Origin of the sequence: Acinetobacter sp. ACNIH3 (assembly GCF_002918965.1) — a bacterium.
In the GTDB taxonomy this organism is placed as follows: Bacteria; Pseudomonadota; Gammaproteobacteria; order Pseudomonadales; family Moraxellaceae; genus Acinetobacter; species Acinetobacter schindleri.
On sequence record NZ_PQLP01000001.1, the window covers coordinates 1 to 57,671 of the forward strand.

The 57,671-nt window shown below is 44.5% G+C and carries 52 protein-coding genes, 2 rRNA genes and 1 pseudogene (1 of these 55 running past the window's edge); 34 read left to right on the forward strand and 21 right to left on the reverse strand.

Annotated elements, in window-relative coordinates:
• The 5 genes from C3420_RS00005 to C3420_RS00025 all read left to right on the forward strand — a co-directional run.
• A 23S ribosomal RNA gene (locus C3420_RS00005) occupies window positions 1–105 on the forward strand; the annotation flags it as partial.
• Between the two features lie 227 nt (window positions 106–332).
• A 5S ribosomal RNA gene (rrf, locus tag C3420_RS00010) occupies window positions 333–447 on the forward strand.
• 152 nt (window positions 448–599) lie between these two features.
• The gene (locus tag C3420_RS00015; protein ID WP_103799946.1) at window positions 600–1,814 is read left to right on the forward strand and encodes an MFS transporter; all 1,215 of its coding nucleotides are present in this window, start codon (window positions 600–602) and stop codon (window positions 1,812–1,814) included.
• A 143-nt stretch (window positions 1,815–1,957) separates the two neighbouring features.
• Entirely contained in the window at window positions 1,958–4,354 is a 2,397-nt protein-coding gene (locus C3420_RS00020) for a YgiQ family radical SAM protein (protein WP_103799989.1), read from the forward strand.
• A gap of 397 nt (window positions 4,355–4,751) precedes the next feature.
• Entirely contained in the window at window positions 4,752–5,300 is a 549-nt protein-coding gene (locus C3420_RS00025; protein WP_103799947.1) for a DUF2726 domain-containing protein, read from the forward strand.
• A 71-nt stretch (window positions 5,301–5,371) separates the two neighbouring features.
• Here the strand turns inward: C3420_RS00025 and C3420_RS00030 are convergent, their stop codons facing one another.
• The 6 genes and pseudogenes from C3420_RS00030 to mdtD all read right to left on the reverse strand — a co-directional run bounded on the left by C3420_RS00030 (window position 5,372) and on the right by mdtD (window position 11,611).
• The gene (locus tag C3420_RS00030; RefSeq protein WP_103799948.1) at window positions 5,372–5,728 is read right to left on the reverse strand and encodes a RidA family protein; all 357 of its coding nucleotides are present in this window, start codon (window positions 5,726–5,728) and stop codon (window positions 5,372–5,374) included.
• A 4-nt stretch (window positions 5,729–5,732) separates the two neighbouring features.
• On the reverse strand, window positions 5,733–7,028 hold the full coding sequence (gene shiA, locus C3420_RS00035; RefSeq protein ID WP_103799949.1) for a shikimate transporter: 1,296 nt from the start codon (window positions 7,026–7,028) through the stop codon (window positions 5,733–5,735).
• Between the two features lie 221 nt (window positions 7,029–7,249).
• Complete coding sequence (dinB, locus tag C3420_RS00040; RefSeq protein WP_103799950.1) at window positions 7,250–8,305, reverse strand: DNA polymerase IV; 1,056 nt, start codon at window positions 8,303–8,305, stop codon at window positions 7,250–7,252.
• A gap of 18 nt (window positions 8,306–8,323) precedes the next feature.
• Window positions 8,324–9,340: pseudogene (locus C3420_RS00045) on the reverse strand (MBL fold metallo-hydrolase).
• 43 nt (window positions 9,341–9,383) lie between these two features.
• On the reverse strand, window positions 9,384–10,157 hold the full coding sequence (locus C3420_RS00050) for a GH25 family lysozyme (RefSeq protein ID WP_103799951.1): 774 nt from the start codon (window positions 10,155–10,157) through the stop codon (window positions 9,384–9,386).
• Window positions 10,158–10,219: 62 nt separating this feature from the next.
• Window positions 10,220–11,611 carry a multidrug transporter subunit MdtD gene (mdtD, locus tag C3420_RS00055; protein ID WP_103799952.1) on the reverse strand — a complete coding sequence of 464 codons (1,392 nt, stop codon included), beginning with the start codon at window positions 11,609–11,611 and terminating at the stop codon, window positions 10,220–10,222.
• A 310-nt stretch (window positions 11,612–11,921) separates the two neighbouring features.
• On the opposite strand from mdtD, the gene C3420_RS00060 reads away from it, so the two are divergent.
• Window positions 11,922–12,896, forward strand: a complete 975-nt coding sequence (locus C3420_RS00060) for a hypothetical protein (protein WP_103799953.1) — start codon at window positions 11,922–11,924, stop codon at window positions 12,894–12,896.
• Window positions 12,897–12,952: 56 nt separating this feature from the next.
• Here the strand turns inward: C3420_RS00060 and C3420_RS00065 are convergent, their stop codons facing one another.
• The gene (locus C3420_RS00065; RefSeq protein WP_004810202.1) at window positions 12,953–13,570 is read right to left on the reverse strand and encodes a TIGR00730 family Rossman fold protein; all 618 of its coding nucleotides are present in this window, start codon (window positions 13,568–13,570) and stop codon (window positions 12,953–12,955) included.
• A 320-nt stretch (window positions 13,571–13,890) separates the two neighbouring features.
• On the opposite strand from C3420_RS00065, the gene C3420_RS00070 reads away from it, so the two are divergent.
• From C3420_RS00070 to C3420_RS00095, 6 genes are all read left to right on the forward strand, one after another.
• Window positions 13,891–15,471 carry a TerC family protein gene (locus tag C3420_RS00070; protein WP_103799954.1) on the forward strand — a complete coding sequence of 527 codons (1,581 nt, stop codon included), beginning with the start codon at window positions 13,891–13,893 and terminating at the stop codon, window positions 15,469–15,471.
• A gap of 73 nt (window positions 15,472–15,544) precedes the next feature.
• Entirely contained in the window at window positions 15,545–16,021 is a 477-nt protein-coding gene (locus C3420_RS00075; RefSeq protein ID WP_103799955.1) for a YchJ family protein, read from the forward strand.
• 61 nt (window positions 16,022–16,082) lie between these two features.
• Entirely contained in the window at window positions 16,083–16,727 is a 645-nt protein-coding gene (locus tag C3420_RS00080; protein ID WP_004810198.1) for a trimeric intracellular cation channel family protein, read from the forward strand.
• Between the two features lie 125 nt (window positions 16,728–16,852).
• The gene (locus C3420_RS00085) at window positions 16,853–18,172 is read left to right on the forward strand and encodes an MFS transporter (RefSeq protein WP_034592555.1); all 1,320 of its coding nucleotides are present in this window, start codon (window positions 16,853–16,855) and stop codon (window positions 18,170–18,172) included.
• A gap of 165 nt (window positions 18,173–18,337) precedes the next feature.
• Entirely contained in the window at window positions 18,338–20,557 is a 2,220-nt protein-coding gene (parC, locus tag C3420_RS00090; RefSeq protein WP_103799956.1) for a DNA topoisomerase IV subunit A, read from the forward strand.
• A gap of 149 nt (window positions 20,558–20,706) precedes the next feature.
• The gene (locus C3420_RS00095; protein WP_103799957.1) at window positions 20,707–22,383 is read left to right on the forward strand and encodes an AMP-binding protein; all 1,677 of its coding nucleotides are present in this window, start codon (window positions 20,707–20,709) and stop codon (window positions 22,381–22,383) included.
• Window positions 22,384–22,433: 50 nt separating this feature from the next.
• On the opposite strand, the gene C3420_RS00100 is transcribed toward C3420_RS00095, so the two are convergent.
• The gene (locus tag C3420_RS00100) at window positions 22,434–22,832 is read right to left on the reverse strand and encodes a hypothetical protein (protein ID WP_005223547.1); all 399 of its coding nucleotides are present in this window, start codon (window positions 22,830–22,832) and stop codon (window positions 22,434–22,436) included.
• Between the two features lie 99 nt (window positions 22,833–22,931).
• Here C3420_RS00100 and C3420_RS00105 point away from each other — a divergent pair, with 99 nt between their 5' ends.
• Together C3420_RS00105 and ppa are read left to right on the forward strand one after the other, a co-directional pair.
• Window positions 22,932–23,330 (forward strand): MAPEG family protein, encoded by a 399-nt coding sequence (locus tag C3420_RS00105; protein WP_004810187.1) that lies wholly within the window; start codon window positions 22,932–22,934, stop codon window positions 23,328–23,330.
• A gap of 120 nt (window positions 23,331–23,450) precedes the next feature.
• Window positions 23,451–23,987: an inorganic diphosphatase gene (gene ppa / locus C3420_RS00110; protein WP_004281037.1), complete on the forward strand. Its 537-nt coding sequence runs from the start codon at window positions 23,451–23,453 to the stop codon at window positions 23,985–23,987.
• A gap of 100 nt (window positions 23,988–24,087) precedes the next feature.
• On the opposite strand, the gene C3420_RS00115 is transcribed toward ppa, so the two are convergent.
• Window positions 24,088–25,413 (reverse strand): OprD family outer membrane porin, encoded by a 1,326-nt coding sequence (locus C3420_RS00115; protein ID WP_004810184.1) that lies wholly within the window; start codon window positions 25,411–25,413, stop codon window positions 24,088–24,090.
• 509 nt (window positions 25,414–25,922) lie between these two features.
• Between C3420_RS00115 and C3420_RS00120 the strand changes: the two genes are divergently transcribed.
• From C3420_RS00120 to C3420_RS00130, 3 genes are all read left to right on the forward strand, one after another.
• Entirely contained in the window at window positions 25,923–26,240 is a 318-nt protein-coding gene (locus C3420_RS00120; RefSeq protein WP_004810182.1) for a TorF family putative porin, read from the forward strand.
• Window positions 26,241–26,383: 143 nt separating this feature from the next.
• Window positions 26,384–26,686, forward strand: a complete 303-nt coding sequence (locus C3420_RS00125; protein WP_103799958.1) for a hypothetical protein — start codon at window positions 26,384–26,386, stop codon at window positions 26,684–26,686.
• A gap of 372 nt (window positions 26,687–27,058) precedes the next feature.
• A complete protein-coding gene (locus C3420_RS00130) occupies window positions 27,059–27,838 on the forward strand; it encodes a TorF family putative porin (RefSeq protein WP_103799959.1) in 780 nt (259 codons plus the stop codon).
• A gap of 59 nt (window positions 27,839–27,897) precedes the next feature.
• Here C3420_RS00130 and C3420_RS00135 read toward each other — a convergent pair whose 3' ends face one another.
• Together C3420_RS00135 and C3420_RS00140 are read right to left on the reverse strand one after the other, a co-directional pair.
• The gene (locus tag C3420_RS00135; RefSeq protein ID WP_103799960.1) at window positions 27,898–29,385 is read right to left on the reverse strand and encodes a YifB family Mg chelatase-like AAA ATPase; all 1,488 of its coding nucleotides are present in this window, start codon (window positions 29,383–29,385) and stop codon (window positions 27,898–27,900) included.
• A 64-nt stretch (window positions 29,386–29,449) separates the two neighbouring features.
• Window positions 29,450–29,677, reverse strand: a complete 228-nt coding sequence (locus C3420_RS00140) for an accessory factor UbiK family protein (RefSeq protein WP_004810171.1) — start codon at window positions 29,675–29,677, stop codon at window positions 29,450–29,452.
• 276 nt (window positions 29,678–29,953) lie between these two features.
• Here C3420_RS00140 and glnK point away from each other — a divergent pair, with 276 nt between their 5' ends.
• The 7 genes from glnK to C3420_RS00175 all read left to right on the forward strand — a co-directional run bounded on the left by glnK (window position 29,954) and on the right by C3420_RS00175 (window position 36,085).
• Window positions 29,954–30,292 carry a P-II family nitrogen regulator gene (glnK, locus tag C3420_RS00145; RefSeq protein ID WP_004281042.1) on the forward strand — a complete coding sequence of 113 codons (339 nt, stop codon included), beginning with the start codon at window positions 29,954–29,956 and terminating at the stop codon, window positions 30,290–30,292.
• A gap of 59 nt (window positions 30,293–30,351) precedes the next feature.
• Complete coding sequence (locus C3420_RS00150; protein ID WP_004896405.1) at window positions 30,352–31,761, forward strand: ammonium transporter; 1,410 nt, start codon at window positions 30,352–30,354, stop codon at window positions 31,759–31,761.
• A 139-nt stretch (window positions 31,762–31,900) separates the two neighbouring features.
• Window positions 31,901–32,368 (forward strand): transcriptional regulator NrdR, encoded by a 468-nt coding sequence (nrdR, locus tag C3420_RS00155; protein WP_004810168.1) that lies wholly within the window; start codon window positions 31,901–31,903, stop codon window positions 32,366–32,368.
• A gap of 2 nt (window positions 32,369–32,370) precedes the next feature.
• Entirely contained in the window at window positions 32,371–33,459 is a 1,089-nt protein-coding gene (gene ribD / locus C3420_RS00160; RefSeq protein ID WP_103799961.1) for a bifunctional diaminohydroxyphosphoribosylaminopyrimidine deaminase/5-amino-6-(5-phosphoribosylamino)uracil reductase RibD, read from the forward strand.
• Window positions 33,456–34,748 (forward strand): DNA adenine methylase, encoded by a 1,293-nt coding sequence (locus tag C3420_RS00165; protein ID WP_004810163.1) that lies wholly within the window; start codon window positions 33,456–33,458, stop codon window positions 34,746–34,748. Before ribD ends, C3420_RS00165 begins: the two co-directional genes overlap by 4 nt.
• Before the next feature lie 22 nt (window positions 34,749–34,770).
• A complete protein-coding gene (locus tag C3420_RS00170; RefSeq protein WP_103799962.1) occupies window positions 34,771–35,430 on the forward strand; it encodes a riboflavin synthase in 660 nt (219 codons plus the stop codon).
• A gap of 109 nt (window positions 35,431–35,539) precedes the next feature.
• The gene (locus C3420_RS00175) at window positions 35,540–36,085 is read left to right on the forward strand and encodes a VTT domain-containing protein (protein ID WP_004896401.1); all 546 of its coding nucleotides are present in this window, start codon (window positions 35,540–35,542) and stop codon (window positions 36,083–36,085) included.
• A gap of 59 nt (window positions 36,086–36,144) precedes the next feature.
• Here the strand turns inward: C3420_RS00175 and C3420_RS00180 are convergent, their stop codons facing one another.
• Genes C3420_RS00180 through C3420_RS00190 form a run of 3 tightly spaced genes read right to left on the reverse strand, consistent with a single transcriptional unit; the run spans window position 36,145 to window position 38,613 of the window.
• Window positions 36,145–36,735, reverse strand: coding sequence for a hypothetical protein (locus C3420_RS00180; protein ID WP_103799963.1), 591 nt, complete (start codon window positions 36,733–36,735; stop codon window positions 36,145–36,147).
• A gap of 29 nt (window positions 36,736–36,764) precedes the next feature.
• A complete protein-coding gene (locus C3420_RS00185; RefSeq protein WP_103799964.1) occupies window positions 36,765–37,172 on the reverse strand; it encodes a DNA polymerase III subunit chi in 408 nt (135 codons plus the stop codon).
• Window positions 37,165–38,613 carry a leucyl aminopeptidase gene (locus tag C3420_RS00190; protein ID WP_103799965.1) on the reverse strand — a complete coding sequence of 483 codons (1,449 nt, stop codon included), beginning with the start codon at window positions 38,611–38,613 and terminating at the stop codon, window positions 37,165–37,167. The genes C3420_RS00185 and C3420_RS00190 overlap by 8 nt, the downstream gene beginning before the upstream one ends.
• A gap of 162 nt (window positions 38,614–38,775) precedes the next feature.
• On the opposite strand from C3420_RS00190, the gene lptF reads away from it, so the two are divergent.
• The 4 genes from lptF (at window position 38,776) to C3420_RS00210 (ending at window position 43,818) form a co-directional block, all read left to right on the forward strand.
• Window positions 38,776–39,876 carry an LPS export ABC transporter permease LptF gene (lptF, locus tag C3420_RS00195; protein ID WP_103799966.1) on the forward strand — a complete coding sequence of 367 codons (1,101 nt, stop codon included), beginning with the start codon at window positions 38,776–38,778 and terminating at the stop codon, window positions 39,874–39,876.
• Between the two features lie 2 nt (window positions 39,877–39,878).
• Window positions 39,879–40,949, forward strand: coding sequence for an LPS export ABC transporter permease LptG (lptG, locus tag C3420_RS00200; protein ID WP_103799967.1), 1,071 nt, complete (start codon window positions 39,879–39,881; stop codon window positions 40,947–40,949).
• 124 nt (window positions 40,950–41,073) lie between these two features.
• Window positions 41,074–42,624, forward strand: coding sequence for a 2,3-bisphosphoglycerate-independent phosphoglycerate mutase (gene gpmI / locus C3420_RS00205; protein WP_103799968.1), 1,551 nt, complete (start codon window positions 41,074–41,076; stop codon window positions 42,622–42,624).
• Between the two features lie 21 nt (window positions 42,625–42,645).
• Window positions 42,646–43,818, forward strand: coding sequence for a S41 family peptidase (locus tag C3420_RS00210; RefSeq protein ID WP_103799969.1), 1,173 nt, complete (start codon window positions 42,646–42,648; stop codon window positions 43,816–43,818).
• A 26-nt stretch (window positions 43,819–43,844) separates the two neighbouring features.
• Here the strand turns inward: C3420_RS00210 and C3420_RS00215 are convergent, their stop codons facing one another.
• Genes C3420_RS00215 through C3420_RS00225 form a run of 3 tightly spaced genes read right to left on the reverse strand, consistent with a single transcriptional unit; the run spans window position 43,845 to window position 47,538 of the window.
• Window positions 43,845–45,263, reverse strand: coding sequence for a sigma-54-dependent transcriptional regulator (locus C3420_RS00215; RefSeq protein ID WP_103799970.1), 1,419 nt, complete (start codon window positions 45,261–45,263; stop codon window positions 43,845–43,847).
• A gap of 24 nt (window positions 45,264–45,287) precedes the next feature.
• Complete coding sequence (locus tag C3420_RS00220; protein ID WP_004896392.1) at window positions 45,288–46,853, reverse strand: two-component system sensor histidine kinase NtrB; 1,566 nt, start codon at window positions 46,851–46,853, stop codon at window positions 45,288–45,290.
• Window positions 46,854–46,902: 49 nt separating this feature from the next.
• On the reverse strand, window positions 46,903–47,538 hold the full coding sequence (locus C3420_RS00225) for a response regulator (RefSeq protein ID WP_004810139.1): 636 nt from the start codon (window positions 47,536–47,538) through the stop codon (window positions 46,903–46,905).
• Window positions 47,539–47,761: 223 nt separating this feature from the next.
• Here C3420_RS00225 and C3420_RS00230 point away from each other — a divergent pair, with 223 nt between their 5' ends.
• Window positions 47,762–48,817: a serine hydrolase gene (locus tag C3420_RS00230; protein ID WP_026056747.1), complete on the forward strand. Its 1,056-nt coding sequence runs from the start codon at window positions 47,762–47,764 to the stop codon at window positions 48,815–48,817.
• A 64-nt stretch (window positions 48,818–48,881) separates the two neighbouring features.
• Here C3420_RS00230 and thrC read toward each other — a convergent pair whose 3' ends face one another.
• The 4 genes from thrC to xerD all read right to left on the reverse strand — a co-directional run bounded on the left by thrC (window position 48,882) and on the right by xerD (window position 53,340).
• Entirely contained in the window at window positions 48,882–50,021 is a 1,140-nt protein-coding gene (gene thrC, locus C3420_RS00235; protein ID WP_004810136.1) for a threonine synthase, read from the reverse strand.
• Between the two features lie 56 nt (window positions 50,022–50,077).
• Window positions 50,078–51,382 (reverse strand): homoserine dehydrogenase, encoded by a 1,305-nt coding sequence (locus C3420_RS00240; RefSeq protein WP_004810134.1) that lies wholly within the window; start codon window positions 51,380–51,382, stop codon window positions 50,078–50,080.
• Between the two features lie 127 nt (window positions 51,383–51,509).
• Window positions 51,510–52,325, reverse strand: a complete 816-nt coding sequence (locus C3420_RS00245; protein WP_103799971.1) for a DsbC family protein — start codon at window positions 52,323–52,325, stop codon at window positions 51,510–51,512.
• Window positions 52,326–52,422: 97 nt separating this feature from the next.
• The gene (gene xerD, locus C3420_RS00250; protein ID WP_103799972.1) at window positions 52,423–53,340 is read right to left on the reverse strand and encodes a site-specific tyrosine recombinase XerD; all 918 of its coding nucleotides are present in this window, start codon (window positions 53,338–53,340) and stop codon (window positions 52,423–52,425) included.
• Window positions 53,341–53,514: 174 nt separating this feature from the next.
• Between xerD and C3420_RS00255 the strand changes: the two genes are divergently transcribed.
• From C3420_RS00255 to ftsW, 5 genes are all read left to right on the forward strand, one after another.
• A complete protein-coding gene (locus tag C3420_RS00255) occupies window positions 53,515–53,775 on the forward strand; it encodes a FeoA family protein (RefSeq protein WP_004810128.1) in 261 nt (86 codons plus the stop codon).
• Window positions 53,772–55,628 carry a ferrous iron transporter B gene (gene feoB / locus C3420_RS00260; protein ID WP_103799973.1) on the forward strand — a complete coding sequence of 619 codons (1,857 nt, stop codon included), beginning with the start codon at window positions 53,772–53,774 and terminating at the stop codon, window positions 55,626–55,628. The genes C3420_RS00255 and feoB overlap by 4 nt, the downstream gene beginning before the upstream one ends.
• Before the next feature lie 36 nt (window positions 55,629–55,664).
• The gene (locus C3420_RS00265) at window positions 55,665–55,916 is read left to right on the forward strand and encodes a DUF6587 family protein (protein ID WP_076754561.1); all 252 of its coding nucleotides are present in this window, start codon (window positions 55,665–55,667) and stop codon (window positions 55,914–55,916) included.
• A 161-nt stretch (window positions 55,917–56,077) separates the two neighbouring features.
• On the forward strand, window positions 56,078–57,424 hold the full coding sequence (gene murD, locus C3420_RS00270; RefSeq protein WP_103799974.1) for a UDP-N-acetylmuramoyl-L-alanine--D-glutamate ligase: 1,347 nt from the start codon (window positions 56,078–56,080) through the stop codon (window positions 57,422–57,424).
• Window positions 57,425–57,444: 20 nt separating this feature from the next.
• Window positions 57,445–57,671: the 5' end (the start) of a putative lipid II flippase FtsW gene (gene ftsW, locus C3420_RS00275; protein WP_004810120.1), read on the forward strand. The gene runs 970 nt beyond the window's last position; only the first 227 of its 1,197 coding nucleotides appear in the window; it begins with the start codon at window positions 57,445–57,447; the stop codon falls past the right edge of the window.

Below are 57,671 nucleotides of genomic sequence, written 5' to 3' on the forward strand. Positions count from 1 at the left end.
TGTCACCTTAAGAGCCGTTGAAGACTACGACGTTGATAGGTTGGATGTGGAAGTGTAGCGATACATGAAGCTGACCAATACTAATTGCTCGTGAGGCTTGACTATACAACACCCAAACAGTTGTTGTACGAACTGCGCAAGCAGTGAGCAGAGATTGATTCATTAAAGACCAAACGGTCTTGAAATACTTGATTCAGCTAACGCTAGAACATACAATTTGACTCAAATATTTCTATTAATGAACGATGTTCAAAACACTGTTTTGAACGAGTGCAAGATTTGACCAAGCATTGGCATCTAAATAAGACCAAATGCAAAGTCATACCAGTTGTGCTGGCGACCATAGCAAGAGTGAACCACCTGATCCCTTCCCGAACTCAGAAGTGAAACCTCTTAGCGCTGATGGTAGTGTGGGGTTTCCCATGTGAGAGTAAGTCATCGCCAGCTCATTATTCTAAACACCCCCTGTCAAATGACAGGGGGTGTTTTTTTATGCGCGGGGTTTAGTCAAATAACTGTTGTTTATATGCTATTTCGACTGAAATATCACATAAAAATAAACTTGAGAGGCGTATACTGAACCGGTCTAAGGAGCGGATATGTCCCCAAATTCATCTTCAAGCCATATTGAATATGGTTCGTCTGCCTTTAAAGCGGTTTTGTTTTCCTTGTTTCTGGCTGGATTTGCGATTTTTTCATCGTTATATTGCGTACAGCCGATGATGCCGATTCTGGCAGACTATTTTCATATCTCCCCTACGCAAAGCAGTTTTCCACTTTCATTTTCTACCATTGCATTAGCTGTTGGCCTGATTTTTACTGGACTCATTTCTGACCGTTTTGGCCGTAAGCCGATTATGGTTTGGTCTTTATTTTCGGTTGCACTATTGTTGTTGCTGAGTGCTGTATTGCCAGTCTGGTCAGTGTTTCTGGCGACCCGGGTATTAATAGGCTTAACCGTAAGTGGCGTGGCCGCAGTGGCGATGACCTATATTGGGGAAGAAGTTGCCGCGAAAGATGTTGGTTTTGCCATGGGACTCTATATTTCTGGAACTGCGATTGGCGGTATGAGTGGCCGTTTGCTTGCAGGAGTATTGGTAGACTTTATTTCCTGGCAGTCAGCGACTTTAATCATTGGACTAATTAACCTCTGTATTGCGACAACCTTCTATTTCTTATTGCCTAAATCCAGGAATTTTCAAGCTTATCCTATTAAGTTGAGCCGTTTCCTTACCGCATTTCAGCATAATCTGAGTGATCCCAAGCTGCGAATCTTGTTCTTGCAAGGTTTCATCCTGATGGGCTGTTTTGTTTCAGTCTTTAATTATCTCAGCTATCGCCTGATTCAGGCACCTTTTGAGCTGTCGCATGTCTGGATTGGGGTAATTTCGGTCACCTATCTGGCAGGAATTTATAGCTCACCTCGTGCGGCGGCATGGAGCCAGAAATTTGGACGTTTCCAAGTATTGGTGGCCATGCTTGCCAGTATGTTGCTAGGACTAGTGTTGATGCTAGTCAACAGCTTGGTGCTGATCTTTATTGGTCTGCTCATTTTTACCTTTGCATTTTTTGCTGCACATTCCACGGCCAGTAGTTGGGTGTCTGTGCAATCTTTACAGTATCGTGCTGTAGGATCATCACTCTATTTATTCTGCTACTATCTTGGGTCTAGTGTACTTGGCAGCTCGAGTGGTCTGGTCTGGGAAAATACCGGATGGTTCGGCTTCAGTTTATTCATCGGCATTATTTTGACAATCGGTTTATTGATAGCTCAACAGTTAAAACCTAAAATAAGCAAGCTAGAAACAAAGTGAGCATATATTCCTGATTAAGGTCCTAAAGTCTATATTGTATAAATTATAATCAAGCAACCTCAGCCGAATTCATGCTAAAATGCTCGGCTTTCATCTTTGATCTATTTTTTGATCTTCCATCTGCCAGCCGAGAATTGCTAGCCATGTCTACTGCTTATACCATGCAGACAGCGCCTACAGCGTTGTTTGATTACGACAAATATTGGGCGTCATGTTTTGAACCTGCGCCATTTTTGCCGATGTCACGCGAGGAGATGGATCAACTCGGCTGGGACAGTTGCGACTTTATTTTAGTCTGTGGCGATGCCTATATTGATCATCCTTCATTCTGTTCAGGCATTATTGGCCGTACCCTAGAAGCGCAAGGCTTCCGTGTCGGGATTATTGCGCAGCCAGACTGGACCAATGTTGAAGCCTTCCGTGTATTGGGTAAACCCAATATTGCATGGGGTGTGACTGCGGGTAACATGGACTCGATGATCAACCGTTATACCGCTGATCGCAAGATTCGTTCAGATGATGCCTATTCACCAGACAATCAGCCAAACAAACGCCCAGACCGGGCGGCAACCGTGTATTGCCAGCGTGTGCGTGAAGCTTATCCAGATGTACCGGTGCTCTTAGGTGGTATCGAAGCATCACTAAGACGTATTGCACACTATGATTACTGGTCAGACAAAGTACGTCGTTCAGTATTGATGGACTCTAAAGCCGATCTTTTGATGTACGGTAATGGTGAGCGTTCCATCACTGAAATCATGCATCGTCTGGCGCGTGGCGAAAAAATCCAAGACATTACCGATGTTCGTGGTACAGCGTTTATTGTCAATAAACACAACCGCCCATCGAAAGCCAAATTTTTTGAAATCGCATCGAATGATGTCGATACGATTGGTCGTGTCGATCCAATTATTAACCCTTACGTCATGACTGAAGATATTGAAGGTTGTGAGATTGAACAAGGGAAGGACTCGAGCCAGTACCAGGGTTTCCAAAAAGAACATGTCGCTAATCCAATTGTCCGTGAAGGCGACAATTTGGATGGAAATACGCAAATCGTGCAGTTACAACCGGCGTCGAAAGCGATTAAACATAAATTACCACCGCGTGAATTGGCTGTGATTCGTTTGCCTGCTTTTGAAGAAGTGGTGAATGATCCGGTGCTTTATGCACATGCTAACCGTATTTTACATCTGGAAACCAATCCAGGGAATGCGCGTGCATTAGTACAAAAGCATGGTGAACGTGACGTATGGTTAAATCCACCGCCAATTCCGTTGACTACGGAAGAAATGGACTACGTGTTTGACCTGCCTTATGCACGTCTACCACATCCATCATACGGTAATGCACGTTTCCCAGCCTTTGACATGATCAAGTTCTCTGTGAACATCATGCGTGGCTGTTTCGGTGGTTGTACCTTCTGTTCGATTACAGAACATGAAGGTCGTATTATTCAGAACCGTTCGGAAGAATCGATTCTGCGTGAAGTGGAAAAAATTCGTGATACTGCACCAGGCTTTACTGGCATCATTTCGGACTTAGGTGGACCAACCGCCAACATGTACCGTTTGGCCTGTAAAGATCCTGAGATTGAAAAGAACTGTCGTAAGCCTTCGTGTGTGTTCCCGGGAGTATGTCAAAACTTACATACCGACCATGCGCCACTGACGCAGTTATACCGTAAAGCACGTGCATTACCAGGTATTAAAAAGATTCTGATCGGTTCAGGTCTGCGTTATGATCTTGCGGTCTTAAACCCAGAATATGTCAAAGAATTGGTCACTCACCACGTAGGTGGTTACTTAAAAATTGCGCCGGAACATACCGAAAAAGGTCCGCTCAATAAAATGATGAAGCCGGGCATTGGGACTTATGACCGTTTCAAGCAAATGTTTGATCGTTATAGTAAGGAAGCAGGCAAGGAACAGTACTTGATTCCTTACTTCATTGCGGCGCATCCGGGCACCACGGATTACGACATGATGAACCTGGCGATCTGGCTGAAGAAGAATGGTTTCCGTGCCGATCAGGTACAAACCTTCTATCCATCACCAATGGCGACTGCAACCACCATGTACTACACTGGTAAAAACCCACTGGCGAAAGTGGCGCGTTACACTGAAAATGTCGACATTGTGAAAGGTGAAAAGCGTCGTCGTCTGCACAAAGCTTTCTTGCGTTACCATGATCCAAATAACTGGCCTTTACTGCGTGATGCCTTGCGCGAAATGGGCCGTCAGGACCTGATTGGTAATTCGAAACAGCATCTGATTCCGACCTATCAACCTGCAGGTGTGGATGGTCAGTATCAGTCAGCACGTAAGAAGAACTCGACTGTTGCAGGCGATTCACAGAAACGTACCGGTCAGGCAGGCAATCGTGGACAAGGTCAAAGCCAAGGACAGAACAATCGTCCGAAAAAAGGCCAAATTTTGACCCAGCACACAGGTTTACCACCACGTGAAACCGGTGATGCGAAAAAGCCTTTTGGCGGTTCTAAAGCTAAAGGCAAAGCCAAACCTAAAAGTCGTGCCTAAATCACTTAAAAAAGACACTTCGGTGTCTTTTTTATTTTTCTACTGATTTTTTATTAAAAGAATTCAAATCTCAATTAAACAATAATTAAATTAAGATATTCATTAGAAAAAACTGTTTAAAAATTACACTTTATCGGAATTGTAAGACAAAAAGAGGAAAATGCTCTTGCTTAAATTTGAGTGGCTGATTTAGAGTGAGAGTGAGTAAGGAACACATTACATTTCCAGTACACGGAATTTTTTAATCTCCCGAAATGTAATGCCCTTATATAAGTTTTGATACCGGATGTTGCAGTATCTAAGCAAATTGGTTGTACCGTGATTTTCGGATGAAAATCGATCTATACTGACAACAATAAAACAAAAACGATTATAAGAATGCAGAAAGGACTAACGCATGGCCACCTATATCATAATTGGCAGTTTTCTGCTCTTGTGCACCATCCTGATGGCATATAAGAGAGTACGGAACAGCGGCAAACAGCAAGATAGTGTGTTGAAGCAGCGCGCCATTTTTAACCTGAATCAACAGTTGACTTACACCCGTCTAAAGGAAATTCTGCCAGAGAACATCATTCTGGCCCATGTCTCCTATGATGCGCTGTTGACCACCAAATTTTTTCGTACCCGTAACAAATATCGCAATCTGGTCGCGGACTTTGTGGTTTTAGATCAGGATCATCTGGTTGTTGCCATCGTGGCCGTGGACGATCCGATGATTTTGAAACGCCCACAACAATCCCAGTATCAGGATGCCTTGCTGACTATGGCAGGCTATCGGGTAATCCGTTATGAAGATATTCCGGAATATCATCACCTGCGTCGTGACTTCCTGAACGAACAGGGTGAGGAGGACAGTCTAGTCAATCTGAATAACCTGACTGCACTAAAGAAGTTTCCACTTTACTCCGCTCTGGGTCGGCCTAAAGTAAAGACAGTGAGTTAATACAGCTGGCACAAATAAAAAAAGCATGCAGATCGCATGCTTTTTTTATTGGAAGACCAGTTCTATCGGCATTATTCCGGTTTTACTGCGACGACGGTCAGTTCGACCAATACCCGTGGATCATACAACTTGGCTTCTACACAGGTCCGCGGCAGGGCCTGAATATCAGCTACCCATGTGTCCCACACTTCATTAAAAGCTGCATAGTCACGCTCAATATCTTTGAGATAAATAGTGACTGACATGATGTGGCTCTTATCTGTTCCCGCATCTGTGAGGAACTGATCAATAATGTCCAAAGTTTGCTGTGTCTGACCTTTAATATCCAGATCAAAATCACTGGCCAGTTGACCTGCCAAATGAACGAGATTGCCTGAAATCGCGATTTCAGAGAAGCGTTGAGACACATGCAAACGTTGAACAGTCATGAGTTTAATCCTGGGTTTTTGGCATCAGGGCAGCAACTAATGCAGTCAGTAGACAGCCCACAGCAAGATAGATAGCTACATAATGCCATGAACCATCACCCCAAATCACTAAGGAAGCCGCAATCATTGGGGTAAAACCACCACCAATAATACTCGCCACCTGATAACCCACACCGGCGCCACTATAACGATACTCGGTACCAAACAGTGAGGTAAAGATGGGTTGATGCACACTGACTACCATGTCATGCGCGATATTGGCCAGTAGAATTGAGCCAACAATAATCATCCAGGTATTTTGAGCATCCAGCGCCATAAAGAACGGGAAAGCCGACAAGGCACCGATTAAACCGCCCCAAACACACATGGTTTTATGGTTAATTTTGTCTGAGATCCAGGCAAAGAACGGAATACTGATACAACTAATCGCACCGACCATCAGGGTGATATTCAGGAAGAATTGCTTGTCCATGCCCAGATTATTGGTGGAATAATTCAGTGCAAAATTGGTCACCAGATACATGGTGAGCAGCTCGGTCATACGCAGGGCAATAATGTACAGGAATGCTTTAGGATGCTTGCTGATCGCCTGAAAAATTGGCAGTTTGGTTGGATGTTGCTTGGCTTTAACCACTTTTTCGACAAATTCTTGTGACTCCTCCTGATCACGCCGAATCCACATGGCAATGCCGATCAGCACAATACTGGCAATAAATGGAATACGCCATGCCCAGTCCGAAAATACCTCTTCGCCTAGAGTCGCAATGATCAGTGATACAGCACCCGTAGCGAGAACTAAACCGACGCCATAGCCGACTTGAACGCCACTACTGTAAAAGGCTTTTTTGCCTTTCGGCGCATTTTCCACCGCCATCAGGGCAGCACCACCCCATTCGCCACCGACGGCAAAACCTTGAATGGCACGTAAGGTCACCAGCAGTACAGGCGCCCACCAGCCAATGGCTTCGAAATTCGGCAACAGGCCAATCCCGACAGTAGAAATCCCCATGAGGATGACAGTGAGTACCAGCATTTTTTTACGGCCGAGTTTGTCACCGAAGTGACCAAACACTACACCACCGAGTGGACGAAACAGAAAGCCGACACCGAAGGTTGCCAAGGCGGCTAATGTGCCCATATTGTTGCCAATACTGGTAAAAAATTGATCTTTAAAAATCAGGGCTGCGACAATGCCGTAAAGAAGAAAATCGTACCAGTCGACAACAGCGCCAATAAAACTGGAAAGCGCTGCTTTTCGCGCGCGTTGTTCTTGAAAAGAAATTGAATTTGCAGAAGACATGCAGGATAGGATTCCATGGGGACAACAGAGTTGCCCTGTAATATTCGGATTTGATCGTCACGCCAATCACAGGACAGCATGCTGAAAGTAAAGGTGATTTTCAGCATCTCAGCATATACATGGATAATGCATTGCGCGGATAGATTACTCTAAAAACATACAATGGTAAAAATAAAGTTGTTGGCTTTTTAAACTAATGACTACTTCTTGCTCAGTTTACTTTAAAGCAGGGACAGTTGTGCTTCTTGCTGGCGAGGTGACAGCTGATACACCCCGACACCAATCAGGCGAAATTGCAGGGCTGGATCCAGATGCATATCCTGCAGCAAGAACTGTAACGCCTGATGTAGCTCTAGCGGATTTTTAAGCACGGAACGGAAGCTGCGGCTATGTTGAATGATCTGGAAATTTTTTAGCCTGAGTTTCACGGTAATGCCACGTGCAGTCAGCTGTTTCTTTTCCAGACTGTTCCAGACCTGCTGAATCAGTTGATCCCAGTAAGGACTGCACTGGCTAAGTAGCAGGTCATCACCAAAGGTGGTTTCTTTGGAAATCTGCTGGCGTTCACGTTCGGTTTCGACCGGACGTTCATCGATGCCTTGTGCATAGAGATACAGCCGCTTGCCATATTTGCCAAAATGCTGAATCAGGACAGCTTCATCCATCTGTTGCAAATCACCCAGAGTTTCCAGATTGAGACTTTTCAATTTTTCCTGTGTAACCTTGCCGACCCCGGGGATTTTCTTAAGCGGTAAATCTTGGATAAAGGTCTTTACCTGTGAAGGCTTGATCACACAAATACCATTCGGTTTATGCCAGTCTGAAGCAACTTTGGCCAGGAATTTATTTGGTGCAACACCTGCAGAAGCGGTGAGTCTAGTCAGCTGGAAAATGTCTTCACGGATACGTATCGCGACTTCTGTCGCACTGGGGATTTGCAGCAGATTATCAGTCACATCCAGATAGGCTTCATCCAGTGACAGCGGCTCAATGACAGGTGTATATTTTTGAAAAATCTGATGGATCTGTGAGGAAACCTCACGGTATTTCTGAAAATCTGGTTCAATCACAATCAGCTGTGGACAACGTTTGCGTGCCTGACTCATTGGCATGGCAGAATGCACACCAAATTCCCGAGCTGGATACGAGGCAGCCGCAACCACAGCCCGTGGATGATGCGACGCGATCACCACAGGCAAATGTTTTAGTTCCGGACGTTCACGCAGTTCTACCGAGGCATAGAAGGCGTCCATATCGATATGGATAATTTTACGCATATGCCATCTTAAAAGGCTTTAAGGCACTTGGGAAGATGCTGATTTCAAAAGATTATAGGGTTGACTATTACTCAGTAACACAACCTGAATCTGTTGCGCTTCAGCCGCTTTGATCAGAATTCGTATACTCTCGGGAGCATTATCGGCAAAGCGTGGCAAAAATTGTAAGGGTTGATCTAGCGGCTGAAAGAAATCATCCCAGTGAATTGGAATGACAATCTTGGGTTTTACCGTTGCCAGTGTTTGTTGCAGATAAGATTTCTGATAATCCTCAGGCTGTCGCGATAGCTGGGCTATGCCTAAAAATAAAATATCGGCCTGAACATTCTTGAACTGTCCCGGAATAAACCCTGTGCTCGCTTTAACAAGAATTCGTTGTCTGTCATGTTCAATCAGATAGTCAAAACTGCCGCCTTCTTTAAATTCGGAAAACTTGGCAGGCAGTTTCAGTGGTGCTGTAATTTCTTCACCGAGATCATCATTTACGGGTGTTGGAGGCGTATGTGCGGAAGCAAGTGGAGTGACTTTAAACTGTCCCGATCGGAGCGATTACGCTGATACAGCACGCCGTAGCTGGGAGGCTTTTACCTCTGGATGACTGCGTGCAATATTCAGGGTGCTATTCGATCCGATGATCTGGGGTTGAGGTAACAGGGCAGCCAGTTCAGGAATATCCAGAGCATGATCATAATGGCTATGGGTCACTAAAATCGCCTGTGTCCGATCCAGCTGTTCCTCCTGAATAATCTTCTGAAGTAACCTAGAATCGCTGGAAACCTTAGAACTGAGAACATGCCAAAGACTGGGACGGCTAAAGAAGCCATCAATTAAAATCTGTTCCTGACCATTATCAAACAGCAAGGTTGACACCCCAAAGAAGCGGACATTTAAGCCTTCTGCGGATGTATTGGATTTGGCTTGCCACGCGTCAAAGTCACGCAGCTGACCTGAAGGTTGGCGTAAATAAGCGCCCATTCCCCCCAGTATGACTACCACTATCAGAATGGTAGTCACGATAATTTTTCCAAGCTTCACAGCTATTTATCCTTTTATTTTTGATTACATTGCAATTGTAGAATTATTTTGCCGATTTTTGTGCAGGTGCAGTCTTAATACCATTCTGTTTTAAAAAATTCAGCCAGTCCTTTTCCGAACCATAAAACACATTCAGGTCTACAGTCGTTGCAATACCTTTGATCTGACCCTGACTGGTATGCTGCCAGAAATGCCATTTCGGATTATCTTTGAGCTCAGGCAGACCCTTGTATTCACGTATCCAGAGCGGTACGTCAGTAAATTGTCCTACCAGCACAATATTGTAGAAAGCTTTCGAGGTATAGAACATCGGCTGCTTGCCGTAGTGCTGTTTGAGCAGGTCATGCATGACCTGGATTTCTTTGAGTAACTGTTCCTTGGAATAGGTATTGATGCAGTTACTGTCATATTCAAGATCGATTACTGGAGGTAAGGCATCCGCTTTATTCGGTACGCTTTCGATAAAGTTTTGCGCTTGAATCTTACCCTCCCGACAGAGGCGATAAAAATGATAGGCACCGACCAGCAAACCCTGTTCGCGAGCCTTAAGCCAGTTTTCCTGAAATTTGCTGTCCTTAAAGTCGCCGCCTTCGCTCGATTTCAGATAGACAAAGCGGTATTTATCTTTGGGGATCTGCTGCCAGTTAATCTCTTTTTGATGATGCGAAACATCAAAACCATGAATGTCATATTCGGAAGCGTTGGCAGGTAGCGGTTTCAGCAATAGCCACCAGATTGCACCGACCACAGCAAGCAGCAGAATGACACTCATGATTGTTGCCCAAAGAGGTAGATAATGCTTGTCTGGCTTTTTCATCACGTTCTTCAAAATCTGACTCTATCTAGCTTATACCGATTTATCTTGTATCGGGATGATGATCATACTGGCGTATCCTTGGGAATATGCCAGAAAATATAGGCAGCAATGATATTCAAACAGCCCAGACAGATCAGGGCGAGATGGAATGCATTATCCAGCTGCTCAGCGCCAAAGTAGGCACTAAACATATTCACCAGCGTACCTGCCAGTGCGACCCCAATACTCATCGATAGCATCATGATCATGGACAGAAAACTGTTGCCACTGCTGGCATCCTGCTGACTTAAGTCTTTTAGGGTTAAAGTATTCATCGAAACAAACTGCAGTGAGTTCAGGATACCAAAAATAAAGAAATGAATCGCACGTAGCCAGATCGGTGTATCCGCCGTAGTCAGGGCAAAGCTGGCAATACATAGCCCCACCAGCAAAGTATTTACCAGTAAAACCTGGCGATAGCCAAAGTGCTGAATGATCTTGCGAATAATGGGTTTGGAAGCCAACGAGCCTAATACAGTTGGAATCATCAGCAAACCGGTAATAAAGGGTTCAAAACCAAACGCGACCTGCAACATTAGTGGTAACAGGAAAGGAATGGAGTTACCACCAAGACGGGCAAAGAAATTGCCCAGAATCCCAATAGAATAAATCCGGTTTTTAAATAGCTTGCTGCGGAACAGGGCATTGCTATGGGTATGTGAATGATAGGCATAGATCAGCGAAAACAGGAACCCAGCTGCAACTAAGCTGAGACTCCACCACAATGGATATTGCGGATTGGCGAAGTTCTCAATACCCAGACACAGCCCGACCATCGCCACCACCAGCATAACAAAACCAGCATAGTCAAATTTCGCCACATCCGGTTCAGTAACATTCGGCATGGCTTTGAAGGTAATCAGGGTGCCAAGCAGGCCAATCGGCAGGTTAATCAGAAATACCCATTGCCAGGACAGGTATTCGACCATCCAGCCACCTAGCGTCGGACCAATCAGGGGACCAATCAGGCCGGCCAGACTCATCAGGCTCATTGCAGCCAGAAACTGGGTGCGTGGAATGATCTTCAACATTGCCAGACGTCCGACTGGTAACAGCAAAGCACCACCAATACCTTGCAAAACCCGATAGAGCAGGAGTTCATTCAGGCTGTTTGAGACAGCACAGCCTATTGATGCAAGCGTAAAAATAATGATGGCACTAAAATAGGTATTACGTACACCAAAACGATCTGCCAGCCAGCCACTCAAGGGGATACAGACTGCAACCGAAAGCACATAAGCCACCACCACACTATGCATCCGCAACGGATCTTCCTGCAGGCTAAGAGCAATCGCAGGCAGGGCAGTATTGATAATCGTGGTGTCCAGACCTTGCATGAAAAAGCCGATCGATACCAATAAGACTAGTAGTCTAAATTCGGGTTGCAGCGCTTGATGGGTGGGCGTGGCATTCATGTGATATTTAGAAAGTCATGTAATTTTGAATGTGGGCTCAGTTTAAATCAATTCACCCCATCCGTTGTACTAAATCAGTGTCTTATTCTGGTACTCATGACATGAAATATAACCATGAAAACTGATTGATATCAGTTGGATAAGCAGGATTTTGCAGAAATAGCAACTGCTTGCTGAAAGGTAATAAATGTATTGAAACTGGCTAGTGTTACAAGAATATATGACGTTTCTGTCATGAAACTGCAATAAAAACGTCATAATCTTGGCCACATCTTACAGTAATGCTGATCTCCCTCAGCAGGTATGTTTTATGTCTATCGAAATCTTGATGGTTGTCGGCTTCTGTCTAGCAGCCTACTCCATTGTCGGCAATGATGTGCCTCAGACATTGGGAACCTTTATCTCATCAAATTCACATCGACCTTGGTGGCTGCTGTGGATTTATATCAGCGTCATCCTTGTGGTGGTTTTGGTCTATGGCTGGTATGCATCAGGGGTAGGAGATGCCTCTTATGGCCGTCTCGAAACGATTCCATTCCCTGAGGGTGGGATTACTTGGCTGTATATTGTACCGCCAATTCTACTCTTGTTATTAACCAGATATGGTATTCCAGTCAGTACTACATTCTTGGTGCTCACCATTTTCTCTCCAGCGAGCTTAGGTTTGATGATGGTGAAATCGATGATGGGTTATGCTGTAGCCTTCATCTCAGCTTTGGTGATTTACCGTTTTGTTGCCAACAAAATGACGGTTTATTTTAACCAAACCAAAGACCAAGAGCATTCGACCAAATGGATGATCTTACAATGGTTATCAACCGGTTTCTTATGGAGCCAATGGTTGATCCAAGACTTAGCCAATATCTTTGTGTATGTGCCACGTCAGGTTCCATTTGAATTCCTGATGTTTGCGATTGCGGTATTCGTGATCTTGCTAGGTGTGATTCTTTACCAACGTGGTGGTGCAATCCAGAAGATTGTCGATACCAAAACCGATGTAACTGATGTTCGTGCAGCAACCATTGTTGACTTTATCTATGCCATTATCTTGTTGATCTTCAAAGAGTGGAGCAACATCCCAATGAGTACCACATGGGTGTTCTTGGGTCTATTGGCCGGTCGTGAGTTTGCCATCTCGATGATCGTCAATGGTGTGAGCAAACACCGTACTTCACGGAACGTCAGCAAAGATGCAATGAAGTTGATGTTTGGTTTGGCCATGTCTGTAATTTTGGCGACAACACTACCTTGGTTCTATAACCTGGTGACTAACTTGGCTTCTTAAGAGTTAAAAAATAAAAAAGCGAGCTTCGGCTCGCTTTTTTATTTTTAGATCAGCATTTAAATTGCAAACTGTTTTGGACTATCCAGATTTTTCAGGGCATTAAAGATATGTGCAGAATGTTCGCAGACAATTAGTTTGGCACGATGCTGGGGTGGCAGGAAGCCTTCATTCACGGCATGATCCAGCTGGGCAATGAGTGGATCATAAAAGTTATTCACGTTGTATAGCATCATTGGTTTCTGGTGCTGGTTCAACTGTCCCCAAGTCGCAATTTCCAGAATTTCCTCAAAGGTACCTAGTCCACCTGGCAGAGCAACGAAGGCACAGGCACGTTCTGCCATTAACGCTTTACGTTCATGCATGGACCGTACAATATGCAGTTCAGTCAGCTTGCTATGCGCGATTTCATAATCCAGCATAAACTCGGGAATCACACCTACAGCTTCACCGCCATGTTCAATCATGGCATCAGCGACCTGACCCATCAGGCCGATGCTGGCACCGCCGTAGACCAGACCAAAGCCTTGCTGGGCCAGACTCTGTACAAGCTGAATAGCTTTTTCCTGATAAATAGGATTATTGCCAGCACGTGAACCACAATATAGGGCAACGAGCGGGCGGGTAGTACGGGGAGATTTGTTTTTATGTTCAGTCATTTTAATTACGCTAGTCATGTCTCTCTTTCACCTTATCATTTTTTAATTTTGTTACTACAACATATATTAAAAATATGACAATTCTATGCATCATTCTTGCCAATCTTGAAGTCAAGAGTCGGGAAGCTTAAACCAAAGCATGAAAACTGGTGAATTTCATTTTGAACTTGTTATACTGAAAATCTGTCTTACTACAATAGAAATCACATGGGTAGTCGAAGTTGGCGCTTTAACCAGATAAAACGTCACCATATCAAGTGTTTAAATAAAATTGGACATAGTTCCGCGCTACGCAGCAGCATTGCATGTCTTTCCACTGACCTACAGGAGAGAATGCAATGATTTTCGAATGGATGTCAGATCCTTCTGCCTGGATTGGCCTGCTGACTCTGATTGTGCTGGAAATTGTTCTGGGTATTGATAACCTGGTCTTTATTGCAATTCTTGCTGAAAAACTACCGCCAGAACAACGTAATACCGCCCGAATTGTAGGTTTGACCCTGGCCTTGGTCATGCGTCTGATCCTGCTGGCTTCTATTGCCTGGGTGGTCACGCTGACTGAACCGTTCTTCTATATTTTTGATCATCCATTTTCCGGGCGTGACCTGATTCTGCTGTTTGGTGGGGTATTCCTGTTATTTAAAGGTACCATGGAATTACATGAGCGCCTTGAAGCCAAGCCAGTGGTCAAAGAAGAAAATCCGGTGCATGCCGTGTTCTGGATGGTAATCGTTCAAATCGTGGTGCTGGATGCCGTGTTCTCACTCGACAGTGTGATTACTGCTGTGGGTATGGTCAAAGACCTGTCTGTAATGATGATTGCAGTGATTATTGCTGTCGGTATCATGCTATGGGCTTCCAAGGCCTTGATGGATTTTGTGAATCGTCATCCTACTGTGGTCATCCTTTGTCTCGGCTTCCTGATGATGATCGGTTTCTCGTTGGTGGTTGAAGGTTTCGGCTTCCATATTCCAAAAGGCTACCTGTACGCAGCGATTGGTTTTTCGGTCATTGTCGAATTTATTAACCAGACCATGAAACGCAATCAGGAAAAAATGGTGACAACTACAGATCTGCGTTATCGCACTGCTTCAGCCGTGATGCGTATGCTCGGTGGTAAACCTGCTCAGGACAATACTGCTTCTGAGCCGGTAGATGTACTGGCAACGCGTGCCTTTGCTGACGAAGTGTTTAATGATGATGAAAATGGCGTTTATCACAGTGTGATGGTGCAGGGCGTACTCGGCCTGTCTGAACGTCCGGTGAAGTCGGTGATGACCCCGCGTCCTGAACTGGAATGGATTGATCTGGATGAAGATGAAGCTGTCATTAAGGCTCATCTGTTACAGATGAGTCATTCACGTCTGATCGTGGCACGTGGTGAGCTGGACAATATTGCTGGTGTAGTACTGACCCATAAAGTGCTAAACGAATATATCGAAACGGGTGTACTTGATTTCGAAAAACATCTACGTGAACCGGTAATTGTGCATGAAAATGCTCAGGTACTGATGGTGATGGACCAGTTGCGTCAGGCGCCGCTACAAATGGCGATTGTGCTGAACGAGTATGGTTCGATCGAAGGGATTGCAACACCGATTGATGTGCTTGAAGCCATTGCCGGTGAATTCCCGGATGAAGATGAAATGGAAACTGCAGCTGAAAGTCTGCATGACGGTAGTCTGTTGCTGGAAGGTTCAACCGATATTCGTCATGTATCCTTGCTGATTGGCCGTGATCTGGTGGATGAATCAGAAGAATATTCGACGCTGTCGGGCTATATTTTATTCCACCTTGGCCGTCTGCCTGAAAATGGTGAGAAGTTCGAAGCCGATGGTCATATCTTTGAAGTCGTGACAATGGATGGTCATAAGATCGAAAAAGTCCATATTATTCCGCAAGAACAAAACAAGAATTGAGTTCTGCCTCAGGTATGCGCTGAATTTTGCTAAAATAGCCCGCATCGTCGGGCTATTTTTTTGGAATTCATTTTTGGAACTTATCCTCTCAGAAGTATGTCCATGTGGACTGGGCATTTATGAAAGCTGTTGTCAGCCACTGCATCAAGGCAAGCGAACTGCACAGACAGCCGAACAGTTGATGCGTTCACGTTATAGTGCCTTTGCCAAACAGGAAATTAACTATATCCAGCAGACGACTGCATTGGGACAGCAAAGGTTTTTAGATATGCCTGCAATTGCCGAGTGGAGCAGGACCAATCAATGGCTGAAACTAGAAATCGTGCAAGCCAATGAAAAACTGGATAAATGTCATGCACTGGTCGAGTTCAAGGCACATTTTCATGATGGTACACAGGCACAAATTCATCATGAAGCGTCCCATTTCGTCAAAGTAGAAGGCTGCTGGTATTTTCTCGATCCGACCACAGATCAACAATTTACAATGAAGCAAGGCTGTATTTGCGGTTCAGGGAAAAAATTTAAGCTATGTTGTGCGCAATTTTTGTAACTTTCACATACATTTGCCTTAGAATAGCCGCCATCTCAAAGCCTCAGGTGGAAGCAGGGCGATGTTGTTGACCGTAATCTATATTATTGCCATTACCGCAGAAGCGATGACCGGTGCTTTATCCGCTGGACGGCGCAGCATGGACTGGTTTGGGGTCGTGATCATTGCCTGTGTCACGGCACTGGGAGGTGGCTCGGTTCGCGATGTGCTGCTTGGTCACTATCCACTAACCTGGGTCAAGCATCCTGAATATCTGGTGCTGACCTGCTGTGCGGCTTTTGTCACCATTCTGATCGCCAAATGGATGCGTCATTTACGTAACATCTTCCTGGTACTGGATGCCTTGGGGCTCATCGGTTTTACCATCATCGGTTGCCAGATCGCATTAGAAATGGGACATGGCTTTGTGGTCAGCGCCGTAGCTGGTGTCCTGACGGGTGTCTCCGGCGGTATTCTGCGTGACATTCTGTGTAATGATGTGCCGCTGGTGTTCCGTCGTGAACTGTATGCCAGTATTTCCTTCGTTGCGGTAATCTTCTACTGGCTTTGTAGCCACGCAGGTCTGTCGCTTGAGCTAACCATCATTTCTACCTTGATCTTCGGTTTTACCCTGCGCCTGATCGCCATTTACTTTGGCCTGGAAATGCCGAAATTTATCTATAAAGATGATGATGAACAATCCGCATCATCTAAGGATGAATCATAAAACACGATTTTCAGATGAGCGAGGCAAAATAGCCTCGTTTCTGCATTCAATCGTAGTATAAAAATAGGATGAATGCTTCTGCTTTCCGTGCAGTTTCTCCCGAATCACATATCAGAGATTTACTTATGGACCTAGTTTCCCGGATTCAGCGCTTACCTGTAGGCAGATTTCACTATATGTTGCTGGTCGTGATTGGTTTAGGCTGGATGTTCGATGCCATGGACACCGGACTGATTTCCTTCATTCTGGCTAAAATGGCAGAAGACTGGCAGATGACCCCTGACCAGAAAAGCTGGGTAGTTTCAATCGGTTTTATCGGGATGGCAATTGGGGCAATCTGTTCTGGCGGCCTGGCAGACCGTTATGGCCGCAAAACCATATTCGCTTTAACGCTGGTGATCTATAGCCTGGCAACCGCGGCTTGTGCCTTTGCACCGAACCTGACCTGGTTACTGGTCTTCCGCTTTATTGTCGGCCTGGGGTTGGGTGGCCAGTTACCGGTTGCGGTAACGCTGGTCAGTGAATATATTCCGGCACAGGTACGTGGCCGTTTTATTGTTTTACTGGAAAGTTTCTGGGGATTGGGCTGGCTCTGTGCAGCCTTGATTTCTTATTTTGTGATTCCGAAATTTGACTGGCATACCGCCTTTTTAATCGGTGGTATTCCTGCACTGTATGCAATTGTGATTTGGAAGTTCGTTCCGGAATCGATTCCCTTCCTGATCAACCGTGGCCGTATCGATGAAGCGCATGCCTTGGTGAAAAAGATTGAAGCCAAATGTGGGGTAGAGGTACTGGAAATCTTCCAGGTTCAACCTGTGGCCGAAAAACAGACGATTTCTTTTGCTCAGCTCTGGTCAGGTATATTTGCCCGCCGTACCTTAATGCTGTGGTTGATCTGGTTCGGCATTATCTTCTCTTACTATGGTATTTTTACCTGGTTGCCAAGTCTGTTAGTGAAGGAAGGCTATACCATCGTACAGTCTTTTGAATATGTACTGATCATGATTCTGGCGCAGTTGCCAGGCTATCTGGTTGCAGCATGGCTGGTAGAAAAACTTGGACGTAAGGCAACATTGGCTGGCTTTATTGGCATGTGTGCCGTATCTGCCTATTTCTTTGGTCAGTCCGGCAGTGTCACCGAAATCGTGATCTGGGGCTGTCTGATGTCCTTCTTTAATCTCGGTGCTTGGGGTGTACTCTATACCTATACGCCAGAACAGTACCCCACCAATATTCGTGCCTTTGGTTCGGGCTGGGCAGGGGCAATCGGCCGGATTGGTGGTATTGTTGCGCCATTCGCAGTGACCCATCTGATGGTTATGCCGAGCGGCTTCAGCTATGTCTTTACCATGTTTACCGTGGTTCTGATTGCTGTAGCTGTAGTGATCTTGGTACTGGGTGAAGAAACCAAAGGTCGGACTTTAGAATCCTTGAGTCAATAAAGGTGGTGATTTTTTAGTTGCTTAGGGCGTTTAAAGTGGATATTTTTACGACATAAGACACGATTTGTCGCACTGTGTACTGTACTGCCCTTGTGCTGTCAGGCAGTGCGACTTAGCATAAGAAACATTGATACAAAAACGAAATTTTTAGGATTATAGGTTGTTATGACAAGCCTTGCGCATCATGCGACAGAAAACCGTTCCGTAGCAGAATTTACCGAACAGGCTTACCTCAACTACGCCATGTACGTCATCATGGACCGTGCACTGCCACACATCAGTGACGGTTTGAAACCGGTACAGCGCCGTATTGTTTATGCTATGAGTGAGTTGGGGCTCAAGTGGACCAGCAAACCGAAGAAATCTGCACGTACTGTGGGTGATGTACTGGGCAAATACCATCCACATGGCGACTCAGCTTGCTATGAAGCGATGGTGCTGATGGCACAGCCGTTCAGTTACCGTTATCCGTTTATTGAGGGGCAGGGCAACTGGGGTTCACCAGATGATCCAAAGTCTTTCGCGGCGATGCGATATACCGAAGCCAAACTGTCACAATATAGTGAATTATTGCTTTCCGAGTTGGGTCAAGGCACCTGTGACTGGCAGGACAACTTCGACGGTTCGATGAAAGAGCCAGTCAATCTACCGGCACGCGTACCGAACATCTTGTTGAATGGTACCACGGGTATTGCTGTGGGTATGGCAACCGATATTCCACCGCATAATCTGCGTGAAGTGGTTAAAGGTACAATTGCACTGATTCGCAATCCGAACCTGACCGATGTCAAAGTAGCTGAATATATTCCGGGACCGGACTTACCAACCAAAGCAGAAATTATTACTCCACCGACTGAATTGCTGAAAATGCAAACGACAGGTCGTGGTAGTTACCGTATGCGTGCCGTATATACGGTTGAAAAAAACGAGATCGTGATTACTGAATTGCCCTATCAGGTGTCTGGTTCCAAAATCATTACCCAGATTGCAGACCAGATGCAGGCGAAGAAACTGCCTTTAGTCACAGATGTGCGTGATGAATCCGATCATGAAAATCCGACCCGTCTGGTCATTGTGTTGCGTTCAAATCGTATCGATGCTGAATCGGTAATGAGTCATCTGTTCGCAACCACCGATCTTGAATCCAGCTATCGCGTCAATATGAATATGATTGGTGCGGATGGTCGCCCGCAGGTGAAATCGATCCGTCGTATTTTGCTGGAATGGATTGAAATCCGTAAGACCACTGTGACCCGTCGTCTGCAATTCCATCTGAATAAAATCGAGAAACGCTTACATATTTTGGGTGGCTTGATCATTGCCTACCTGAATATTGATGAAGTGATTCAGATCATCCGTGAAGAAGATCAGCCTAAACCGGTGCTGATGCAACGATTCGGTATTGATGAAATTCAGGCAGAAGCCATTTTAGAACTCAAGTTGCGTCATTTGGCCAAGCTTGAAGAAATGGAAATGCGCCGTGAGCAGGAAGAGTTAGAAGCCAAGGCAGCTGAAATCCGTGAGCAACTGGCCAATCCAGAATCTTTAAAGAATTTGATCATCAATGAACTTAAAGATGATGCCAAGAAATTTGGTGATGATCGCCGTTCTCCAATCGTAGAGCGTGCCGAAGCTGCGGCAATTGATGAAACTGAAATGCTGCCTGCTGATCCTGTGACCGTGGTCTTATCTGAAGCTGGCTGGATCCGCTGTGCCAAAGGCCATGAAGTGGATGCCGAAAACCTGAACTTCCGTGCAGGGGATCAGTACTTGAGTCATGCCCAAGGCAAATCTAATCAGCGTGTTTATGTACTGGATGATACGGGGCGCAGTTATGCCTTGGCCATCAACAGTCTGCCGTCTGCGCGAGGATTAGGTGAACCACTGAGTTCAAAACTTTCTCCTGCAAGTGGCGTCGGCTTTAAACAGGTTCTGGTTGCCGAAGATGAGGCAGAAATCCTGGCAATCAGCAGCAAAGGTTATGGTTTCAAGACTCAAGCCAAGCAGCTGGATACCAATGCCAAGGCGGGCAAGGCATTCCTGACTGTGCCGGAAGGTGCGCATGCAATGAATCTGCAGCCACTTGAAGACAAAACTCATCTGGCATTGCTCAGTTCTGCAGGTCGTCTATTAATTGTTGATTTGACTGAATTACCTGTGTTGAATAAAGGCAAAGGTAATAAATTGATACAACTTGAAGATAAAGATCAAATTTTATCCATGACAGTCTTGAGTTTAGATGAAATAATTCAAGTGCTTGCAGGACAACAGCAAATAAAATTAAAAGGGGATGATCTGCAAAAGTACATCGGCAAACGCGGTTCGAAAGGACAGCTTTTACCACGCGGATATCAAAAAGCAAATAAACTGTTGATTCAAAGATAAGACTAGCATCCATCAATCGAAATACGTTATATATGAACAACGATTCGACAAGATGGATGCATTATTGCGCATAAACAAGTTAAAAAATTAGCGCAATATTGAAAAAAACAGTTGAGATTCTAAGGATTATGATTGGAGAGAATGGCATTATGGAAAAGATTTGGTTCGCTGAATACGAGAAAACAGGGATTCCACACACTGTAGAACTGCCACCAGAAAACACTTCATTAGTTGATATTTTTGAGCGTAATTTCCAGAAGTTTGGCTCACGTGATGCCTTTATCTTTATGGATAAAGTAATGACGTTTAATGAGCTGGAAGAAGCTAGTCGTAAATTTGCAACATATTTACAGAGCTTGGGGCTTGCAAAAGGTACACGCGTGGCAGTGATGATGCCAAACGTGTTGCAATATCCGGTCGTGGCATTGGGCGTATTCCGTGCTGGTCTGGTATTGGTCAATGTAAATCCACTTTATACTTCACGTGAACTTGAGCATCAGTTAAATGACTCTGGTACAGAAGTACTGGTTATCATTGAAAACTTCGCTTCTGTATACCAGGCAATTATTGGCAAAACCCCAGTCAAGCACGTCGTTGTTGCTTCTGTAGGTGATATGCTGGGTGCACTGAAAGGTACGCTAGTTAATTTTGTGCTACGTTCTGTACGTAAACAGATTCCAGCATGGGATATTCCAGGTCACATCAAGTTCAATGCTGCGCTGAACAAAGTCAGCCCAACGAACTATAAACGTCCTGAACTGACTTTAAGTGATACTGCTGTACTGCAATATACTGGTGGTACGACAGGTGTTTCTAAAGGTGCTGAACTGACACATCGCAACCTGGTTGCAAACATGCTGCAATGTGATGGTATTTTCCAGAGCAAATTCGGTGCACAAGACGGCCAGCCAGATGACCGTATTTTCTGTGCTCTACCGTTGTACCATATCTTTGCATTCATGGTGTGTGCACTGTACGGTATGTATAAAGGTCAAGCCAACGTTCTGATTCCAAATCCGCGTGATCTGCCTGCGGTAATTAAAGAATTACGTAAATACCAGCCAACGTTCTTCCCGGCAGTGAATACTTTATTCAATGCATTGATCAATAATGAAGACTTCAAACAGCTGGATCACAGTCGTCTGAAAATGGCGATGGGTGGTGGTATGGCGGTGCTGCCTTCTACTGCAGAAGCATGGAAGAAAGTTACAGGCACTAACATCATCGAAGGTTATGGTTTATCAGAAACTTCTCCGGTTGCAACTGCAAACCCGCCTGCATCTGAAGAATTTAGCGGCACCATTGGTATTCCATTGCCGTTGACTGAAGTTGCAATTTTGGATGACGATGGCAATGAAGTACCATTGGGCGAGCAGGGCGAGATTTCGATCCGTGGTCCTCAGGTGATGAAGGGTTACTGGAACCGTCAGGATGAAACTGACAAAGTCATGATTAATGGTTACTTCCGTACCGGTGATATCGGTGTGATGAACGATCGTGGTTATGTGAAGATTGTAGACCGTAAAAAAGACATGATTCTGGTATCTGGTTTCAACGTTTATCCTTCAGAGATTGAAGAAATCGTTGCGAAACATCCAAAAGTGCTGGAAGTGGCTGCCATTGGTGTACCAGATGAGAAATCAGGTGAAGTACCTAAACTGTTCGTGGTGAAAAAAGATCCATCTTTAACAACTGAAGAAGTTCTGGCATTCGCAAAAGAAAATCTGACAGGTTACAAGCGTCCGCGTTATGTAGAATTCCTGGATGAATTGCCAAAATCTAACGTAGGTAAAATCCTGCGTAAAGATCTACGCAAAACAGCTTAAAAGCTGTGTAAAAAAGCGCCTTTGATAGGCGCTTTTTTTATGGAATCTTTTTAAAGTGGGGCAGATTTATTCTTTTCCATCCACCAGCGGTCGAAGTAGCGACGACCAACGCCTACAATCCCGACGAAGATAAACAGGCTAATGAAGTGACGGTTGAAGCCAGGGCGGTAGAACTCGCCATAGCTGAGCACATTATCAATCAGGCAATATACTAAAATAATCGTTAGCCAATGCCACAGGGTATAGCGCTTGATGCCCACTGCATAAAAGGCAATCCATAACATCACAAAGGTGAACAGAGCTGACCAGATATTCATATTGGCAGCGATGACACTGAGTAAAAATGCCACGATCGGCAATACAATTTTCAGGACGCGATCCACTTGCAGCTGATGTTGACGCTGGCGTTCCAGGACATCCAACATTTCTTTTTGATCGGGACTGACCATCGTGAATCCTTATGTGGTTGCTAAAACACCCTATTTAACAAAATTTATTCACGAAATGCCATGCTATGATACAGATAAAATTTTCATGAGAAAAATCAGATGCAGAGCATTAGTGGGATCATTTATCTCATTTTAGCGGCTTGTCTGCTACCTTATGTGTTTACCATGATTGCTAAAAAAGCTGGAGGCTTTAAGGCCAAAGATAACCAGAATCCGCGTGATTTTTTAGAACAGTCTACCGGTGTTGCAAAACGTGCTCATGCTGTTCAGCAGAACAGTTTTGAAAGCTTGCCGCTGTTTATTGCAGCTGTCCTGATGGCTGAATATCTGGTCATGCCGCAAAGTCTGATTATGACTTTTGGTATTGGTTATCTGATTTTCCGGGTGCTGTACGGTATTTGCTATCTGGCAAACTGGGCGACATTGCGTTCCATCATGTGGTTGCTTTCCATGTTATGTCCGATTGCGTTATTGCTACTGATCATCAAATTAATTTAGGTCAGTCCAGTCATCAAGCGCCTGATTGATTGTTCGATATTTTTAAACCGAAAAAAATCTGCAAAAACCGTTATAATTGTCGCGGTTTTTAAAAGATTTAACTTGTTAAAGAGTGATGCTATGAGCTACAGCAATATCCCAGCGGGTAAAGATGCACCAAATGACATCTATGTAATTATTGAAATTCCTGCAAACGCAGCACCAATCAAATACGAAATCGACAAAGATTCTGATGCGCTATTTGTAGACCGTTTCATGGGTACAGCAATGTTCTACCCAGCAAACTATGGTTATGTTCCAAACACTTTATCTCTAGATGGTGACCCTCTAGACGTATTGGTTGTGACACCACACCCAGTAGAGCCGGGTTCTGTTATTCGCTGCCGTCCTGTGGGCAAACTGAACATGGAAGATGACGGTGGTGTTGATGCGAAACTGGTTGCAGTTCCACACGACAAATTGACACCGATCTATAAAGATGTTCAGGAATATACTGATCTTCCTCCATTATTGATCAGCCAGATCGAACACTTCTTCCAGCACTACAAAGACTTGGAACCAGGTAAATGGGTTAAGTTAAGTGGTTGGGAAGGTGCAGATGTTGCGAAACAAGAAGTACTAGACTCAATTGCTGCTTATGCAGAAGCAAACAAATAATTGCTTTGCTTTTCCATTTAAGTCTTTAAACTTTTAAAGCTTAAATCAAAAAAACCTGCACAATGTGCAGGTTTTTTTGATTTAAAGCATCGTCAGGACATTAGAATAATTTCACCGGGATGTCTAACCAGATACGCCATTCATTTGTTGAGCTGATAGCATTACTTACATAGTTGCCAGAAGCATTATTGTAAGTATCACTTGCGCGCAAGTATGAGTGACGTAAGCGTAAGTTTGCATCTTTGAATGCACCAGATTGAACCGTATATTTCACTTGGTTAAAGAATTCATGTTCTTCAGCTTGGTCGATAATTTGTGCTGGATTATTTATTTCGGCTACATCAATATCCCAACCATAAACGAATGCTGTTGTCCAGTTTAGACCTGGAAGACCATGGTTTTTAAAATTATAGTTGTACTGTAAGCCAACAGATTTTTCATCGTTACCCTTAAAGTCGGATAAGTATGAGTTTGGTACATAAATGCTTTGTAGACCATCTGCGTTGTAAGCATAGTCGTAACCTATGTTGCCCGCATTATCTTGGTATGCAAGCATCAAATTGTGTGCATCTCTGTTATAGCTTGCAGATACACCCCAAATTGAGTTAGTCAATTCTTCAGTTGCACTGCGTGGATCAGTGGTTGCTGCTCCAACTTTCCATTTAGTATTGTAACCCATTGCCTCTAAAGTTACGGTCGCACCATTTGCTGTAGGAAAGCTGTAATTTACATTCCCATAGTGACGATCTAATTTATCTTTAACGTCTACCCCATAATAAGAGGCATTAACTTGGTCGTTAAACTTGTATTTCGCGCCCCAGAAAATAGCACTGTCCAAATTTTGTTGGTCTGAGCTGATATCATTAGACCATTGATTTTTAGTGAATTTACCACCGATTAACGTCAAGTCTTTAATTTCGTTACTTTCAATATAAAGACCAGTGTAGTACTCAGGGGTTAAACGAGCAGTATTACTTGCAATTACTGGAATTTCAGATACTTGCGTACCATATTTAGCCGTTGTGTTTGATACGCGTGCTTTGACATAAGCACCTCCACGTGCCCAATGATCATAGGCATCTTTAGTTCCATCGGCATTATCTTGACTATGCGTTGGGATCATTTGGTTACCAGTATGCCCATTTTTACCGAGTTTAAATGAAGCATCACCAATGATACCTGCACCAAAACCAACAATACCTTTGGTAAAGCCAGAATCTAGATTAATTATTGCTGTTTGAGCTGCAGAGCTTGTATCATCAACACCATTTTTTTTATCACGGCTTAAGTAACCCGTACGGAATAGAACTGTGCCTTCAGCATCTTCTACAAAGCCTTTTGCTTCACTTTGTTCGCTTGCATAAGCTGTAGAGATCAGAGCAGCTTGTACCAACACTGCTAATGTAAGTTTCTTTGCGTTTAACATGGGGAGAGAGCCTCATATATGTTTTTTTGTACTGCATCTGCTTAAAGCACACGCAGAAATTAACCAAATTGTATAATTAATCTGATAAAAAATATCGTTTTTATGACATTCTTTAAACTAAAGTTGAGTTTTTTTAACCTATTATTCACAATCACGCTATAGTTTTTAGTATTATTTTTTTCCATAAGGTAAAATTAATATTGAAAACAATAAGATAAAAATAAAGTTTTTATAATGTAATATTTTTAATAATGAAGGGCATGTTTCAGAGCTCATATTGATTTTTTTTAATTTGATGTTATGTAAGGTTAAAACTGATTAAAAGATTCTATAAGCTGTTTTGTCCACTTTAACAATACTTTAAATTTTTCCTTTATACTGCAATTCACTATTTAGACTAGTTCACAGTCATCCATTTTCATTTTTAAACCTTTTGGTAAAAATTTATTATTCACGTTTTTCATATTCTTAACCCCCCGTTTATTCAAACCTGGTAAATGAGGGCATGTATGTCTCAACTGCCAAAACTCGGTTTGCTTGTGCTTCTTGTTACCATGACTTCAGGTGCTTTTGCTGAAGATACCCAAAATCTATCTAGGGGTGAACTTAGCGCAATTATTGGTGTCATGAACAAATATATTTACCGTGGTGGTGAGGAAAATGATGATCCATTGGTACAGTTTGGACTGGAATATACACACAACAGCGGGAGATTCCTGGGCTATTGGGGCTCAACCTTAAATTATGATTCTTCTGATGCAAATCAGGATCATGGTTTTGAGCATGACTTTTATATTGGTTATGGCCGAGCGCTGAATGAGAACTGAAGCTACTAATCCTAGATCGTATCTTATTACTATCAAAATGATGGGACAGTTTATAGTAAAGATGGCCCAGATAAGCGCGTACTACTGATTTTGAGATACTGAATGACGTGTTTTATAACGACCTGAGCTTAGGTTTAGATATTATGCTGACAGATGTTAACTATGCAAATGCAGAAGATGTTTATCTCAGTGCAGCTTATAGCTATCCATTACCGCAAAACTTTAACCTGAATACGTCAGTAGGTGCTTCCCTGTATAACGCTAGCGGTGATGATCAACTGATTCAGACCACAGAAAGCTTTAGTTCTAATGAAGCACGGATTGGACTAAGTAAAACAGTCGCAAAACGAATTGAATTAAGTCTGGACTATGTCTATGGCGGCAAAGGTTGTGATGACATAGATTTCGATAATCATATTGTCGTAGGTGCAAACTTTAATTTCTAGGTTTTGCTGAAAATAGTGATTGCAAGGTGTGTCATTTTGATTAAATATTATGCACCTTTTTTATGCATAAAAATTTATCTATATAAAATATAGCTTCAAAAAGTAGCAAGTTGTAAGCGAATATTTAGACATGCAGGGGAATAGCGCAAGTACTTTATTTTTCAGTTTTTTCTTGATTTTATCTTTTAACCTAAACCAATTTAAATTTTAATTTTTAATATATATGATTAAAATCAAATATTTATATAAATAAAAAACTTTTGTAGCTAATTTGGATTTTCCTTTTTATGGGTTGGCATAGCTATTGCACAGCCTAAGGTGAGTTTAAAAACACAACTAAAAACGTCTGCGGACGGTTGGGGGAATCTAACAATGAAATTCACTTTAAAAGCTTTAGCAGTTGCAGCAGTAGCTTCAGCATCCAGTTTTACTTTTGCAGATGAGCCTGCATCTCCGCACTCAGTATCTGGCAATATCGGTGTGTTATCGAGCTATAACTTGCGTGGTATTACAAATACACCTGAAAATAAAGATGCCACAATTAATGGTGGTATAGATTATAACCATGCTTCAGGTTTTTATGCTGGATGGTGGGGATCAACTTTAAGATATTCTGCAGGTACAGATCTTTTTGAAAATGCAGCAGGTGAATTAGTAGAAGTTGAAACAGGTGAAGTCACTAATGCTTTCGAAAACGATTTCTATGCAGGCTATAGCGGTTCAATCAATGATGACTGGGGTTATACAGCAGGTTTAACGTACTATTATTACTATGATATTGGTAATTCTGGATCAAACGGTTTTGAAACCATGTTGGGTTTGACCTATAAAGATTTAGGTATCACTGCGCAAACATTACTTGAAGATCTTGATTGGGGTAATGCAGGTGATACTTATCTAAAAGCATCTTATAGCTATGCTTTACCTAAAGATTTTAGTTTAGATACAGCACTTGGTTTATATCTATATGATAAGAATGGACCAATTGAAGCTGCTGATACATTTAGTTTCCGCCACTTTGATATCGGTTTGAGTAAAGCACTTGCTGATACTGGCGTGACTGCAAGCATGAACTATATTTTAGGTGGTTATGACCGTAATGATATAAAACAAAAAAATAAAGTTGTCCTAGGTCTAGGTTACAGCTTCTAATTATTTAATAGAAAAAAGGCGACAAATGTCGCCTTTTTTTATTTTTATTGTCCAATCGTTTAGCTTTGCTGACCTCGATAAGATAAAGCTTCCGATAAATGCTGAGGCTGAATTTCTGAATTCTCAGCTAAATCAGCTATGCTTCGTGCTACTCGTAATACCCGATGATAAGCACGGGCAGATAAATTTAACTTTTGTTGGGCAAGTTCAAACATTTTACTGGTCTGAGCATTTAGTGGCGCAAATTGCTCTAATTCTTTTGGGGTTAATGCCATATTCAGCTTGTTCTGTCTTTGTATTTGCAGTTCGTAGGCAGTTATCACACGCTCCCTAACGGTTGCAGAATCTTCTACCGGCTGTGTAGATTGTAATTCATGAGCTTGCAGAGGAGGCACATCGATATGCAGGTCAATCCGATCCAGTAATGGCCCAGAAATCCGGTTCTGATAACGCTTGATCATTTCTGGAGAACACTGGCAGCGAATATCCTGATTAAAGGCATAACCACAAGGGCAGGGATTCATCGCTGCAACCAGCTGAAAGTTGGCTGGGAAAGTAATTTGTCGAGAGGCACGCGAAATCACAATTTCCTTGGATTCCAAAGGTTGACGCAATACTTCAAGAACTTTCCTGTCAAATTCCGGCAGTTCGTCGAGAAATAACACACCTAGATGTGCCAGCGTAATTTCACCTGGTTTAGGATGCGATCCTCCACCGACCAGGGCAACTGCAGACGCGGTATGATGTGGCGCGCGGAAAGGACGCTGTCCAAAAGTATGACTATTATTGGCAATAGAATAAATACTGGCGACTTCAAGATTTTCTTCAGTATTGAGAGGCGGCAAGATACTGGCTAGCCGCGAAGCCAGTAAAGTTTTACCGGTTCCAGGAGGTCCTCTAAATAATAAAGAATGTCCACCTGCAGCAGCAATTTCCAAAGCCCGTCTTGGGCGCAGCTGGCCTTTGACATCGGCTAAATCAAAGCGAGAATCTGAGTGATTCACCTGTGGTCGGGCTTGCATCTGGGCTAAAGGTGTGAGTCTATTTAAATGATCACAAACTTCTTTTAGATGAGCAGCGGCAAATACCCGAAAATCAGGTAACTGACAGGCTTCCTGAGCATTTTCTTTAGGTAGAATCAGTTCATGCTGCGATTGTTGACAGGCAATCGCAATACTAAGCGTACCAGTGATGGGGCGGAGTTGACCATCTAAAGCAAGTTCACCAATGAATTCCATTCCATCAGTACAGTTTTCAGGTAATTGCCCTGATGCCATCAGAATCCCTAAAGCAATTGGCAGATCTAAACGTGAACCGTCTTTGGGCAGGTCAGCAGGAGCCAGGTTAATAGTTAAGCGTTTGGTCGGGAACTGGTAGCCACTATTCAAAATAGCAGAACGAACCCGATCCTTACTTTCCCGAACCGCCGCTTCGGGCAGTCCAACAATAGTTAAGGAGGGCATGCCCTGACTAACATGAACTTCAACTTCTATTAAAGGGGCATGTAGTCCCAGCAATCCCCGGGTATGGATTTTAGCAAAAGACATTTATTGTTCCATTTTGGTGCGTTATTATTGTTCATTATTTGTCTTTTATGCACTTCACTGGTGCTTATTTTTTGTTCGATATCTTTTCTTCAAGTGATTCGACTTGTTTGAGCAACTCATTTAAACGCTGATTGGCCTGATTTAAGGCTGTACGCTGACGTTCAATTTCCTCTTTTGAAACCAGATCCATTTTACTTACTGCTTCGTTTAATAAAGCCCGAAGATTATGTTCCAGATCTTTTTTTGGTTCTTCGATTTGCTGCAAGATTGCTTGTAATAAAGTTTCAATCATTGTGTGGTCCATAGAGATGGAAATAAGCGCACAGTTTAACACCGCAAGAATCAAGACTATAGTATTTCAGACAAAATATGGGATTAATCGATAATTATTATCATAAAAGACCACATAAAAATGACTAAAATTTGAAGATTCAAAAGATTTATGAGTATAAAATAATATTCAGGGAAACCGCATGTCGAGCTTTCTAATTTCCCCCGACCTTAGAAATCTTGGCATGAAATTTGAACATAAAACCTTACTGGTGAAATAAGCCGAAGGAAAACAAACATGAAGCTCGTAACTGCAATTGTAAAACCTTTCAAATTAGACGATGTGCGTGAAGCATTGTCTGAAATTGGCGTTCAAGGCATCACTGTGACTGAAGTCAAAGGCTTCGGTCGTCAGAAAGGCCATACTGAACTTTATCGTGGCGCTGAATACGTTGTTGATTTCTTACCAAAAGTCAAAATTGAAATCGCGATCAGCGACGAAATGGTTGACGCGGTAATCGAGTCAATTACGCGTGTAGCAAGCACAGGCAAAATTGGTGACGGAAAAATTTTCGTAACAAATCTGGAACAGGTCATCCGTATTCGTACAGGTGAAACAGGTGCAGACGCTGTTTAATTTGGCACAAAGTTTGCTGAGTAGCGAATAACTCACAAAAACTTGGTTGGGGGATACGAATGAAAAAAATACTACTCGCGTTGGGTCTGTCCAGCGCACTTTTGGGCGGTTCTGTTGCCTGGGCTGAAGAAGCCGCATCAGCAGCCGTTCCTACCGAGGAAGTTGCTTTAGTTGATGCAACTGCAACTCCAGATACTACAGAAGTTACTGCTGTGGAAGCAGTAGAAACAGCACCGGTTGAAGAAGCGGCAGCTGCAGAAGAAGAAGCCACACTGGATACAGGTGACTCTGCCTGGATTTTAACGTCAACAGCCCTAGTTTTACTCATGACCATTCCAGGTTTAGCCCTGTTCTATGGTGGTATGGTACGTAAGAAAAACGTACTGAGTACTATGGCACATAGCTTTGTAGCAGCCGCAGTAGTCAGTATTGTCTGGGTCGTGATTGGTTATACCCTGGCATTTGGTGAAGGTAATGCCTTTATCGGTAGCCTGGATAAATTTATGCTGTCCGGTATTACGACTGAAGCGCTGTCAGGCACCATTCCTGAAATCCTGTTTGTCATTTTCCAAATGACTTTTGCGATTATTACGGTTGCCATCATTAGCGGTTCTATTGCTGAACGTATGAAATTTGGTGCTTTCATCGCATTCATCACACTTTGGGTGATTCTGGTTTATGCGCCAATTACTCACTGGGTATGGGGCGGCGGCTGGTTAGGCAGTGACGGTGCACTGGACTTCGCTGGTGGTACAGTCGTACACATTAACTCAGGTGTTGCAGGTCTGGTTGCAGCCTACATGCTGGGTTCGCGTATGGGGCTAGGACGCGAATCTATGGCACCACACAATCTGACGCTTACTGTAGTCGGTGCAAGCTTACTATGGGTGGGCTGGTTTGGTTTCAACGGTGGTTCAGCATTGGGTGCAAACGGTTCAGCAGGTTATGCACTCGTGGTTACACAAGTGGCAGCAGCAGCAGCAACGATCTCTTGGTTAATTACTGAAAAAATTGCACGTGGTAAAGCATCTGTATTAGGTGGTGCATCGGGTGCGGTTGCAGGTCTAGTGGTGATTACTCCAGCAGCTGGTTTCGTGACTGTAGGTGGTGCTTTAGCGATGGGTCTCATCGGTGGTGTAGTATGTTTCTGGGGTATTACTGCACTGAAACGTATGCTTAAGGCTGATGACTCTCTAGATGCTTTTGGTCTGCATGGTGTAGGTGGTATTGTCGGTGCGATTCTGACTGCATTCTTTGCCAGCGAATTTATCATGGGCGACGGTGCACCAACCAATGTAATGCATCAATTATGGGTACAAATTGAAGGGGTACTGGCAACAATCGCTTACTCTGCAATCTTGACCTTTATTATCCTGAAAGTGATCGATCTGATCATTGGTATCCGTGTTTCTTCTGATGATGAGCGCATGGGTCTGGACTTGAGCCAACACGGCGAACGTGTCGAATAATCTACTAAAACAATAATCAATATATTGTGTGAAACAGCCCGTCAGGGCTGTTTTTTTTCTATATATTGCGTAACACTCTACAAAGTTCAGAATTTTTGCTACACTCGCTAATCATCAGGATTTGTTCAATTAAACCGCTATGCATTGCCCATTTTGCAATACACCAGACAGTAAAGTGATCGATTCACGCCTGGCCGCTGAAGGTTGCCAGATTCGCCGTCGTCGTGAATGTGTCAGTTGTAATGAACGCTTTACCACCTTTGAAAGTTATGAAGTGGTGATGCCGCGGGTCATCAAATCCGATGGCAAGAATGAACCCTTTGATGAAGCTAAATTACGCCGCTCACTGATGCATGCCTTACAGAAACGTCCAGTGACACAAGAACAGATTGAAACGGTGCTCAGTGATATTCAGCTTCAAATTCGCCGTCTGGGTGAACGTGATGTCAAGTCACGCACTATTGGTGAAATCGTGATGCAGTCTCTATTTGCCCTCGATCATGTGGCTTATGTGCGTTTTGCTTCGGTGTATCAGGACTTTCAGGATGTTGAAGCCTTTCGTCGTCAGATCGAACAGATGCAGCAACGCGGCGAATTACAAGAATAAGCATGATTGAAATAACTCAAGATCAAATCTGGATGCGCCGTGCCATCGAACTGGCACGTCAGGGCCAGTATTCCACCAAACCGAATCCAAACGTTGGCTGTGTCATAGTTAAAGATGGTGTAGTAGTGGGCGAAGGTTTTCATCCCAAAGCGGGTCAACCACATGCTGAAGTCTTCGCAATGCGTCAGGCCGGCGAGCAGGCCCATGGTGCAACCGCTTATGTGACTTTAGAACCCTGTGCGCATTATGGTCGTACACCTCCATGTGCCAAAGGTCTGGTTGAAGCTGGCGTAGCTAAAGTCGTCGTGGCTTGTCCTGATCCAAATCCACTGGTCGCCGGAAAAGGTGTACAGATCCTGAAAGATGCTGGTATCGACGTTGAAGTGGGCATCTGTGAAGATGAAGCACATCCACTCAATTATGGTTTTCTTAAAGCCATGGCGACTGGGATGCCGTATGTGCGTGTGAAAATTGCATCGAGTTTAGATGGTCGTACAGCCATGGCTTCGGGTGAATCGAAATGGATTACCGGTATAGAGGCTCGACAGGACGTCCAGCACTGGCGTGCGATTTCTGGTGGGATCATTACCGGGATTGAAACAGTATTGGCCGATGATTGCCAACTCAATGTCCGTAGCCTGAAAGGCGTTGATGACATCAGCATGATTGTTCAGCCAAAACGGATTATTCTGGATCGCCAAGGTCGTTTGCCACTCACTGCCAAGATTCTCGAACAACCGGAAACTGTGATGGTGATGGGACCTTATCGTCAGGAACTGGCCGATCTCGGTGTGATCCAGCTTGAGATTCAGTCTTTAAAAGAATTATTACAGTACCTGGTTCAGCAGCATCAGATTTATGACGTGCTGGTTGAGGCAGGAGCGACTTTATCTACTGCATTTCTACAGGCACAACTGGTGGATGAACTCATCAGTTATGTTGCACCGACTCTATTGGGGCAAACTGCGCGTAGTATGTTTAATGCAGAATTTAGCCAAATGGCAGAACAACTTCGATACAAATTGCAGGACGTGACCCGTTTGGGTGATGACGTGCGCTTCAGGTTAATTCCTTCTCAAGAGACACTATGAATTCAGAGTCTACGGTTTACCACAAACGTCGCCATGCGGCACGTACCACAGATGAATATCTTTTCCATCAGCTGGTTCCTTATCTGGGGAACAAACGCCGTTTACTACACTTAATTCTGGAAGCACTTGAGAGCACGGGAACCCTAAAACGTGAAGATGGCCGTGCGCCGATTTTTGCCGATTTTTTTGCAGGTTCGGGGGTGGTTTCACGTCTGGCCCGTCAGAATGGCTATCGGGTGATTGCCAATGACTGGGAACCGTATAGTCATGCACTCAATCATGCAGTTTTAGCTTGTACCGAAGCACCTGCCTTTAAAGAGCTCGGTGGCTATCAAAAAGCGATTGATTATCTGAACCGTTTACCAGAAGTCAAAGGCTGGGTGACACATAATCTGTGTCCGCGCAATGATGAAATCTATGACCCAACCCGCGACCGTTTATTCTTCAAACGCCGTAATGGCATGCGTATTGATGCGATACGCCAGCAGATTGCCACCTGGCAAGCCCAAGGCGCAATTGATGATGTGGAAATGAGTGCTTTATTGGCACCACTTCTATATTCAGCCAGTTTTGTCAGCAATACTTCAGGCGTATTTAAGAGCTTCCATCATGGCTGGGGCGGTAAAACCCAGACCGCGCTGGAACGTATTGAATCGCTGCTTTGGTTAACACCAAGCCGTTTCTGTGAGGATAACAAGCATAAAGGTCCTGCAGCTGAAATGTGGTGTGTCGATGCCCAGCATCTGGCGAATCAGATGAGTGGCTTTGAAGTGGATGTTGCTTATCTCGATCCACCATATAACCAGCATGCCTATAGCAGTAACTATCATGTGTTGAATGCTTTAACCCTCTGGGATCAGGTTGATCTACCGACACCCGATACCAAAGGCTTTAAGAGCGGGATTGACCGTGCTTGGCGTAAAGAGCGTCCAAGTCAGTACAACTCGTCCAAGCATGCCAAGGAAGCCTATGAAACCTTGTTGGCAACCATCAACGCACGTTTTATTCTGACCAGTTATTCAACCGATGGTAATATCAGTGCGACAGATCTGTTGCAGGCCAATCTGAAACGTGGCCGTGTGACCTTGCTAACTCAAGATGTGCCGCGTTACCGTGTCAGCAAGCAGCGCCAGTCTGAACGTGCTCGTGTACTGGAATTTATTGTGATTACCGACACACATGCCAAGTCTGGGCCACCGATCCGTCAATTGTTAGGTCAGTTACACCATTATGCAGAACTGGGTGGTGTCGATACGACCAGTGTGAGTACGCAGCTAGCTCTCTGGTAAAAGCATAAAAAAGGAATAGAAAATGTTTACAGGTATTATTGAAAGCCTTGGTAAGGTCGAAAGCCTGCAAAATGTTGGCGGCGATATACGCTTACGTATTCAGACTGATCTGGATATGTCGGATGTCCATCTGGGCGATTCAATTGCCACCAATGGCATTTGCCTGACTGTAATTGACTGGGGTGACAACTGGTATGCTGCAGACGTGTCTCGAGAAAGTTTAAATCGAACCACACTCGGTAACTGGAAAGCGGGTCAACCTGTAAATGTTGAAAAAGCAATGCTGCCAACCACACGCTTTGGTGGCCATATTGTGTCTGGTCATGTCGACGCGGTGGGCGAAATCACGGTAGTGCATTCTGATGCCCGTTCCATCTATTTTGAAGTGACAGCACCTGCTGAAATTGCCAAGTATCTGGCAGAGAAAGGTTCAGTGACAGTAGATGGTATCAGCCTGACCATTAACCATCTGCATGGCAATATCCTCAGTTTAAACCTGATTCCACATACCGCTGAACGAACCAATATTGGCACCTGGAAAGTCGGGACCAAAGTCAATCTGGAAGTCGATGTGCTGGCACGTTATATCGAGCGTTTGTTGCTGGGTGACAAGGCTGCTGAAACCACACCACAGTCAAAAATCAGTATGGATTTTTTAGCTAAACATGGCTTTTTAAAATAACTAAACTGCCTAAAGACTCAACAGTCTAATTGAAAAATTAGACTGTTTTTTTATTTTTCGGGATAATCCTGACTTCACTTTACGATTTTAACTCCAGCGGACAGGTCGAATGCTCGATTTCTTACTAAACCTGGAACAGTCTTTGCCAATATTGCTTGAGCAATATGGGGTGTGGATCTATGCCATTTTATTCCTGGTGATTTTTGCAGAAACGGGATCTGTATTTTGCTTTTTCCTGCCGGGAGATAGCCTGTTAATTGCAGTCGGTGCGCTCTGTTCTAGTAGCGATTTGATTACGCTACATTCTATGGGATTACTGCTATTTACTGCGGCAGTGCTGGGCTATACCGTCAATTATTACACTGGTAAAGTGTTAGGCTTAAAATATTTCAATCAACATTCGCGTTTCTTTAAACCCGAATATTTGACTAAGACCAATCATTATTTTATGAAGCATGGCGGCAAAACCATCTTGATTGCACGTTTCATTCCTTTTGTACGTTCGTTTGCTCCATTTGCTGCCGGTTCGGGTCATATGAGTTTTATGACTTTTACGCTTTACAATCTGGCTGGAGGCGTATTGTGGATTGTAAGCTTACTGGGCATAGGTTATATGGCAGGTAATGCCGCCTTTATGCTGGCAGATTTTTTCTAGATGTGAATAAATAGAAAAGCCCACCTTTGTGGGCTTTTCTAGGCTTATTTCTAAGTCAATTAACGCTTTTGCAGAATGTAATCAATTTCTTCACGGGCTGCAGTACGTAAGCGGTTATGCAGCTGTACCAAAGTTTCCTCGATCGCAGTTTCGGCTTCAAGTTCCAGACGTAATCGGGTACTTTCCAGTTCTGACAGAATCTCAGTATCATCAATTTTGATTTGGGCGGAATTTAAAATCCGATTTTGCTCAAAACGTGCCGTATAATTCAGGACTTCAGCATTCAGGCTGTCCCGTAATAATTCTAGGGTACGTGTCTGCTCTGCATATTTACGTTCTTCATCCAGCTTCATCTGCTCGATATACGCCTGCTCCTGAGCACGCTTATCTGCCAGCGCTTTTTCAAGGGCCTGCTGTTTACGAATCCGTGCTTCTTCAATCAATTCCGCTTTACGTTGTGCATAGGCAGCTTTAATTTTACGCTCGGATTCTTTTTGCATTTGCTGGTCATGTGCCAACCATTCCTGCAATGACGTCTCTGGCTGAAGTACGTCGCAGATACGCGCGAGGTCATCAATAAAGGTCTGACGCACAGCTTCAGGCACATTTAACCAGCGCTGTTTGAAATCTGGACCAACATTTAATGCCACGGGCATCTCCTTATGAGGTTTAAGTAAGGCTACAGTTTATAAGTTTTCGGCTCAATACCCAGTCGACGGTATTGCTTAAACTTTTCACGGCCGAGTTGCTTGGCCGTTTCATTGTTTTCAATAATCTCAATAATGTGACTAAATTTAGCGTAAGGTTCAAGTGCTTCAGGATTAAAATTAAAGATAATCCAGTCTTGTTGCTCAGGCAAGCTTGCAGAGATACAGACACTGGCCTGTGGCTGGTCAATACCATGCGGGATGAAACCGGTAGGATCAAACGTCCACAGATGTTCATCCAGCTGTTGCTGCAAGTCAGCATCGCCACAGAGTAACCAGATCCGTTCCGGCTGACGCAGAATCTTGCGGCATAAACGGCAGGTACTTTCGACCTGCCGTTCAGGGCTTTTTTCAAATAAATAAAAGCTGACTTTAGCCATTCTTTTGAACACGGTTCGCCAGGAATTGCATTAATAATGGCACTGGACGACCTGTTGCACCTTTATTGGTGCCTGAATTCCAGGCTGTACCTGCGATATCTAGGTGTGCCCAGCGGTAGTCACGGGTGAAACGCTGCAGGAAGCAAGCTGCAGTCACAGAGCCGGCTTTAGGACCACCAATGTTGGCAATATCTGCAAATGGAGAATCCAGCTGCTCCTGATAGTCATCCAATACTGGCATACGCCATACCCGGTCAAATGAAGTTTGACCAGCAGCTTCGAGTTCAGCGGCCAGTTCATCATCCGGCGTGAACATGCCAGTCAGGACTGAACCCAGTGCAACCACACAGGCCCCGGTCAAAGTTGCAATATCAATCACGAGAGCAGGGTTAAAGCGTTTTACGTAAGTTAAAGTATCGCAGAGTACCAGACGACCTTCTGCATCAGTATTCAGAATTTCAACCGTTTGACCGCTCATCGTGGTGACAATATCGCCTGGACGGGTTGCTTTGCCAGATGGCATGTTTTCAGCAGCGGCAATGGTACCCACAACATGAATATCTAAACCAGATTCGCATAATGCACGCATGGTACCCAGCACGGAAGCTGCACCACACATGTCGTATTTCATTTCGTCCATGCCGGCACCTGGCTTCAGGGAAATACCGCCAGTATCAAATGTAATCCCTTTGCCGACTAAAACCACAGGTGCTTCACTACGTTCTGCATGATATTCGATGGTAATGATACGTCCTGGACGGTCTGAACCTTTGCTCACTGCCAGGAAAGAGTGCATTCCCAGATCAGCCATTTGCTGTTCATCCAGTACATTCACTTTAAGCAGTTCTGGATATTCAGCTGCTAAAGCCAGTGCCTGTTCCGCCAGGTATTCCGGGAAACAAATATTGCCTGGACGGTTACCTAAATCACGTGCTAAGTTTTGGCCGGTTTGCACTGCCTGAAGCAATTGCAGCTGTTCTGCAGTTATTGAACTATCGGTCGCAATCAGGTTGATTTGCTCAAGTACAAATTCATTTTTCTTGGATTTGAATTCATCAAAAGCGTACGCAGCCTGGGTCAGCAATAGTGCAAAAATGTTATGAAATTGGACTGGCAGGGCAGAAATGTCTACGCTGATCTGCTGGAATTTTTTCTGTGCTGCTTTTACGATAGTTTGCGCAACTTTCGCCAGTTTGCCCGGCTGTAGTTCAGCAGTCTTGCCCAAGCCAACCAGACAGGCGTTGGTACTTGCTGGAACATTACCAACTAATGCCAGGGTTTCATTTAGACCTGCTTTATATTGTGTCGCTGTGGTGATTTCTTCGAACTTGTTAATCTGATAAGTGGCAGCTGACTGCTGAAGTTGCTCAGAATCCACAAGAATTAACAGATATTGGCTGGATGCATTCTCTTGGAATGACGTATTAATTGTCAGTTTCATATGCGTTTATTTAAGCCTTATAAAATTTGCAACCATTAAACCATTGAAACAATTTCCTGAACAGGGTTTCAATGTTCAACTCAAGTATTGGTTTTATATTTTTAAGCTTAACATTCGGGTAAACTATGACAAGTTTTTACCCTGTATTCTGGAAGATTTAATTTGATTATTCGGCGTTATCTGGTCAAGCAAGTTGTATCAACATCCTTGGTTGTGATTGCCTTATTGACCTTGATCATGATGGGTGGTCGACTGATCAAGTACTTCGGTGTGGCAGCACAAGGACGTCTGGATGCAGGCATTCTGTTCAGTATTATTGGTTATCGTTTGCCTGAATTCCTGACCCTGATTTTACCTTTAGGTTTCTTTATTGGTCTGATGCTGGTATTTGGCCGGCTCTATGTCGATCATGAAATGGCAGTCATGAATGGTAGCGGGGTCAGTCGCAATCAGCTGGCACGATTACTCATTCCGATGACTTTAGTATTTCTAGTCGTTCAGGCATTTTTAATGCTCTGGGCGGCACCGTGGGGTATTCGTCAGTTTGAAGCATTGACCAATGAGCAGGCAGTACGGACGGGTTTTGATCTGGTACGGCCGAAAGAATTTATTTCCTCTGGACCCTATACCATCTATGCAGGTGATCTGTCTGAAGACCGTAAAAACCTGAAAGATATCTTTTTCTATCAACGTGCAGAACATAAAGGCAAACCAGATGTCATGATTCTGGCGCAAGAAGCGACCCGTGTAGAAGTGGCAGGGGACACCGCCAATGTGGTGGATCTGGTCAATGGTCGCCGTTATGAAATCTTTGCCGGCATGCCGAAATATACCCAAGCGGAATTTGAGACTTATCGTCTGCGTCTGGAAAATGACAAAGAAGCCAAGTTTGAAAGTGCTGAAGTTGAAGCCTTGCCGACTTCGAAACTCTGGGAAAACCGCGATGATCCTGTGGTCGCCAGTGAGCTCGGTTGGCGAGTATTTGTACCATTTGCGATTATTGCGGCGCTGATGCTGGCCAATGCCTTGTCTGAAGTGAGTCCACGTCAGGGGCGTTATCTTAAACTCTTTCCAGCACTCTTGATCTTTGCCAGCCTGATTGTAGCTTTAATGGCAGTAAAAACGCGCGTCAGTAAAGAGGAAATGGGGATTTGGGCTTATCCAATGGTCCTGATTTTCTATGGTATTGCTGCTGCTCTATTTGCACGTAAGCAAAAGCTGGCGCCGAAAATCAAGAAACAGATTCAACGAGCGAGGTCTTAATCATGCTGGCACGTCGTATCGTTGCAAAACATGTGACCGGAACTACTGCACTCGCTATGCTCGGTGCAACAGCCGTATTGGCCGGTCTACAGGTATTATTTACTTACTTGGGTGAATTAGGCTCATTAAAAGAAGGCTATGGCGCCTGGCAGGCACTGAAATATGTGCTGTGGGGTGCGCCAAACTATCTGTATGAAATCCTACCCATCTCTGCACTGATTGGTGCTGTTCTCGGCTTAGGTACACTTGCTTCTAACAGTGAGCTGATTGTGATGCGTTCGGTCGGGGTTAGCCTGTGGCGGATTGTCGGCTGGGTGATTCGTTCGGCATTACTATTGGTGATTTTATCTTTTGCTTTAAGTGAATGGGTAATTCCGTATACCAATGAGCAGGCCAAAGCGGTAAAGAGCTACAACAAGCCTGTAAAAATTGGTGAGGTTAAAGGCTACTGGACCCGTGAAGGTCAGCGTTTTATCTATATTGACTATGCTAATGCCAAAGGCGAGCTAAAAAATGTACAGATGCTGGACTTTGATGAAGATTATCGTCTGCGCGGTACGCTAAAAGCCGAGCAGGGTGACTTTATCAAGGATGGTGCGTGGACTCTACAGAATACGCAGGAAATGAATATTCTGCAGAATGGTAATGCCACGCTGATAACACATTCCGAACAGCCGCTGGCCTTAGCGCTGCAACCGAAGTATGTGCATATGGTGACCATTGACCCGGAGGATCTATCGCCTAGTCAACTGGTCAGTTTCATGAGCTATATGCATGAATATAGCCAGGTACCAAAGACCTATGAACTGGCTTTCTGGCAGAAAGTCGGCTCGCCATTTGCCCTGATTGCACTGGTGGTGATCGCCTGTTCCTTTATTTTTGGACCGCTGCGTCAACAATCCATGGGCTTTCGCCTGGTGATCGCATTATTTGCAGGTTTAGGCTTCTTCTATCTGCAGGACTTCTTGGGTTATGCGAGTCTGGTCTACGCGCTGTCGCCCGCATGGTTTGTGTTTATTCCAATTATCATCATGTTTGCAATTGGTGGTTATCTACTGCATCGGGCACGCTAAGCCACAAGAAAATAGAAGAAATCAATCGCAGTGAGAGGCTTAAACCATAGTGCGGTCATGGCCTCTCACTGCAAAATTAGTTAAAATAGAACGATTAATTCGTAAACGAACAAGAGTATTCATTATGACGGATGCAACTGCTGGCAAAATCCCTCACGTATTGGTAATTATGGATGGTGTGGGTCATCGCGAAGCGGTCGAAGACAATGCGTTTTTAGCGGCTAAACGACCTCATTTAACTGCTATGCAGGAAAAGCATCCGCATGGTTTGATCTCTGGTTCTGGTGAAGATGTCGGTCTGCCTGATGGTCAGATGGGTAATTCTGAAGTCGGCCATATGAACCTGGGTGCTGGCCGTGTGTTATATCAGGACTTTACCCGTATTACCAAAGACATCCGTACCGGTGCGTTCTTTGAGCATGAAGTACTGATTGATGCGGTAGAAAAAGCCAAAGCATCAAATGGTGCCGTACACATTATGGGCCTGTTATCTGAAGGTGGAGTGCACTCACATGAAGACCATATCGTGGCGATGGCAGAGCTGGCATTAAAACGTGGTGCCAAAGTCTATCTACATGCTTTCCTTGATGGCCGTGATACGCCGCCGAAAAGTGCACAACCATCATTAGAAAAATTAGATGCTGTTTTTGCTCAATATCCAGGTCAAGGCCGTATTGCCACCATGATTGGCCGTTACTTTGCCATGGATCGTGACAACCGTTGGGATCGCGTGGAACAGGCGTATCGTTTGCTGACTGAAGGTGAAGCAGTTCGTACGGCAGCCACTGCAGTAGAAGGCCTTGAACAGGCATATGCAGCAGATGAGTCTGATGAATTCGTGAAAGCGACCCGTATCGGTGATGTGGCTGCGATTCAGGACGGCGATAGCGTAGTCTTCATGAATTTCCGTGCGGACCGAGCGCGTGAATTAACCCGTGCTTTTGTTGAGAAAGACTTTACCGGTTTTGAACGCAAAGTTGTGCCAAATCTGGCGAAATACGTGATGTTGACCCGTTATCAGGCAACGATCGATGCGCCTGTAGCATATATGCCAGAAGCGCTGGTGAACTCGATTGGCGAATATTTATCAGATCTGGGCAAAACCCAGTTACGTATCGCAGAAACTGAGAAATATGCACACGTGACTTTCTTCTTCAGTGGCGGCCGTGAAGATGAATATCCAGGTGAAAAACGTATCCTGATTCCATCTCCAAATGTAGCAACTTATGACCTGAAACCGGAAATGAGTGCATACGAAGTGACCGATGAATTGGTTGCAGCAATCAACTCAGGTGAGTTTGACCTGTTGGTGGTGAACTATGCCAATGGCGATATGGTCGGTCATACCGGCGTATTTGATGCAGCAGTCAAAGCAGTGGAAGCAGTAGATACTTGCTTAGGTCGTGTTTATGAAGCAGTGATGGCGCAAAAAGGCCATATGATTATTACTGCAGACCATGGTAATGTTGAGCAGATGCAGGACTATCAAAGTGGTCAGGTGCATACCCAACATACGACTGAACTGGTTCCGTTTATTTATGTGGGTCCAACTTCGGCAACGATTGCAGAAGGCGGTGTACTGGCGGATGTGGCGCCAACATTGTTAAGTCTGATGCAACTTCCAGTGCCGGCAGAAATGCAGGGCCGTAACTTAATTGAGCTGAACGCTTCATAAAAAATATCAATAGGATAAAGAATGGCAAAATCACAGCAGAAGTCAGTTTTACTCGCAAGTTTACTGATGTGTTTGAGCCATTCGGCATGGAGTGCTGGGTCTCAGGGTCCGGTACTCGATGATATGGTCATGGACCAGCAAACCTATAGCGAAATTCCGGTTTCTTCGATTCAGGAATTCGTGCAGATTTATGGCATTGTCAAAGATAATTATATTCAAGATAAAAATGACGATGCATTATTCCAACAGGCAATTCGTGGTCTGGTCGGTGGTTTAGACCGCTATTCCCGTTATCTTTCTCCAGAAGACTTCAAACAGCTCCGTCAATATACCGAAGGCGATCTAGCCAGTATCGATTTTGACCTGCAGTTTAATCCGCAATTGAAGCAGTGGATGGTGCAGGGACTTAGTCCGGATGCCGACTCTGCCAAGCAGGGATTGCGTAATGGCGTGACTGTTTACAAGATTGATGATCAGATCTTAAATACGCTGAAGCGCGAGCAGGTTCGGGATTTGCTCAGTGGCGCGATAGGCTCTACTTTAAGCATTCAGCTTTCTGCGCAAAGTACGCCGGTGACGCTGGTTCGTAATATCAAAGTAGATACCGAGATTAAATCGACCCTGCATAATAATCAGGTGCTGGTCTTGCAGGTCAAGGTCTTCCAGCAGGACACAGCCAACGAAATTAAACGAATTATTGACAGCTATTCCAGTCAACGTTTAAAAGCCGTGTTATTTGATCTACGTAATAATCCAGGTGGCCTGCTTTCGGCAGCGGTAGAGTCTGCGGATCTATTCCTGAATCAGGGCATTATTGTCTCGACCAAAAGCCGGGCAGAAGGGGATCAGCAGTTTCAGGCTTTACCTGGATTTGAATTTCAGAATCTGAAAATTGGAATTTTGATTAATAACCGTTCTGCCTCGGCAGCTGAAGTCTTTACCGCTGCCTTGAAAGAGCATAACCGTGCCTGGGTGGTCGGTGAAAAAAGCTATGGTAAAGGTGTGGTACAGAAACTGTTTCCTCTCAGTAATGGAGCGGCGTTACAGATGACGGTATCGCAATATTTCAGCCCAAGCGGTCAGCGTATTGAGGGTCTTGGTGTGCAGCCTCACCTCAGTTATCCGCTTGGCGTGGAGATGAGGGAAGAAAGTTATCTGGATCACATTACTGAACTATTGCTTTTACAAAAATAATGAAGGGGGCATAGCCCCCTCATCAATCATTCTTCTTCATCGGTATCGAGCCCAAATTTCTTCAGACGATAACGCAGCGATCGGAAAGACATGCCCAACTTTTTTGCGGCAAGCGTACGGTTCCAGTGAGTCAGATTCAATGCATTTAGCAAAATTTCTTTCTCGATTTTCTCCATATACAGTTCAAGACCTTCTTCAGGCAGTTTTTTTGGTACGATAAAAGTGTCAGTAGTGTTACTCGATTCGGATGCTATATTCGATGTGATTTCGGAAGTCACAAAACTCTGACGTAAAGGTGCAGTTTGCAAATGCTGGATATCAATTGTGTCTTCATCGCTGAGGGTAATTGCTCGCTCGATGATATTACGCAATTCCCGGACATTTCCTGAATAGTATTGAGTCAGTAACTGCTCTTTGCTACGCTCAGTCAGGCGTTTCACAGGGATTTGCCATTCCTGACAGATCTTCTGAATAAAGTGTTCAGCCAGCAGCAGAATGTCATTACCACGCTCACGTAATGGTGGCAACACTAGATCCATCACATGAATGCGGAAGAATAAATCCTGACGAAATTTACCTTGCTGTACCTGTGCTTCCAGGTCCTGATGACTGGCGCTGATGACGCGAAAATCCACATCAATTTCGATATCTGAACCTAAAGGGCGAATCCGTTTTTCCTGTACTGCACGTAGCAGTTTGACCTGCATACTGAGTGGAAGTTCTGCGATTTCATCCAGAAATAAACTGCCGCCATGTGCAGACTGGATCAGCCCCTGTTTGTCCTGCATGGCGCCAGTAAAGCTGCCTTTCTTGTGCCCGAACAGCTCACTTTCCATCAGTTCAGCTGGAATTGCGCCACAGTTAATGGCAATAAAGGGTCCTTCACTCCGGTTACTGAGGCGATGGACCAGATTTGCCACTACTTCCTTTCCAGTTCCAGATTCACCGGTGATAAATACCGGGGCTTGAGAGCGGGCAATTTTATGCAAGGTCGTACGTAATTGCTGAATCGGCTTGGACTGACCAATCAGCATTTTATATTCTAGGGTATCTTGCTGATTGGATTGGTAATCTACAGGCTTATTTAGTGCTTTTTGCAGTAACTGTTCCAGATGTTTCTGATTGATCGGCTTACTGACAAAGTCAAAGGCACCTGCCTTGAGTGCAGCAATGGCAATATCCATATTGCCATAGGCAGTTAACACAGCAACCGGTAGGTAAGGATGATGCTCACTGATAAATTCCAGTAGCTGCAAGCCATTACCATCAGGTAGATTCAAGTCCGTAAGGCAGGCATCATACTGATGATCTGCCAGGCGTTTTTTAGCATCCTCCAGACGATGGGCGATATGCGTGCGAATTCCCATACGCATGAGCGACATCTGCATGAGCGTACAGAGATCTTCTTCATCATCGACCAATAGTACCAGTGGTTGTTGTTCCACACTCTTTCCCCTTAAATTCAAAAATTAAACAGTGATGCGCTGGCAGCTAATCCGGAAGCAGGCACCCTGTTCTTGTTGTATATAATTCAGCTGGGCCTGATTGGCCTCACAGAAACTGTGGGATAAATATAGCCCTAGTCCTGTACCATTAATTGAAGTGCTGAAAAATGGTTTAAACAGCAGACTCTGATCGGCAGGCGCCACACCCTGACCAAAATCCCGTACATCAATCCAGACTTTATGTTCATAAGGATGAACTTTTAATTCTACATAGCCTACGGCTGGATCGTTATGCCGCACGGCATTACGCAATAAATTGACCAATACTTGACGTAGCTGGGCTTCATCAAACTGGATATCCAGTCGCATATCAATATTCAGCTTAATCTGATCAGCAATATCAGCCAAATCCTCATGGATACATTGTGGAATAAATTCATTCAGCTGAATAGATACTGGATGAGTCTCTTTATTCTTCACCATATTCAGCGTGTCTTCAATAATCCGGTTGATTCGTGTTGCCTGCTTGCTGATCATGCCATGCAACACCTGCTGCTGGTCCTGTTCACAACCAGGTAACAGATCATTGGCTTGAACAATCGCTGCAAGCGGATTACGAATCTCATGAGCAATACTGGCAGAAAGTTGCCCGAGTGCCGCCAGTTTTAATTGCTGGACTTGTTGATTAAGTTTTCGCGCATCTTGCAGCACCAGCAACATTAAAGTTTGATGCGGTACAATCAGTTTTTGTACTTGAACATGAATATTGAAACGGCTTTGCTGGGATTCGAACTGAAAGCGTTCGCCATTTTCCAGATCTTCAAAGCGGATCAACTCAAACAGATCTGGTTGTGACTGGTACAATGGAAACGTGTCATGTGCATACATTTGCTGGATGCCAAGCAAGTGGCAGGCAGCAGGATTACTCAGCACCACATGACAGTTTTCATCGAGAACCAGATAACCAGTCTCAATCTGTTCCAGAATATAACGGTTAATATTTTGTAGACGATAAAGTTCCATGGACTGGGAAAAATTGACATTTTCCAAGATCTGGAAACGTCGGACTGCAATTTGCCCGATGCCATAGACCACAAAAAACATGAAAGCCAATATGGCGCTATTGCCGATATTACCCAGAGAGGAAAGGGTAAACAGGCTGGTGATGAAATGCTGGTAAATCACACTGATGACCGCAATCAAGGTAATCACCAGCGCTTTTTGTGCATTCAGTAAAATGGAAGCGGCAAAGATAGTAATCACGAATAGCATACTGAGCTGTAGATTGGTGCCATTCGTGGCCAAGGTCAGCAGGCTGAGTGCACAGACATCGACAATAAAAATACCGGTCAGCTGTTGCTGAACAAATTTCTTAAAATACTTCAGAACAAAAAGCTGGATCAAGGCGATAGCAATGAAGCTACTCAGTACATAATGATACAGCTTGGGATATTCTAAATCGCTGGTGTGCTCAGGATAAGTGAGCACGAAAATCAGCAGTAAACCAGTACTGATGATCAGGCGGTATGCCGCATACCAAGTGCCCAGCAGATATTGGTTAAGCTCTGAATAAGAAGATCGCTGCGACATAGAACCTTTTTTGTTTTTTTAAGTTTTCTTAAATAGAGGGCATAAAATATTAAGGTTTAATCAGACCATAGCGCATTGCTAGATGGGTCAGTTTCACATCGCTGTCGATATTAAGTTTTTCAAAAATACGATAACGATAGGTATTTACAGTCTTAACACTCACAAAAAGTTTATCCGCAATTTCCTGGGCACTAATGCAGTTGACGACCATCATGGCAACCTGCATTTCGCGTTCGGACAGGGAATCAAATGGGGATTGCTGTGTGTCAGATAAATAAGAGCTCGCTAATTGCTCGGCAATATCTGCACTAAAGTATTTGCCGCCCTGCATGACTTTATTAATAGCACGTACCATCTCGGTAACAGGTGCACCTTTGGTGATATAGCCTTTAGCACCTGCTTTGAGTAACAGCGATGGATAAGGTTCTTCGGCAAGACCACTGACAGCGATAACTTTAGTATCAGGGGCTGTTTGTAACAGTCGACGCGTAGTTTCAACACCACCAATACCCGGCATATTCACATCCAGGAGCACTACATTCGGATGATGCTGACGCACCAGAGTAATTGCTTCTTCACCAGATTCAGCTTGTCCAATGACCTGAACATCAGTGTGGTCTTCAAGCATTCTACAGATGCCAGTACGCACCAATTCATGGTCATCTACAACTAAAACTGTGATCACGTATACTCTCCCTCAGATGAAAAAAAATCATTTTTTTTGTTACACAACGCAAAATAAGCTTGCAATGAAACTACAAAATTAGCAATCCTACAGACATGTCATATTGAACTGTATCACGCAGTGTAGAGATCAATAATTGTTCTGCATTGTGGTAAATGTAATGTAAGCCATATTAGAGGTAATACGCAAATCAATCTTACCTCGTAAGTTGGGTGAAGGAATAGTGAAGAAAACACATAAGTCTTTGATGCATGTACTGGGTCTGTCGCTGGCAGTCAGCATGAGTACGACGACGAGTTTTGCTGAAATTATCATGAATTCGTCAGCAGCGGCCCCTCAGTCTAGCCTGAGCTGGTCTTCTGAACAGGCCAACCAGTTCTTGAGTGATGGATCGGATGCCGATGATGAGCCTTCTCCGCTTGGCTCTACGACAGTCACCACGACCATCCGTAGTCAGAATGGTCAAGCAGTACAAGAACCTGCCAAAACTGTACAGATTCTGGATACCAAGACCTATGGCACGCAGCCATCTGTCAATGCGCGTTCAGCGCTGGTAATGGACGCGCAGACCGGTGAAGTGCTGTATAGCAAGAACAGTAATACAGCAGTGCCGATTGCATCGATTACCAAGCTGATGACAGCAGTGGTAATCTCTGATGCGCGTTTAAACATGAATGAAAAAATCACACTACAACAGGGTGATTTTTCATGTTCAGGTTGTAAGAGTTCAAGCTCGACATTACGTGTCGGAGACACGATGAATCGTGCGGAAGCTTTATTGTTTGCACTGATGAAATCTGAAAACCCGGCTGCAGCAGCGTTGGCACGTACCTATCCAGGTGGTCGTAGTGCTTTTATTTCTGCCATGAATAGTAAAGCCAAAGCATTGGGTATGAATTCAAGTAAATTTCTGGAATCTACCGGATTGCATCCGGGCAATAAGTCATCTGCAAGAGACTTGGGGATTCTGGTAAACACCGCTTCGCAATACGGCTTGATCCGACAGTTCTCAACCACAGCAAGTTATGACTTTAACTTGGGTTACCGTGTGTTGAAATCGAATAACACCAATGCGCTGGTACGTAATGGTGGCTGGAATATTAATATTTCTAAAACCGGTTTCATCAATGAAGCTGGACGTTGTGTAGTGATGCATACCACCTTAAATAACCGTCCAGTAGTCGTAGTGTTGCTTGGAGCAGATTCATCTGCTGCACGTACCAATGATGCAACACGTCTCATGACTTGGGTGTCTAGTTTGCCGAAACAGCGTGTTTAAGCTTTTATAAAATATTTAAGTCATAAAAAAGCCCTGCAGATGCAGGGCTTTTTGATTCTGTCTCTTACATATTAGACAGAATAGAATCGCGTACTTGATCCAATGTTGCATCGATCGACAGCATTACTGCATCAGAACATTGTTTGATTGCAGTATCGGGATCTTTCAGACCGTTACCTGTCACAGTACAAACAATTACTGAGCCTTCAGCAATCTTGCCAGCTTTGATGTCACGAATTGCACCGCCGATAGACGCTGCAGAAGCAGGTTCTACGAATACACCTTCGTACATGGAAAGTAGACGTTGTGCTTCAAGAATTTCAGCATCAGTCAGTTCGTCGAACCAACCTTGAGAATCACGAACAACTGCTTTGGCATGGTTCCAGCTTTGTGGATTACCAATACGGATTGCAGTTGCCACAGTTTCAGGGTTTTCTACTGGCGCACCACGTAGGAACGGTGCAGCACCAGCCGCCTGGTAACCGACCATTGTCGGAAGGCCTTCAGGTTTAGGACCAGTGAACGCATCTGTTGCAGGATCATAAACCACTTGCTCAAACTGATCAGCAGGTTGGTTGGCCACGGCTTCGGTATAACCCATCCAGTGTGCAGTGATGTTACCTGCGTTACCGACAGGTAGGCAGTGGTAGTCAGGTGCACGGCCAAGCTCATCTACGATTTCGTAAGCAATGGTTTTTTGACCTTGCAAACGGTATGGGTTGATTGAGTTCACGATCGTCACAGGTGCTTTATCCGCGATTTCTTTCACCAGACGCATACCGTCATCGAAGTTACCGCGGATTTGCATGGTGATCGCGCCATACATCATCGCTTGTGCCATTTTACCCATGGCAATTTTGCCTTCAGGAATTAACACAAACGCTTTCATGCCTGCACGTGCAGCATAGGCAGCAGCAGCAGCAGAGGTGTTACCTGTAGAGGCACAGATAATCGCTTTTGAGCCTTCTTCAGCGGCTTTGGTCACCGCCATGGTCATACCACGGTCTTTAAATGAACCAGTCGGGTTTAAGCCCTCGTACTTCACATAAATTTCAACATTTTTGCCAATAATGCGCGGAATATTCGCAAGCTTAATCAGTGGTGTATTACCTTCGCCTAGAGAAACAGCAGGGGTAGTTGCAGACACTGGTAAACGGTCGCGATAGCGGTCAACTAAACCAGTATAACGATTGGCATTCGACATGATGATGTTCCAATTGTGTGTAGAGCTTGGTGAGGAGAGTAACCCCCTCAACCCGATTAATTATCAAGCGATTCTAAACGAATTCGCACAATTTCGCCATGAATGACAGGAAGAGCTTGAATTTGCTTTAACGCTTCATCCATTTTCGCTTCCTTGACTGGATCAGTCAGGATCACGATAGGAATAAGGTCTTTTAAGCGAGATTGCTGCATGATGGCATCAATACTAATACCGTTACGGCTCAGAATAGAGGTCACTTCTGCAAGAACGCCGGTTTGATCTTCAGCGTTAATACGGATGTAGTAGCCTGTGGTCATTTCTTCACGAGGAAGAATTGGCAAGTCGCTTAAGCTTTCAAAAGCCAGTTGTGGAATTGTTCCTGCGCCATCCTCAGTGTAAGAGATGTCACGCACGATATCCACCACGTCAGCGACTACAGCAGATGCTGTAGGACCAGCACCAGCACCAGCACCATAGTACAGTGTAGGGCCAACGGCATTGGCTTGTACCAGGACTGCATTTTTCACGCCATTTACATTGGCGATTAGTTGCTCCTCAGGAATCAGGGTCGGGTGAACACGAAGTTCAATCCCTGTTTCTGTACGACGAGCAATACCGAGGTGTTTAATACGGAAACCTAAGTCTTCAGCATATTTTACATCTTGAGCCGTGATTTTGCTGATGCCTTCGGTGAAGACTTTATCAAATTGCAGCGGGATACCAAATGCAATTGATGCAAGTAAGGTTAGTTTATGTGCGGCATCAATACCTTCAACGTCAAAGGTTGGATCTGCTTCAGCATAACCCAGTTCTTGCGCTTCTTTCAGTACATCTTCAAAAGCACGGCCTTTGTCACGCATTTCAGTCAGGATGAAGTTACCTGTACCGTTAATGATGCCCGCCAGCCAATCAATTTTGTTGGCAGCCAAGCCTTCACGCATGACTTTAATAATCGGGATGCCACCTGCTACCGCTGCCTCGTAAGCAATTTGCACAGCGTTGTCATCAGCAAGTTTGAACAGTTCATTACCGTGTTCAGCGAGCAAAGCCTTGTTCGCAGTCACAACCTGTTTGCCATGCAGGATGGCTTCTTTAATGACTTCATAGGCAGGATGAATACCACCCATCACTTCAACCACCACATCAACATCTGGCTGACGTACGATCTCTAGCAGGTCAGCACTTTGCTTGATGCTGTCATCAAGTTCCAGGTCAGGACGCGGACGACGAGTACCCACATAAGTAATTTGAATTTCACGACCGGTGCGACGTTTAATCTCAGCAGCATTTTGTTTTAATAGTTTAAGGGCACCACCACCCACAGTACCAAGACCGAGGATTGCCAGACGAACTGGTTTCACGTCACACTCCAAATATAAACAGTTTTTTACGAGAGCCTAGATCATAGCTAAAAAAACGCGCTGACTCTAGGGTGATCTCAGAATATCTTTATGTATAACATAAAGTAAAATAACTTATTAAAATGAGTTATTTAAGACGGTCCAAAAGTTCAGCAGTCGACATGTATCCGCCCAGGTAAACACCCTCTGAACTATAGACACCCGGGGTACCGTTCACACCGATATTCAGACCCATTTGATATTGATCTTTCACAGGATTTTGACAGGTTGCTGGTGTAATTGATCCACCGGCAATAGCGGTATCAAAGGCAGCACGACGGTCGGCACTACACCAGATTGCTTCCATGGCTGGCATATGCTGCTCACCACGTGGCCATGCGATATAACGTACCTCAATGCCTTTATTGTTCATCTCATCCATCTGTTCGTGGAATTTATGGCAGTACGGGCAGCTAACATCGGTAAAGACATAGATAACATGCTTGGCTTTGTTGCCTTTGGCAGGGTAAATCAACAGGTCTTCGGCTTTTAGTGCTGCAAAGATTTTCTTGTTTACATCGGATTGCAGGGTTTCGCTGACATTATGCAGCTGTTTGTCACCCAGACGGATCACATCACCCTGAATGATGTATTTACCATCACTGGTCGCATAGACAGACGACATGCCTTCCAAGCTAACCCAGAACAGATTTGGTACTTCAGTGGTTTTAACGCCAGTGATTTTTGCCTTAATACCAGCCTTTTTGAAGTGACCTTCCAGGGTTGAAATCAGACGTTGCTGAGCATTACGTTCTGATACGGTAGATGCTTCACCCGTCGCTGGTGCACTTGCAGTTAAAGTATCTGACTTTTTATCGTTTTGATTAGAGTTGGAGCAAGCAGTAAGACTGAAACCTGCAGCAAGCATACATGCGATAAACAGACTGGAGCGGGCAAATGTCATGGATAACCCTTTTTGTTCTTAGATAAAAATAGATGCCTAGCATAACAAAAAAATAGTTTGCAGGTTGAACTTCTCTGTACACGTGGTCAGTTCAGGTTCAGGCCCGTGGATGATGTGACGCATGCAGCTGTTGCATACGCACTTGTGCCACGTGGGTATAAATTTGGGTGGTCGACAGGTCACTATGTCCCAACAGCATCTGCACGACACGTAGATCTGCACCATGATTCAACAGGTGGGTGGCAAAGGCATGACGCAAGGTATGGGGGGAAAGCTCTGCCTGGACACCGGCCTGTAGTGCGTAACGCTTGATCGCATACCAGAAATTCTGTCGGCTCATGATGCCACCATGCTGGGTCAGGAACAGATAGTCGGTTGCTGTCTTGTACAATTGCGGACGTGCTTCATTCAGATATTTCTCGATCCATTCGCAGGCGACCTGCCCCATGGGTACTAATCGTTCTTTGTTGCCTTTACCTACGATACGCAGATAGCCCTGTTTTAGGTTAATCAGTTCCAGTCGCAGGTTGAGTAGTTCTGTCACACGTAATCCACAGGCATAGAGCACTTCCAGCATCGCCCGGTCACGTAAACCTAAGGCAGTATTGATATCCGGTGCATTGATTAGTGCTTCAACATCGGCTTCAGAAAGATCTTTGGGCAGGGCACGTCCCAGTTTTGGTGTCTTGTGTGCAGCAACCGGATTGTCATTTCTCAGCTTTTGTTCACGCAAGAATTTATAAAATGAGCGCAGAGCGGACAAACAGCGTGCAATTGAACGTGGACTTTTTTGCTGTTTGGTCAGCTCAATCAATACATCCGAGACATCATCATGATCCCATTCTGGTAAGGCTTTAGTTAGGTAACTACTGCATTGAATTAAATCAGATAAATAGGCGTTCCGCGTATGAGGACTCACGGTTTGTGCAATCAGATAGTCACGATAGCCGTGCAGAAACTGGGCATTTTCCGGAATCTGGACAGGAGCGGGAATACGGGGTTTTTTATTCAACATAGGATGAAAGAATCTGATCTAAAAAAGCGATAATGAGTATTGATATTCTCCAATGTAGTTTAATTTTATTACAGTGTCGATGTGATATAAGCTAAATCGGTTTGTAATTAATCTTATTTGTTAATTATTCTCATTTGTTTGTATACTGTACAAAATAGTTTAGGAATTTTCGCGGTGCGTTTGTCGGATTTGAAAGTGAAGCAAACAGCTATCATTCGAAAGGTTAATCGAACTACTGATGGCGAGGGCGCTCAACACGATGTCGTGGCGAGTCGCCTGGAAACGTTGGGTTTTGTGCCTGGCACAGAAGTGCAGGTCATTACCAAAGGTATTTTTGGTGGGGATCCGATTTTAATTCAGGTCGGTTTTACCCGTTTTGCCCTGCGTAAGTCAGAGGCAGCCAAAATTGAAATTGAAGCTGGAGTGTCGGCATGAGTGATGCCTTAAGTATTGCCCTTGTCGGTAACCCTAACTGTGGTAAAACTTCATTATTCAACCATTTAACAGGTACGCGTCAAAAGGTCGGCAACTATGCCGGAGTGACAGTAGAACGTAAAGTCGGTCACTTTACTTTGCCATCGGGCAAGGCTGTGCGTGTACTGGATTTACCGGGGACTTATAGTCTGGATGCTACCAGTCCGGATGAAGCGATTACCCGTGATGTTGTACAGGGCAAAATTGCAGATGAAGAACAGCAGGATGCATTCCTGTGTGTGGTCGATGCCACCAATCTGAAACTGCATCTCGGTCTGGTTCTGGAAATGATCCAGCTCGGCCGTCCAGTGTTACTCGTTCTGAACATGATGGACGAAGCACGCCGTCGTGGGATGCAGATCAATACCCAGAAATTGTCCGAGCGTTTAGGTGTACCCGTTGCTGAAACGGTTGCGGTGCGCAAGTCAGGTGTTGAAAACCTGATGAATGCACTGGATCAGGGAAAATATGCTATTCCAGAGACTGAAATGACTGGCTTAAGCGGTGACAGTCATCACAAAGTTGAAAGCATCCTGAAAGATGTGGTGAACTTTGTAGATCAGGAAGACAAGCGTACCGATTTTCTGGATAAAATTTTCCTGCATCCGGTACTCGGTCTGCTTAGCCTAGCGGTGATGATGTTCGTGATCTTCCAGGCGGTATTTGCCTGGGCGGCACCCTTCATGGATGGGATTGAAACCTTCTTCGGCTGGCTCGGTGAGGTAGTCGGAGACAACATTGCCCATCCTTTGCTGAATAGTCTGCTCGTAGATGGGATTATTGCCGGTGCCGGCGGCGTTGTGGTGTTCCTGCCACAGATTCTGATCCTGTTCTTCTTTATCTTGGTATTGGAAGAATCCGGTTATCTGCCACGTGCTGCATTCCTGCTGGATAAATTGATGTACAAAGCCGGTCTTTCTGGTCGTGCCTTCATTCCATTGTTGTCGAGCTTTGCCTGTGCAATTCCGGGCATCATGGCGTCACGTACCATTAGTGATCCACGGGATCGTTTGACCACAATTTTTGTAGCACCCTTGATGACCTGTTCGGCTCGTCTGCCGGTATATGCATTGCTGATTGCCGCATTTATTCCATCACAGTCGGTCTGGGGTATTTTTAACCTGCAAGGCTTGGTGCTGTTTGCTCTGTATATGGCAGGCATTCTAAGTGCGCTGATTGTTTCGTTTGTGTTGAAGTTTTTCAGCAAAGACAAATCAGAGCATATGCTCTTAATGGAGCTGCCAAGTTATCGTTTTCCAGATATCAAGAACGTCTGGATTGGTTTGCTGGATCGCGGCAAGATCTTCTTGAAGCGTGTTGGTGGCATCATCTTCGCATTGTCGATTCTGCTGTGGTTCCTGTGTACCTTCCCGCAACCGCCTGAAGGGGCCACGTTGCCAGATATTGATTATTCTTTTGCCGGGATGATTGGTCATTTTATCCAGCCGATCTTTGCACCGTTAGGCTTTAACTGGCAGATCTGTATTGCGCTGATTCCGGCAATGGCAGCTCGTGAAGTGGTTGTGGCTGCACTGGGTACAGTTTATGCCTTGTCAGCAGTTGATGAAGATGCGATGTCTGAAGGGCTTGCAGCTTTGATTAGCGGTGGCGGTGACTTAGGCTGGACACTGGCAACCGGTTTATCGTTACTGGTCTGGTTTATCTATGCGCCGCACTGTCTGGCAACTTTGGCAACGGTAAAACGTGAAACAGGTTCATGGAAAACTGTGGGCTTTATGACAGTTTATCTGTTTGGTCTGGCATATATCATGTCATTCCTGACTTATCAGATTGCTTCACACTATTTCGGTTAATACTGACTGAAATAGTACAATGAAGGGGAGATTGAAATGATTGAAATTCTGATTGTGACGTCACTGGTGCTTTGGAGTGCAGTGGTGGTATTTAAGAAGGTATTTCCGAATACTTCACGCTCGGTCTTCCTGAAGCTATCCAATGCTTGTGAAGCCCAAGGCTGGCATAAGCTGGCGAAATGGTTAAAACCTGCGATGGCCAGCGGCTGTGGAGGCAATTGTGCCTGTCCGGCATCCGAGCAGCCAGCAGAGAAAAAGCCTGCTCAGCAAGCAGTGAAATGGAAATAATTTTCCAGCAAAATTAAAAGTGAAAAAGCCATCATTTTTATGATGGCTTTTTTATGCAATATACAAAAAAATCTGCAGAAAGATGAAACAGAAAAAGCATTCAAAACGGCAAAGTGCTAACATTTCAAAAGTTTCAAATTAGACCAGAACATGAGGCAAAAATGTTAATACAACGTGGTGGACTTAAGGTCGTTGCAGGACTTGGAATTTCAGGTGTTGCAGCAGTCAATTTCTTATATGACAAGGGCTACCGCGTTGCAGTAACAGACTCCAGGGCAAATCCACCGGGGTATGACCAGATTCCTGCCGAAGTACAAACCAGCTTTGGTAAATTTGACCAGGAATTATTGCTATCAGCAGAAGAAATCGTCATCAGTCCGGGGCTTGATCCGAAACTTCCTGAAATTCAGGCAGCGATTGCCAAAGGTATTCCGGTGGTGAGTGAAATCCAGATTCTGCGCCGTTCTACCGATAAACCCATTGTTGCGATTACCGGTTCAAATGCCAAAAGTACCGTCACCACATTAATTGGTCTGATGGCCGCAGATGCGGGTAAGAAAGTGGCCGTTGGTGGCAACCTTGGCCGTCCTGCGCTGGATCTGACCAAAGATGATCCTGAACTTTATATTTTAGAGCTTTCAAGTTTTCAGCTGGAAACCACGTCGAATCTGAATGCTGAAGTGGCAGTCGTGCTGAATATGAGCGAAGACCATCTGGATCGTCATGGTGACATGATGGGCTACCACACAGCAAAACACCGTATTTTCCAGGGTGTCAAAAAAGTGGTGTATAACCGCGATGATTCACTGACTCGTCCACTGGTTCCGGATGTAACGCCAATGCAAAGCTTTGGTTTAAATGCACCTGATATAAACCAATACGGCGTGTTACGTGACACGGATGGCACGATCTGGTTAGCGCGTGGACGCGAACGTTTATTGAAAAGTTCTGACATGTATATTCAAGGCACGCACAATGTCGCGAATGCTTTGGCCTGTTTGGCTTTAGGTGAAGCAATTGGCTTGCCAATAGACAGCATGCTGGAAACACTAAAAACCTTTAAAGGTTTGGAACATCGCTGTGAATTTGTCAAAGAAGTTAATGGTGTGCGTTATTATAACGACTCTAAAGGTACCAACATCGGTGCGACTCTGGCAGCTTTAGACGGTCTAGGTGCGGCGATCGAAGCACAAGGTGGGAAAGTTGCAATCATTCTCGGTGGTGAGGGCAAAGGCCAGGACTTCACTGCTTTACGTAATTCATTGTCTAAATACGCGAAGGTAGCAGTGTTGATTGGTGTAGATCGTCCAATCATTGAAGCAGCAATTGAAGGAACCACGACACTTGTGCATGCGGAAAGCCTGCAGGAAGCAGTAGAAATCTGCCAGAGCAATACCCAGCCACATGATGTCGTGCTATTGTCTCCGGCATGTGCAAGTTTTGATATGTTCTCAGGCTATCCTGAGCGTGGCCATCAGTTCGTTGCGTATGTCAACGCACTTAATTAAGAACAACAAGGATTCGTGATATGGCTGAGTTTGCTCAGACTGCGATCAATAAAATTACTCAAATCTACGAGCAGTGGCTACCTAAGTTACCCGCTGAAGTTAATCCACGTAATGTGCTGATTTTCTGTGTATTGGCTTTGCTATGTATTGGTTCGATTATGGTGGCATCCGCCTCGATGCCGTATGCAGAACGAATTAATGGCAATGCCTTTCACTACATTACCCGACATGCCATCTCGATTGGGGC

Coding starts and splice junctions, on each gene's coding strand:
- C3420_RS00015 (WP_103799946.1), top strand. CDS start 600: ATGTCCCCAAATTCATCTTCAAGCCATATTGAATATGGTTCGTCTGCC.
- C3420_RS00020 (WP_103799989.1), top strand. CDS start 1,958: ATGTCTACTGCTTATACCATGCAGACAGCGCCTACAGCGTTGTTTGAT.
- C3420_RS00025 (WP_103799947.1), top strand. CDS start 4,752: ATGGCCACCTATATCATAATTGGCAGTTTTCTGCTCTTGTGCACCATC.
- C3420_RS00030 (WP_103799948.1), bottom strand. CDS start 5,728: ATGACTGTTCAACGTTTGCATGTGTCTCAACGCTTCTCTGAAATCGCG.
- shiA (WP_103799949.1), bottom strand. CDS start 7,028: ATGTCTTCTGCAAATTCAATTTCTTTTCAAGAACAACGCGCGCGAAAA.
- dinB (WP_103799950.1), bottom strand. CDS start 8,305: ATGCGTAAAATTATCCATATCGATATGGACGCCTTCTATGCCTCGGTA.
- C3420_RS00050 (WP_103799951.1), bottom strand. CDS start 10,157: ATGAAAAAGCCAGACAAGCATTATCTACCTCTTTGGGCAACAATCATG.
- mdtD (WP_103799952.1), bottom strand. CDS start 11,611: ATGAATGCCACGCCCACCCATCAAGCGCTGCAACCCGAATTTAGACTA.
- C3420_RS00060 (WP_103799953.1), top strand. CDS start 11,922: ATGTCTATCGAAATCTTGATGGTTGTCGGCTTCTGTCTAGCAGCCTAC.
- C3420_RS00065 (WP_004810202.1), bottom strand. CDS start 13,570: ATGACTAGCGTAATTAAAATGACTGAACATAAAAACAAATCTCCCCGT.
- C3420_RS00070 (WP_103799954.1), top strand. CDS start 13,891: ATGATTTTCGAATGGATGTCAGATCCTTCTGCCTGGATTGGCCTGCTG.
- C3420_RS00080 (WP_004810198.1), top strand. CDS start 16,083: ATGTTGTTGACCGTAATCTATATTATTGCCATTACCGCAGAAGCGATG.
- C3420_RS00085 (WP_034592555.1), top strand. CDS start 16,853: ATGGACCTAGTTTCCCGGATTCAGCGCTTACCTGTAGGCAGATTTCAC.
- parC (WP_103799956.1), top strand. CDS start 18,338: ATGACAAGCCTTGCGCATCATGCGACAGAAAACCGTTCCGTAGCAGAA.
- C3420_RS00095 (WP_103799957.1), top strand. CDS start 20,707: ATGGAAAAGATTTGGTTCGCTGAATACGAGAAAACAGGGATTCCACAC.
- C3420_RS00100 (WP_005223547.1), bottom strand. CDS start 22,832: ATGGTCAGTCCCGATCAAAAAGAAATGTTGGATGTCCTGGAACGCCAG.
- C3420_RS00105 (WP_004810187.1), top strand. CDS start 22,932: ATGCAGAGCATTAGTGGGATCATTTATCTCATTTTAGCGGCTTGTCTG.
- ppa (WP_004281037.1), top strand. CDS start 23,451: ATGAGCTACAGCAATATCCCAGCGGGTAAAGATGCACCAAATGACATC.
- C3420_RS00115 (WP_004810184.1), bottom strand. CDS start 25,413: ATGTTAAACGCAAAGAAACTTACATTAGCAGTGTTGGTACAAGCTGCT.
- C3420_RS00120 (WP_004810182.1), top strand. CDS start 25,923: ATGTCTCAACTGCCAAAACTCGGTTTGCTTGTGCTTCTTGTTACCATG.
- C3420_RS00125 (WP_103799958.1), top strand. CDS start 26,384: ATGCTGACAGATGTTAACTATGCAAATGCAGAAGATGTTTATCTCAGT.
- C3420_RS00130 (WP_103799959.1), top strand. CDS start 27,059: ATGAAATTCACTTTAAAAGCTTTAGCAGTTGCAGCAGTAGCTTCAGCA.
- C3420_RS00135 (WP_103799960.1), bottom strand. CDS start 29,385: ATGTCTTTTGCTAAAATCCATACCCGGGGATTGCTGGGACTACATGCC.
- C3420_RS00140 (WP_004810171.1), bottom strand. CDS start 29,677: ATGATTGAAACTTTATTACAAGCAATCTTGCAGCAAATCGAAGAACCA.
- glnK (WP_004281042.1), top strand. CDS start 29,954: ATGAAGCTCGTAACTGCAATTGTAAAACCTTTCAAATTAGACGATGTG.
- C3420_RS00150 (WP_004896405.1), top strand. CDS start 30,352: ATGAAAAAAATACTACTCGCGTTGGGTCTGTCCAGCGCACTTTTGGGC.
- nrdR (WP_004810168.1), top strand. CDS start 31,901: ATGCATTGCCCATTTTGCAATACACCAGACAGTAAAGTGATCGATTCA.
- ribD (WP_103799961.1), top strand. CDS start 32,371: ATGATTGAAATAACTCAAGATCAAATCTGGATGCGCCGTGCCATCGAA.
- C3420_RS00165 (WP_004810163.1), top strand. CDS start 33,456: ATGAATTCAGAGTCTACGGTTTACCACAAACGTCGCCATGCGGCACGT.
- C3420_RS00170 (WP_103799962.1), top strand. CDS start 34,771: ATGTTTACAGGTATTATTGAAAGCCTTGGTAAGGTCGAAAGCCTGCAA.
- C3420_RS00175 (WP_004896401.1), top strand. CDS start 35,540: ATGCTCGATTTCTTACTAAACCTGGAACAGTCTTTGCCAATATTGCTT.
- C3420_RS00185 (WP_103799964.1), bottom strand. CDS start 37,172: ATGGCTAAAGTCAGCTTTTATTTATTTGAAAAAAGCCCTGAACGGCAG.
- C3420_RS00190 (WP_103799965.1), bottom strand. CDS start 38,613: ATGAAACTGACAATTAATACGTCATTCCAAGAGAATGCATCCAGCCAA.
- lptG (WP_103799967.1), top strand. CDS start 39,879: ATGCTGGCACGTCGTATCGTTGCAAAACATGTGACCGGAACTACTGCA.
- gpmI (WP_103799968.1), top strand. CDS start 41,074: ATGACGGATGCAACTGCTGGCAAAATCCCTCACGTATTGGTAATTATG.
- C3420_RS00210 (WP_103799969.1), top strand. CDS start 42,646: ATGGCAAAATCACAGCAGAAGTCAGTTTTACTCGCAAGTTTACTGATG.
- C3420_RS00220 (WP_004896392.1), bottom strand. CDS start 46,853: ATGTCGCAGCGATCTTCTTATTCAGAGCTTAACCAATATCTGCTGGGC.
- thrC (WP_004810136.1), bottom strand. CDS start 50,021: ATGTCGAATGCCAATCGTTATACTGGTTTAGTTGACCGCTATCGCGAC.
- C3420_RS00245 (WP_103799971.1), bottom strand. CDS start 52,325: ATGACATTTGCCCGCTCCAGTCTGTTTATCGCATGTATGCTTGCTGCA.
- xerD (WP_103799972.1), bottom strand. CDS start 53,340: ATGTTGAATAAAAAACCCCGTATTCCCGCTCCTGTCCAGATTCCGGAA.
- feoB (WP_103799973.1), top strand. CDS start 53,772: ATGAGTGATGCCTTAAGTATTGCCCTTGTCGGTAACCCTAACTGTGGT.
- C3420_RS00265 (WP_076754561.1), top strand. CDS start 55,665: ATGATTGAAATTCTGATTGTGACGTCACTGGTGCTTTGGAGTGCAGTG.
- murD (WP_103799974.1), top strand. CDS start 56,078: ATGTTAATACAACGTGGTGGACTTAAGGTCGTTGCAGGACTTGGAATT.